The 57,671-nt window shown below is 70.3% G+C and carries 48 protein-coding genes and 6 pseudogenes (1 of these 54 running past the window's edge); 30 read left to right on the forward strand and 24 right to left on the reverse strand.

The annotated features are described in order from the left end of the window. On the forward strand, positions 1-637 hold a 637-nt coding region (locus ACVV2G_RS08865; RefSeq protein WP_487248107.1), incomplete at its 5' end, for an RHS repeat-associated core domain-containing protein. 359 nt (positions 638-996) lie between these two features. Beyond that, positions 997-1,182, forward strand: coding sequence for a hypothetical protein (locus ACVV2G_RS08870; protein ID WP_453842059.1), 186 nt, complete (start codon positions 997-999; stop codon positions 1,180-1,182). A 97-nt stretch (positions 1,183-1,279) separates the two neighbouring features. Here the strand turns inward: ACVV2G_RS08870 and ACVV2G_RS08875 are convergent, their stop codons facing one another. Further along, a complete protein-coding gene (locus ACVV2G_RS08875; RefSeq protein WP_453842060.1) occupies positions 1,280-2,188 on the reverse strand; it encodes a LysR family transcriptional regulator in 909 nt (302 codons plus the stop codon). 128 nt (positions 2,189-2,316) lie between these two features. Between ACVV2G_RS08875 and ACVV2G_RS08880 the strand changes: the two genes are divergently transcribed. Together ACVV2G_RS08880 and ACVV2G_RS08885 are read left to right on the forward strand one after the other, a co-directional pair. Next, the gene (locus ACVV2G_RS08880) at positions 2,317-3,198 is read left to right on the forward strand and encodes an NmrA family NAD(P)-binding protein (protein ID WP_453842061.1); all 882 of its coding nucleotides are present in this window, start codon (positions 2,317-2,319) and stop codon (positions 3,196-3,198) included. A gap of 235 nt (positions 3,199-3,433) precedes the next feature. After that, a pseudogene (locus ACVV2G_RS08885) lies at positions 3,434-4,470 on the forward strand (ISL3 family transposase); the annotation flags it as partial. Between the two features lie 113 nt (positions 4,471-4,583). Here ACVV2G_RS08885 and ACVV2G_RS08890 read toward each other — a convergent pair. Beyond that, on the reverse strand, positions 4,584-5,396 hold the full coding sequence (locus ACVV2G_RS08890; protein WP_453842062.1) for a class I SAM-dependent methyltransferase: 813 nt from the start codon (positions 5,394-5,396) through the stop codon (positions 4,584-4,586). A gap of 80 nt (positions 5,397-5,476) precedes the next feature. Then, positions 5,477-6,571 (reverse strand): cytochrome P450, encoded by a 1,095-nt coding sequence (locus ACVV2G_RS08895; RefSeq protein WP_453842063.1) that lies wholly within the window; start codon positions 6,569-6,571, stop codon positions 5,477-5,479. A gap of 438 nt (positions 6,572-7,009) precedes the next feature. Here ACVV2G_RS08895 and ACVV2G_RS08900 point away from each other — a divergent pair, with 438 nt between their 5' ends. Beyond that, the gene (locus tag ACVV2G_RS08900) at positions 7,010-7,585 is read left to right on the forward strand and encodes a dTDP-4-dehydrorhamnose 3,5-epimerase family protein (protein WP_453842064.1); all 576 of its coding nucleotides are present in this window, start codon (positions 7,010-7,012) and stop codon (positions 7,583-7,585) included. A gap of 19 nt (positions 7,586-7,604) precedes the next feature. Further along, complete coding sequence (locus ACVV2G_RS08905; RefSeq protein WP_453842065.1) at positions 7,605-8,540, forward strand: NAD-dependent epimerase/dehydratase family protein; 936 nt, start codon at positions 7,605-7,607, stop codon at positions 8,538-8,540. Positions 8,541-8,580: 40 nt separating this feature from the next. Here the strand turns inward: ACVV2G_RS08905 and ACVV2G_RS08910 are convergent, their stop codons facing one another. Continuing rightward, on the reverse strand, positions 8,581-9,723 hold the full coding sequence (locus tag ACVV2G_RS08910) for a nucleotide disphospho-sugar-binding domain-containing protein (protein WP_453842066.1): 1,143 nt from the start codon (positions 9,721-9,723) through the stop codon (positions 8,581-8,583). 363 nt (positions 9,724-10,086) lie between these two features. Here ACVV2G_RS08910 and ACVV2G_RS08915 point away from each other — a divergent pair, with 363 nt between their 5' ends. After that, complete coding sequence (locus tag ACVV2G_RS08915; protein WP_453842067.1) at positions 10,087-11,088, forward strand: alpha/beta hydrolase; 1,002 nt, start codon at positions 10,087-10,089, stop codon at positions 11,086-11,088. 77 nt (positions 11,089-11,165) lie between these two features. On the opposite strand, the gene ACVV2G_RS08920 is transcribed toward ACVV2G_RS08915, so the two are convergent. Continuing rightward, entirely contained in the window at positions 11,166-12,179 is a 1,014-nt protein-coding gene (locus tag ACVV2G_RS08920; protein ID WP_453842068.1) for a Gfo/Idh/MocA family protein, read from the reverse strand. 245 nt (positions 12,180-12,424) lie between these two features. On the opposite strand from ACVV2G_RS08920, the gene ACVV2G_RS08925 reads away from it, so the two are divergent. Beyond that, complete coding sequence (locus ACVV2G_RS08925; RefSeq protein ID WP_453842069.1) at positions 12,425-13,471, forward strand: cytochrome P450; 1,047 nt, start codon at positions 12,425-12,427, stop codon at positions 13,469-13,471. 47 nt (positions 13,472-13,518) lie between these two features. Continuing rightward, positions 13,519-14,973, forward strand: coding sequence for a serine hydrolase domain-containing protein (locus ACVV2G_RS08930; RefSeq protein ID WP_453842070.1), 1,455 nt, complete (start codon positions 13,519-13,521; stop codon positions 14,971-14,973). Between the two features lie 87 nt (positions 14,974-15,060). On the opposite strand, the pseudogene ACVV2G_RS08935 reads toward ACVV2G_RS08930, so the two are convergent. The 11 genes and pseudogenes from ACVV2G_RS08935 to ACVV2G_RS08985 form a co-directional block, all read right to left on the reverse strand. Continuing rightward, positions 15,061-15,465: pseudogene (locus tag ACVV2G_RS08935) on the reverse strand (SDR family NAD(P)-dependent oxidoreductase); the annotation flags it as partial. Beyond that, complete coding sequence (locus tag ACVV2G_RS08940) at positions 15,462-17,243, reverse strand: 1-deoxy-D-xylulose-5-phosphate synthase (protein WP_453842071.1); 1,782 nt, start codon at positions 17,241-17,243, stop codon at positions 15,462-15,464. The gene ACVV2G_RS08940 and the pseudogene ACVV2G_RS08935, both read right to left, overlap by 4 nt. Next, on the reverse strand, positions 17,240-18,388 hold the full coding sequence (gene ispG / locus ACVV2G_RS08945; protein WP_453842072.1) for a flavodoxin-dependent (E)-4-hydroxy-3-methylbut-2-enyl-diphosphate synthase: 1,149 nt from the start codon (positions 18,386-18,388) through the stop codon (positions 17,240-17,242). Before ispG ends, ACVV2G_RS08940 begins: the two co-directional genes overlap by 4 nt. A gap of 40 nt (positions 18,389-18,428) precedes the next feature. Continuing rightward, positions 18,429-19,409, reverse strand: a complete 981-nt coding sequence (locus ACVV2G_RS08950; protein ID WP_453842117.1) for a polyprenyl synthetase family protein — start codon at positions 19,407-19,409, stop codon at positions 18,429-18,431. Between the two features lie 164 nt (positions 19,410-19,573). Then, positions 19,574-21,301, reverse strand: a complete 1,728-nt coding sequence (locus tag ACVV2G_RS08955) for a cobalamin-dependent protein (RefSeq protein WP_453842073.1) — start codon at positions 21,299-21,301, stop codon at positions 19,574-19,576. Beyond that, complete coding sequence (locus tag ACVV2G_RS08960) at positions 21,294-23,078, reverse strand: non-ribosomal peptide synthetase (protein WP_453842074.1); 1,785 nt, start codon at positions 23,076-23,078, stop codon at positions 21,294-21,296. Before ACVV2G_RS08960 ends, ACVV2G_RS08955 begins: the two co-directional genes overlap by 8 nt. After that, complete coding sequence (locus tag ACVV2G_RS08965) at positions 23,075-24,208, reverse strand: acyl-CoA dehydrogenase family protein (RefSeq protein ID WP_453842075.1); 1,134 nt, start codon at positions 24,206-24,208, stop codon at positions 23,075-23,077. The genes ACVV2G_RS08960 and ACVV2G_RS08965 overlap by 4 nt, the downstream gene beginning before the upstream one ends. Next, entirely contained in the window at positions 24,198-25,265 is a 1,068-nt protein-coding gene (locus ACVV2G_RS08970; protein ID WP_453842076.1) for a ketoacyl-ACP synthase III family protein, read from the reverse strand. Before ACVV2G_RS08970 ends, ACVV2G_RS08965 begins: the two co-directional genes overlap by 11 nt. A 14-nt stretch (positions 25,266-25,279) precedes the next feature. Further along, positions 25,280-25,564, reverse strand: coding sequence for a phosphopantetheine-binding protein (locus tag ACVV2G_RS08975; RefSeq protein WP_453842118.1), 285 nt, complete (start codon positions 25,562-25,564; stop codon positions 25,280-25,282). 145 nt (positions 25,565-25,709) lie between these two features. Beyond that, positions 25,710-26,915: a cytochrome P450 gene (locus ACVV2G_RS08980; RefSeq protein ID WP_453842077.1), complete on the reverse strand. Its 1,206-nt coding sequence runs from the start codon at positions 26,913-26,915 to the stop codon at positions 25,710-25,712. A 23-nt stretch (positions 26,916-26,938) separates the two neighbouring features. Continuing rightward, positions 26,939-27,799, reverse strand: coding sequence for a class I SAM-dependent methyltransferase (locus ACVV2G_RS08985; RefSeq protein ID WP_453842078.1), 861 nt, complete (start codon positions 27,797-27,799; stop codon positions 26,939-26,941). Positions 27,800-28,182: 383 nt separating this feature from the next. Between ACVV2G_RS08985 and ACVV2G_RS08990 the strand changes: the two genes are divergently transcribed. From ACVV2G_RS08990 to rfbB, 10 genes are read left to right on the forward strand one after another with little or no spacing between them, the layout of a single operon-like run. After that, positions 28,183-29,247 carry a cytochrome P450 gene (locus ACVV2G_RS08990; RefSeq protein ID WP_453842079.1) on the forward strand — a complete coding sequence of 355 codons (1,065 nt, stop codon included), beginning with the start codon at positions 28,183-28,185 and terminating at the stop codon, positions 29,245-29,247. A gap of 37 nt (positions 29,248-29,284) precedes the next feature. Continuing rightward, on the forward strand, positions 29,285-30,169 hold the full coding sequence (locus ACVV2G_RS08995) for a fumarylacetoacetate hydrolase family protein (protein ID WP_453842080.1): 885 nt from the start codon (positions 29,285-29,287) through the stop codon (positions 30,167-30,169). A gap of 1 nt (position 30,170) precedes the next feature. Next, positions 30,171-31,187 carry a UbiA family prenyltransferase gene (locus tag ACVV2G_RS09000; protein WP_453842081.1) on the forward strand — a complete coding sequence of 339 codons (1,017 nt, stop codon included), beginning with the start codon at positions 30,171-30,173 and terminating at the stop codon, positions 31,185-31,187. Positions 31,188-31,201: 14 nt separating this feature from the next. Beyond that, on the forward strand, positions 31,202-32,917 hold the full coding sequence (locus ACVV2G_RS09005) for a prenyltransferase/squalene oxidase repeat-containing protein (RefSeq protein ID WP_453842082.1): 1,716 nt from the start codon (positions 31,202-31,204) through the stop codon (positions 32,915-32,917). Beyond that, positions 32,914-34,278 (forward strand): FAD-dependent oxidoreductase, encoded by a 1,365-nt coding sequence (locus tag ACVV2G_RS09010; protein WP_453842083.1) that lies wholly within the window; start codon positions 32,914-32,916, stop codon positions 34,276-34,278. The genes ACVV2G_RS09005 and ACVV2G_RS09010 overlap by 4 nt, the downstream gene beginning before the upstream one ends. A gap of 1 nt (position 34,279) precedes the next feature. After that, on the forward strand, positions 34,280-35,146 hold the full coding sequence (locus ACVV2G_RS09015; RefSeq protein ID WP_453842084.1) for a TauD/TfdA dioxygenase family protein: 867 nt from the start codon (positions 34,280-34,282) through the stop codon (positions 35,144-35,146). Then, positions 35,146-36,111, forward strand: coding sequence for an alpha/beta fold hydrolase (locus ACVV2G_RS09020; protein ID WP_453842085.1), 966 nt, complete (start codon positions 35,146-35,148; stop codon positions 36,109-36,111). Before ACVV2G_RS09015 ends, ACVV2G_RS09020 begins: the two co-directional genes overlap by 1 nt. Beyond that, positions 36,050-36,961, forward strand: a complete 912-nt coding sequence (locus ACVV2G_RS09025; RefSeq protein WP_453842086.1) for a putative sugar O-methyltransferase — start codon at positions 36,050-36,052, stop codon at positions 36,959-36,961. Before ACVV2G_RS09020 ends, ACVV2G_RS09025 begins: the two co-directional genes overlap by 62 nt. Further along, a complete protein-coding gene (rfbA, locus tag ACVV2G_RS09030) occupies positions 36,958-37,863 on the forward strand; it encodes a glucose-1-phosphate thymidylyltransferase RfbA (protein WP_453842087.1) in 906 nt (301 codons plus the stop codon). Before ACVV2G_RS09025 ends, rfbA begins: the two co-directional genes overlap by 4 nt. Then, positions 37,863-38,834, forward strand: coding sequence for a dTDP-glucose 4,6-dehydratase (gene rfbB, locus ACVV2G_RS09035; RefSeq protein ID WP_453842088.1), 972 nt, complete (start codon positions 37,863-37,865; stop codon positions 38,832-38,834). The genes rfbA and rfbB overlap by 1 nt, the downstream gene beginning before the upstream one ends. A gap of 12 nt (positions 38,835-38,846) precedes the next feature. Here rfbB and ACVV2G_RS09040 read toward each other — a convergent pair whose 3' ends face one another. Both ACVV2G_RS09040 and rfbH read right to left on the reverse strand, forming a co-directional pair. Further along, positions 38,847-40,238, reverse strand: a complete 1,392-nt coding sequence (locus ACVV2G_RS09040) for an NDP-hexose 2,3-dehydratase family protein (RefSeq protein ID WP_453842089.1) — start codon at positions 40,236-40,238, stop codon at positions 38,847-38,849. Then, positions 40,235-41,539 (reverse strand): lipopolysaccharide biosynthesis protein RfbH, encoded by a 1,305-nt coding sequence (gene rfbH / locus ACVV2G_RS09045; RefSeq protein WP_453842090.1) that lies wholly within the window; start codon positions 41,537-41,539, stop codon positions 40,235-40,237. Before rfbH ends, ACVV2G_RS09040 begins: the two co-directional genes overlap by 4 nt. A 344-nt stretch (positions 41,540-41,883) precedes the next feature. On the opposite strand from rfbH, the gene ACVV2G_RS09050 reads away from it, so the two are divergent. The 3 genes from ACVV2G_RS09050 to ACVV2G_RS09060 all read left to right on the forward strand — a co-directional run bounded on the left by ACVV2G_RS09050 (position 41,884) and on the right by ACVV2G_RS09060 (position 44,150). After that, on the forward strand, positions 41,884-42,117 hold the full coding sequence (locus ACVV2G_RS09050; RefSeq protein ID WP_076976715.1) for a helix-turn-helix domain-containing protein: 234 nt from the start codon (positions 41,884-41,886) through the stop codon (positions 42,115-42,117). Between the two features lie 176 nt (positions 42,118-42,293). Further along, a complete protein-coding gene (locus ACVV2G_RS09055; RefSeq protein ID WP_453842091.1) occupies positions 42,294-42,896 on the forward strand; it encodes a TetR/AcrR family transcriptional regulator in 603 nt (200 codons plus the stop codon). 456 nt (positions 42,897-43,352) lie between these two features. Beyond that, positions 43,353-44,150, forward strand: coding sequence for an AfsR/SARP family transcriptional regulator (locus ACVV2G_RS09060; protein ID WP_453842092.1), 798 nt, complete (start codon positions 43,353-43,355; stop codon positions 44,148-44,150). Positions 44,151-44,414: 264 nt separating this feature from the next. Here ACVV2G_RS09060 and ACVV2G_RS09065 read toward each other — a convergent pair. After that, positions 44,415-44,945 (reverse strand): annotated as a pseudogene (locus tag ACVV2G_RS09065) (sensor histidine kinase); the annotation flags it as partial. On the opposite strand from ACVV2G_RS09065, the pseudogene ACVV2G_RS09070 reads away from it, so the two are divergent. Continuing rightward, positions 44,939-45,506 (forward strand): annotated as a pseudogene (locus ACVV2G_RS09070) (MmyB family transcriptional regulator); the annotation flags it as partial. The pseudogenes ACVV2G_RS09065 and ACVV2G_RS09070 overlap by 7 nt on opposite strands. A 326-nt stretch (positions 45,507-45,832) precedes the next feature. Here ACVV2G_RS09070 and ACVV2G_RS09075 read toward each other — a convergent pair. Continuing rightward, entirely contained in the window at positions 45,833-46,570 is a 738-nt protein-coding gene (locus ACVV2G_RS09075; protein ID WP_453842093.1) for a dienelactone hydrolase family protein, read from the reverse strand. A 660-nt stretch (positions 46,571-47,230) separates the two neighbouring features. Here ACVV2G_RS09075 and ACVV2G_RS09080 point away from each other — a divergent pair. Beyond that, a pseudogene (locus tag ACVV2G_RS09080) lies at positions 47,231-47,458 on the forward strand (IS3 family transposase); the annotation flags it as partial. Positions 47,459-47,729: 271 nt separating this feature from the next. Here the strand turns inward: ACVV2G_RS09080 and ACVV2G_RS09085 are convergent. Further along, on the reverse strand, positions 47,730-47,885 hold the full coding sequence (locus ACVV2G_RS09085; protein WP_010059700.1) for a hypothetical protein: 156 nt from the start codon (positions 47,883-47,885) through the stop codon (positions 47,730-47,732). A gap of 280 nt (positions 47,886-48,165) precedes the next feature. Between ACVV2G_RS09085 and ACVV2G_RS09090 the strand changes: the two are divergent. Both ACVV2G_RS09090 and ACVV2G_RS09095 read left to right on the forward strand, forming a co-directional pair. Continuing rightward, positions 48,166-48,264, forward strand: a pseudogene (locus tag ACVV2G_RS09090) (alpha/beta hydrolase fold domain-containing protein); the annotation flags it as partial. Between the two features lie 55 nt (positions 48,265-48,319). Then, on the forward strand, positions 48,320-48,886 hold the full coding sequence (locus tag ACVV2G_RS09095) for an alpha/beta hydrolase (protein ID WP_453842094.1): 567 nt from the start codon (positions 48,320-48,322) through the stop codon (positions 48,884-48,886). Positions 48,887-48,900: 14 nt separating this feature from the next. Here ACVV2G_RS09095 and ACVV2G_RS09100 read toward each other — a convergent pair whose 3' ends face one another. Together ACVV2G_RS09100 and ACVV2G_RS09105 are read right to left on the reverse strand one after the other, a co-directional pair. After that, positions 48,901-50,034 carry a fatty acid desaturase family protein gene (locus ACVV2G_RS09100; RefSeq protein WP_453842095.1) on the reverse strand — a complete coding sequence of 378 codons (1,134 nt, stop codon included), beginning with the start codon at positions 50,032-50,034 and terminating at the stop codon, positions 48,901-48,903. A gap of 7 nt (positions 50,035-50,041) precedes the next feature. Continuing rightward, positions 50,042-51,097, reverse strand: a complete 1,056-nt coding sequence (locus tag ACVV2G_RS09105; RefSeq protein ID WP_453842096.1) for a ferredoxin reductase — start codon at positions 51,095-51,097, stop codon at positions 50,042-50,044. An 86-nt stretch (positions 51,098-51,183) separates the two neighbouring features. Between ACVV2G_RS09105 and ACVV2G_RS09110 the strand changes: the two genes are divergently transcribed. Beyond that, positions 51,184-52,323, forward strand: coding sequence for a PucR family transcriptional regulator (locus ACVV2G_RS09110; protein WP_453842097.1), 1,140 nt, complete (start codon positions 51,184-51,186; stop codon positions 52,321-52,323). Positions 52,324-52,550: 227 nt separating this feature from the next. Here the strand turns inward: ACVV2G_RS09110 and ACVV2G_RS09115 are convergent, their stop codons facing one another. Beyond that, positions 52,551-53,822 carry a PP2C family protein-serine/threonine phosphatase gene (locus ACVV2G_RS09115; RefSeq protein ID WP_453842098.1) on the reverse strand — a complete coding sequence of 424 codons (1,272 nt, stop codon included), beginning with the start codon at positions 53,820-53,822 and terminating at the stop codon, positions 52,551-52,553. A 574-nt stretch (positions 53,823-54,396) separates the two neighbouring features. On the opposite strand from ACVV2G_RS09115, the gene ACVV2G_RS09120 reads away from it, so the two are divergent. The 3 genes from ACVV2G_RS09120 to ACVV2G_RS09130 all read left to right on the forward strand — a co-directional run. Further along, positions 54,397-56,082 (forward strand): ribonuclease J, encoded by a 1,686-nt coding sequence (locus ACVV2G_RS09120; protein ID WP_453842099.1) that lies wholly within the window; start codon positions 54,397-54,399, stop codon positions 56,080-56,082. A gap of 500 nt (positions 56,083-56,582) precedes the next feature. Next, a complete protein-coding gene (locus ACVV2G_RS09125) occupies positions 56,583-57,230 on the forward strand; it encodes a hypothetical protein (protein WP_453842100.1) in 648 nt (215 codons plus the stop codon). A gap of 416 nt (positions 57,231-57,646) precedes the next feature. Continuing rightward, positions 57,647-57,671, forward strand: partial view of an alanine/glycine:cation symporter family protein gene (locus ACVV2G_RS09130; RefSeq protein ID WP_453842101.1) — the 5' end (the start) only. 1,424 nt of this gene lie beyond the right edge of the window; 25 of the gene's 1,449 nt are visible here — the first part of the coding sequence; it begins with the start codon at positions 57,647-57,649; its stop codon lies beyond the right edge, outside the window.

Genomic DNA, 57,671 nt, shown 5'->3' on the forward strand with positions numbered 1-57,671 from the left:
CCGCTTCACCCGACCCGACCCCGCCACCCGCGCCCAGACCACGCCGTACATATCGCCCTACGCCTACGCCGACAACGTCCCCACCCTCCTGACCGACCCCAGCGGACTGACCCCCGACGACCCCAACAACGACCGCGTCGACAGCCTCGGCGAAGCAGCGGGCATCTTCGGCGACGCCTTCGTCGACGTCTTCAAGTCCCCCTTCGTCTTCCTCGGAGACGCGTACGACGCATTCACCGGCCAGAACGGCGGCGCCGGCGCCTTCGTCGACAAGTACCTCCCCGTCCGCCCCGCCTACCGCCTCTACCGCGCCGAATACATGCTCCGCCAGCAGGGCTGCGACGCCCTCGCCGACCTCTACGCCGAGACCGCGGAGGAACTCACCCAGCAAATCGCCCTCGTTGGGATCGGCGGCATGACGGGGTGGCGACGAACTGCGGTCAACCCCAGTAGCGGCATTGCCGCAGAGGCGGGAGCAAGTGCGATTACGCGGCTCCTCTACGGGGCCCGTAAGAGCGAGGGGCTTCCCGGCTCTGCAGGCGTGACGATTGACCGCCGTCCGACGGTGACAGAACTGGAGAATCTGACCATCAAGATCGCGAGAGGTGTGCGTCGAATGGGAGTCTCGATCGGGTGATCGCGGCCGGTGCCGGGCATGGGAACAGGGCCTCTTGGTAGCTCGGGGTTGCGAAGCCAACCGAGACCCAGGAGACCCTGTTGCCGCAGTTGTACGTGCTCGCGCCCGTGGAGAGTTCAACTCAGCTGCACCGATGTGTGATTGTGTCGCTCACCGATTCGGGAATGCGGCCGATCACCCGGAACGTGTTCGGCGGTACCCCTCGGACATGACGGACGCGGAGTGGGCCCAGGTCCGGCCGCTGCTGCCGGTGCCGGCCTGGATGGGTGGCCGGGGCGGCCAGCCGGGGAGGCGTACTGCCACCGGGCGATACTCGATGCGATCCGCTACCTGGTCGACATGGCATCAAATGGCCGGCCATGCCAGGGGACTTCCCGCCCTGGGACCGGGTCTACGCGTTCTTTCGCCGCTGGCGTGACCACGGCCTGGTCCAAGAGCTCCACGACCGGCTGCGCGGACAGGTCCGCGAGAAGCTGGGCCGGGACACGGAGCCGACAGCCGGGGTGATCGACTCGCATAGGTGTATTGACCACAAGCGTTGTTGACAACGGACGGACGACTCGGCTGCCTGTCGCAGGCATACGATCCGGCTCGCTGTGGGCCCGACCCAGCGGCCGGTGTTTGCATCGATGGTGTCGGTGCTCAGGCGGTCGTGCTCTGCATTCGGGTGTCCCCTTGTGCGTTGTGCGCGGCTGCGATCGCGCAAGCGGCGCGTACGAAGGCGGCGACGGCCGGGGAACGGGCTTCCTGGGGCCAGGCAACGGCCAGTGTGCAGTTCGGCAGGTCACTGACCGGCCGGTAGGCAACCCCGGGGCGCGGGTTGCGTCGGGCGACTGAGGCGGGTGCGAAGAACACGATGCTGCCCGTCTCGACGAGACTGAAGATCTCCGACAAGTTGGAGGCTTGCCCTGTGCCCCCGCCCCCGGATGGGGACGGCGCGGTTTGGCCGTCGTCGGCCGGCGCGCCGTTGGGGAGGTTCCGGCCGGCCAGGTCCGCCAGGCACAGCCGGGTACGGGCGGCCAGTGGGTCGGTGGCGGCCATCGCGACCAGGACCGGCTCGGTCAGCAGCGGTTCACTGTCCAGCCCTCGGTCATCCACGGGGCGGAGCATGAGTGCTACATCGGCGAGGCCATCGCGCAGTGCCTGGGGTTGATCGCCGAACCCTCCGAGGACCAGTTCGGGGGGCAAAGCTGCGGGGTCGGTGCCGTAGGCGTCCAGGATCTGCGGCAGCAGGCCGCCGTCGATGTCGGCCTTGAGGGCGACCCGCAGCCGGGGCGAGGCGCTGCCTGCGTGCTGGGCCCGGTGGGCGGCAGCGGTGACCGCCTCCAGGGCAGTTCTGGCGTCGCGCAGCAGGACCTCTCCGGCACGGGTGAGTTTCACCTGCCGGGTGGTCCGCTCAAACAGTGTCACGCCGAGTTGTCGTTCAAGGCCGCGGATCGTGCGGGACAGCGGGGGCTGCGCCATGCCCAGCCGATCGGCGGCCCGCCCGAAGTGCAGTTCCTCCGCGACCGCGACGAAGTAGCGGAGCTGCCGCACCTCCAAATCATTCATACCCACAGGGTATCAATAGCAACCAAGGTGGTCCTTCACCCGAACCGCTGCGCGAGGTTCACTCGAAAGCGACCGCCCGGCACGCCCCCCCTGGGATCCGCCGCCGACCGCCACGCATGGAGGCACTCATGATCGTTATTACTACGCCGACCGGTGACATCGGCCGACAGGTCCTGGACCGGGTTCTGGACAGCGGTGAACCGGTGCGGGTGATCGCCCGCGATTCCTCCCGCCTCGCGGAGCACGTGCGCGCGCAGGCGGAGGTGGTGGAGGGCTCACACGCCGACGCGGACACGATCGCGAAGGCGCTGGAGGGCGCTGACCGCCTGTTCTGGCTCGTGCCTCCGGCCGGCTTCCGGGACGCCGGCCCCGCCGGGAGCTACTACCTGGACTTCACTCGGGCCGCCGCCCAGGAAGCCGCAGGCCGGGGCGTGCGGATGGTGCACGTCACCTCCCTGGGTCACGGATACAACGGAGCGGCTGGCCTGCTGTCGGCCGCACTCGACATGGACGAGCTGATCGAGAGCACCGGCGTGCAGTGCCGGGCGCTGGCGCTGCCGTTCTTCATGGAGAACGTCCTCCACCAGGCCCAGCCGATCGCACAGCAGGGCGTGTTCTCCATGGCGAACACCGCGGACCGACCGTTGCTGACCGTCGCCACCCAGGACGTGGCCGCCACCGCGGCAGACCTTCTGCTGGACACCACCTGGAACGGTCAGGCCCGCGTTCCCCTGGTCAGCCCGGACAGCCTGACCCCCGACGCCATGGCCGAGATCATCACCGAAACCCTGGGCCGCACGGTGCGCTACCAGCAGGTGCCGCTTGCGGACTTCCAGGACCAGATGGTGCAGCGCGGCGCGAGCCCTTCGCTGGCCCAGGACATGGCCGACATGGTCAACGCGCAGAACAACGGCATTTACGACGCCGAACCCCGCGACCCGGCCTCCGCCACCGCGACCGACTTCCGCCAGTGGTGCCAGAACGTCCTGAAGCCGGCCGTCCAGCCCTGACCAGCACGCCGGTCAGTGCCCGGCGCAGCCGGCACCGGGGAAAGCGGCTCCGCACACCACCATCGGGCGATGCCGCCCCTTCAAATAATCAATAGGATCGCGTGCCGCGACCGGGACGTTCGCCAGAGCGTCCCGGTCGCGGTCGCTCTCTGGATCCTCACACCCCCGTAGGCCCAGGTGCCCCACCCCAATGCACGGTGGACGGTCCACGGCAGGCGTCTCCTCGTTGAGCGGGACCCATGAACGGATCGACGTGCTACCCGACCGCACCGCCGGCACGCTCGAAGCGTGGCTGCGCGAGCATCCGGGCATCGAGACCGTGTGCCGTGGCGGCTCCGCGACCTATGCCGAGGCCGTCCGCCGCGCCCTGCCCGACGCGGTGCAGGTCGCCGACCGATGGCACATGTGGCACAACCCGCGCGAAGCCGCCCTGGCGAGGTGAAGGCACACAGCACCTGCTGGGCCGCCGTTCAGGACACGCCCGTCTACGAAGGGCCCCGCGCGCGGACGACCCTGGAGCGCTGGCACCAGATCCACAACCTGCTCGAGAAGGGCGTGGACCTGCTCGAGTGCGCCCGCAGACTGCAGCTGGCCCTGAACACCGTCAAACGCCACGCTCGGGCCGACCGGCCCGAGCGGATGCTCCGCGTCCCCGAATACCGCGCCGGCCTCGTCGACCCCTACCGCGAGCACCTGCGCACACGCCGTGCCGAAGGTCCCGCCGTCCCCGTCCAGCATCTCTTCGAAGAGATCAAGGCCCTCGGGTTCACCGGCTGTCTGAACCTCCTGCACAAGTACATCAACCAGGGCCGTGCGGACGCCGACCGCAGCCACATCTCCCCGCGCCGGTTCGCCCGGACCATCCTCACCAGGCCCGACAACCTGAAGGCCGAACATCACGATCTTCTGGCACGGCTTACCGCCACCTGCCTCCAGATGACCCAACCGGCCGCCGCTGTCCGGGGCTTCGCCACACTCCAGACGCCTTGCGCAGGAAACGCCGACGGGCTCACGCGCTGGATCGTCGAGGTTCGCTCAGCCAATCTGACCCATCTGCACCCCTTCACCCGGGGCCTGGAGCGAGACCGCGGTGCCGTGAACGCCGCACTCACACTTCCGTACAGCAACGGCCCCACCGAAGGTGTCAACACCAGGACCAAGCGAATCGCGCGCCAGACGCACGGCCGAGCAGGCTTCACCCTGCTCCGCCACCGCATCCTCCTCGGACAACGCCACCCTCCGTCACCAACGAATGTGAGACAGGGCCGATGATCAGACACTCCCTGCAACCGCAGGGCCTCCTGCGCCGACGGTGACAGATGCCGCGCGTCCCCCACCAGATCGCTCACACCCGCCCAACGATCCAGAACCCAAGCTGCGTCGGATCAGGACGCGGGACGCGTCGCGGTGACCGCGACAGCGGTGTACTTCATGTCGAAGCTGCCGCCCATGGCGTCGATCGCGGCGCCGACCTCCGTCAGCACCCTCTCCAGCTTCTCGGGCTCGAACTGGCCGTGGTCCCCCTGGGTGGGCAGCTGGTCGAGCCACTCGTCCTTGCTGTAGACGTACTCCCACTCGAACTGCCACTGCTCGGGCTCGCCGAACCCGCCGACCTTGCGGATGCCCTCGATGGTCTTGGTGAGCAGCGGCGAGCTGCTGGTCGGGGGCGGTGTCGGCATGCTGTAGGCCCGCGTGGCCAGCGCGTCCGGAACCACCTCGACGTAGATCTTCCGGAAGGCCTCGCGGACCTCCGCCGGGGGCTCCGCGACGTTCCAGAACGCGGCGAAGCGTCCCGAGGGGCGCAGCACCGACGCCGCCTTGGCCGCACCCGCCTCGGGGTCCACCCAGTGCCATGCCTGGCCCGAGATGATGCCGTCGAAGCGCCGGTCCGCCGAGTCCCATTCCTCGAAGCGCGCGATTTCGATCTCCGTGCCGTGGGTCCGCGCGAACTCCGCCATCCGGGCATCCGGTTCCACTCCGAGAACCGTACATCCGGCCGCTTGGAATTGACGCGCTTCGATACCCGTACCCGCGCCTACATTCAGTAGCTCATTACCCGGGCACGACCGCACCACACGGTCCACCAGGCCATCCGGATAACGGGGTCGAGTTCGGTCGTAGCGTTCTGCGTCCAGGCCGTAGTTTTCGGCCGTGCCACGCTGCTGATGGAGTTCTCCGCCGAGCTTCGAATTCGCCATGGACGGACCATAGTGGGCGCACGCCCACTACGTCAACCCTGGGTTGCACCCCCGCCTTCACCAGCACCTGTCCCGCACTCTCACCAAAGGACCGGAAGGGAGCGCAGACCCCTGATGAGCGTGGATTGGGTGTAGGTGATCTCGTCGGCGGGGACGGCGAGCCGCAGTCCGGGAATGGCCGGGAAGAGGGCGGCGAACGCGACCTCCAGTTCGATCTGGGCGAGCTGCGCCCCCACACAGCGGTGCATCCCGTGTCCGAACGTCAGATGCGCCGTGGCGTTCTCACGGGTGACGTCGAAACGGTCCGGGTCGCGGAACGTCGCCGGGTCGAAGTTGGCGGCCGTGTTGCACGCGATGACCACGCTGTGGGCGGGGATGGTGGTGCCGCCCAGGTCCACGTCGGCCGTGGTGGCGCGGATCAGTCCGGTGTGCGGGTCGACGCCGGGGGTGACGTGGCGCAGCACCTCGGAGACGGCGGCGGGCACGGCCCGCGGGTCGCGGCGCACCACGGCCAGCTGGTCCGGGTTGTCCAGCAGCGCCAGCAGCCCCTTGCCGAGCATGGTCGCGGTCGTCTCGTAGCCGGCCAGCAGAAGACCGCAGCCGAGGGTGACCAGCTCCTCGGTGTCGAGGCGGCCCTGCTCGTCGCGGGCGGTGACGAGGCCGTGGAGCAGACTGCCGTCCGGGTGGGCGCGCTTGTCGTCGACCAGCCCACCCATGTAGTCGAAGAGGGAGCGCAGCGCCGCCATCGCCTCCTGCGGCTGCGTCCCGGGGGCACTGACACGGTCGGCCCAGGCGCGGAAGCGGTCCCTGTCCGCGTAGGGGACGCCGAGGATCTCGCAGATCACGGCGATCGGCAAGGGACAGGAGAGCCCCTCCGCCAGGTCCGCGGGCGGCCCGGCCGCCTTCATCGTCCCGATCAGTTCGTCGGCGATCTGCTGGATGCGGGGACGAAGACCGCGCATCCGGCGGGCGCTGAACTCCCCGGCGACCAGGCGGCGCAGCCGGGTGTGCTCCGGCGGGTCCATGTCGAGGATGCCGGGCTTGGTGAAGATCACGGCCGGGCTCATCACGGCGCCGAGCCGCCGCGCCTCGACGCGGCTGAACCGCGGATCGGCGAGGACGGTGCGCACCTGGGCCATTCCGGTCACCAGCCAGGCTTCGCGGCCGTCCCGCATCGTGATTCTGCGTACAGGCTTTTGCCGCCACATCTCATTGACCTGCTTCGGCACCGTATAACCCGGGGTGGCACCGGTATCGGAATTCCCGTTCAGGGTCCGGTCGGGCGAATTAGTTCCCAGGACTTCAGCCATGATCGCGACGCTAACAAGCGTATGCCCGTCCGATCAACACGCCAACCCAGGTACAGGCGCATGACCGTGGTGGGTGGTTGCGGCCGGATGCCGGTCAAAGATTTCACTGTGCACGTTTCCGCTGGTCACTGATGAGCCCGGAAAACCAGCCCGCGAGACCCTTCGAAAATACGACCCCAATAAATAGGGGGATGACGTCGGGCCGCTCCTCCAACAGAATATTGGAGAACGCATGACCAGTGTTTTACTTTCTCAATGCAATGACACACATGCAGGCGTCTCCGGACCGGAGGTGGTCGACCGTTGGAGATCAAGGAAATGGCCATTGCGGGCGCATTCCGCATCATCCCGGACAAGTACCACGACCGTCGAGGGTGTTTCTTCGAGGCCTTCCGGATCGAGGAGCTCCAGCACGCGACCGGCTTTCCCTTCCAGGTCCGCCAGGGCAACGTCTCGGTCAGCAGGCGCTCGACGATCCGCGGCGTCCACGGCACCGGAGGCGATTCCGGCGAGGCCAAGCTGATCAGCTGCGCGCGCGGCGCGGTGCTCGACATCGTGGTCGATCTGCGGGTGGGCTCGCCGGGCTTCGGCACGTTCGAGGCCGCTCCCCTCACCGAGGACTCCGGCGAACTGGTCTTCCTCGTCCCCGGTCTCGGCCACGCCTACCAGGCACTCGCCGACGACACCCGGATCACCTACCTGTGCGCGGAGCAGTTCGTCCCGGGCTCCCAGATCGACGTCAACCCGCTGGACCCCGAACTCGCCCTGCCCTGGGACCTTTCCGAGGAACCGGTCATCTCCGACAAGGACAGGGCCGCGCCGGGTCTGCGACTGGCAGCGGCGTCCGGGATACTCCCCCGCTGCACCGGCCCCGCCTGACGGGCAGAGAGGAGCGACCGTGCTGCCCTCGACCAGGAACCGACCGCTCGTAGCCGTACTCGGCGCATCCGGTTTTCTCGGCGCCGCGGTCACCGCCGAACTCATCGACGCCCCGGTGCGCCTTCGGCTCGTCTCCCGCGAGCGGAAACTTCCGCTGCCGGCCTCCTCGGCCGAGACGCACCTCGCGGACCTCACCGATCCACATGCGGTACGGGACGCCGTCGACGGTGCGGACGCCGTCATCCATCTGGCGGCCCACCTCCCCGACGGGCGCTCGTGGCGTGCGCCGGGCAGCGACTCCGAGCGGCTGAGTACGGGCCTGCTCGACACGCTCATCCGCTCCGTGCGCGGCAAGTCGCCCATCGTCGTGTTCGCCAGCACCATCCAGGCGGCGGCCCCCGAGGGCGCACCGCTCAATGACTACGTACGGGAGAAGATCGCGGCCGAGAAGGTGCTCCAGGAGGCGACCTGCAACGGCGCGGTACGCGGGATAGTGCTCCGTCCCGCCACCGTCTACGGGAGTACCCCGCTGACCGGGGCGACGGGCCGCGGGGTGGTCGCCGCGATGGCCCGCAAAGCCTTCGCCGACGAGCCCATCACCATGTGGCACGACGGCACCGTCGAGCGGGACCTGGTGCACGTCACGGACGCGGCGCGCGCCTTCGTCGCCGCGATGCGCGCGCCCGAGGCGCTCAGCGGCGCGAGCTGGCCGGTGGGCAGCGGGCGGCCCGCGCGGCTCGGGGAGGTGTTCGGCACGCTCGCCGAACTGGTCGCCGCGCGGACCGGACGCCCGCCCGTGCCCGTCGTCACCGTGGCGCCGCCGGACTGGGCGGACGCCACCGACTTCGGGAACGTGCACACCGATCCGTCGTCCTTCTCCGCGGCCACGGGCTGGCAGCCACGCGTCCGGCTGGACGACGGCCTCGCCGGCGTGGCGGACGCACTCTCTTCCTGACCGGCTCGGAGGGGCTCACGCCCCTCCGAGGAGTCTTCGGCTACGGGGAGGGGGCGACGGCGAGGGCGGCGAGACGGTCGGTCACCTCGGCGGGGCTCGGCTGGGCGAGGACCTCGCCACGCAGTGCCGTGGCGGCAGGTCCGATCCGATCACTGGTCAGGAGGGAGGCGACCGCGCTCGCGAGCGCGTCCACGGTCGCGTCCTCCCTGTCGACCGCGATACCGGCGCCCGTCGCGGCGAGCCGGGCGCAGCAGGTCTGCACGTCACGCGTGGCCGCGATGCCGAGCTGCGGGACCCCGTAGTACGCGGCCGTCATGATCGTGCCCGCTCCGCCGTGGTGCACGACCGCGTCGCAGGACGACATGATCGCGTTGAGGGGGACGTTCTCCACCACGGTCGCCCCCGACGGCAGGTCGGGGACCAGGCCGCGGTCGGCTCCCGTGACCGCGAGAACGATCTCGACGTCGTGCTCGTGGAGCGTCTTGACGACGTCGGCGACCGGGAACGCCTCGATACCGTCCCGGATCACCAGCATCGAGCCCCACGTGAGGAGCACCCGCCGCTTCTTCGCGGGCGCGAGAACCGAGGGCGGCAGCACACTGGTGCCGTTGTAGGGGACGAACCGCAGCGGGATCCGCGACGGGATCTCGCAGATCTGCATGCTCTCCAGCCATGGATCGACCGCCGTGGCGGCGTTCTCGGTGCGCGGCTCGCATCCGTGGCGCGCGTACAGCTCGCGCAGGGGTTCGGGCCAGTCGTCCGGCGCCATCCCGCATCCCGGGTAGCCGTACCCGGAGCCGCGCAGCAGGTCCGGGCCCCAGAGGTGATGGACCAGCGGTGCGTCCGCCGCCGCTGCCGCCAGGGGCGCGGCGAGCACGAGCGGGTCGGCGACGACCAGGTCGGGACGCCAGTCGCGGGCCAGGGACACGACGTCGTCCGCGGCCTCCATGGCGAAGCGGACCTGGGCGTCGACCAGCGTCTGATACAGCGCGGGCGGGGCGCCCGGCGCGGTCTCGACCGGTCCCCTCCGCCGGTGCCGTGCCAGTTCCTCGGTCATGTCGAAGGACTTGGCGATGGTGACCATCGACACCCCGGAACTCACGACGACCGATTCGCCCCAGGGCTGCGCGGCGACACAGACATCGTGACCGGCGGTACGACAGGCCCACATCAGCGGCACCATCGGGAAATAGTGCGACGGCGCGGAAGCCGGAATGAACAGTATGCGCATCCGATACCCGACCATTCTCGTCAGCAGATGTGGCGGTGGGCCCCCAGCGTTGCCGCTCCGCAGCCGTCGCGACAAGCCTTGCTGATCGGGGTACCGCTGCACGGACATATCTGGTACGGGAAGCTGCGGGCTATTGACAAGATGAACACAGGCCCCATAGTGGGCTGGTGCCCACTATGGCCCCCACTCCGGTCTCCGAACCGGACCCTGGTGCCGCCACAACTTCCCTGTGGAATTCGTTCACTTCGGTTGCGGAGGAGTGATCCTGTGTCAGTCAGACATGCTTCCTGGAAATACTTACTTATAGCGGCGCTCATGACGGTCACCGGCCTGGTCGCCACGTCGACGCCCGCCACGGCGGCGGACGAGGCGTCGCAGGCCGTGAGTTGCACGTCGTACTCGCTGCCGGTCCGTCTCTCCGATTCCGGCGAGGCGACCGAAACCATGTGGGGTGAGCTGTGCCGGCCCACCGATCGCCGCCCCACCACCGTGCAGTTTCTCGTGCACGGCGGGTTCTACAATCACGTCTATTGGGATTTCCCGGTCGGCAAGGGCTATTACTCCTATGTGCGCCATGCCGTCGCGGCCGGGTACGCCACCTTCAACGTGGACCCGATCGGCTCGGGCAAGAGCTCCCACCCGCAGAGCAGCGTGGTCACCGGCGACGCCGGGACCGTCGCGCTGCACGACGCCATCACCGCCCTGCGCAAGGGAACGGTCGGCGGGCAGGCGTTCAAGAAGGTGCTCTGGGTGGGACACGCGCTCGGCTCATTCTACGCGTGGCGCGAGATACCGCGGTACGGCGACGTGGACGGAGCGATCCTCACCAGCGCGCTGAACAGCCACAATCCGGATCACGCCGCGACCGTGAGCGCCAACTTGTACCCGGCGGTACAGGACCCGAAGTTCGCGAACAGCGGCTATGACGACGGGTACTTGACCACCAAGCCGGGCACGCGCGGCTCCATGTTCCACTACCCGGCCACGACCGACCCGGCGGTGGTGGCGAAGGACGAGGAGACCAAGGACGTCCAGCCGATGGCGGTGACCCAGCCGGCGGCCCCGCCGTACGGGATCAAGGTGCCGGTGCTCGTCGTCGCGGGCGCGCAGGACTGGCTGGAGTGCCAGGGGGTGACCGCGTACGACTGCGACGACCCGAGCAGCGTGCTCGCCCACGAGTCGCAGTTCTACCTGCCGGAGGCGAAGCTCAAGGTGGCGATGGTCCCGCAGACGGGGCACGATCTGGCGCTGGCGACGACCGCGCCGGCCACGAGCGCCCTCATGTTGCAGTGGGCCAAGGGGATCGCGGCTCCGTAGGGCAGCCCGTCCCGCTGTCCGGCCGACGCGTTCGACGCGTCGGCCGGACACGTCCGATGCGGCCCAGGAGGGGCGGCTCAGGACGTGTACGCGTACTCGGACCCGTCACGGATGGCGTCGACGAGCTCGGCCTGGCGGAGCGAGTCGGCGTTCTGGGCGGCCAGGTCTCGTGCGACGTCGCCTTCGCCGGACAGTACGGCGGCGGCGAAGGCGGCGACGATGTTCGCGAACTGGTCCCCCGCGGGAAGGGTGATCTCCTCGGCCCCGTCCTGCCGCTCGACCCGCAAGGTGGGGCGATGGTCCAGCGGCGGTGTGAAGGCCCGGTCGAGCCGGAGGCGCCCGGACGAGCCCCGCACCTCATAGGCGCTGCAATAGGAGTGCTCCATGCCGAAGTGGAGCTGCGCCGTGACACCGGCCGGATCGGACAGCAGCACACTGCCGCCCACCACGGCGCCCCGCGCCCGCTCGACGCGGAGCGCCCCGCCCACGAGACGGAGGCGCGCCCCGAGAAACCGCAGTGCGGCACGGAGGGGGTAGACCCCGATGTCCACCAGGGCGCCGCCCCCGACATCGGGCAGGTAGCGGGGGTCCTCCGGTGGCCTCGGCGGAATGGTGAACGTGCTTTCGAAAGAGCGGAGTTCACCGATGGCTCCGCCGGAGACGAGTGCGTCGACGCGGCGATGCTGCGGATGGTGCAGGAACATCATGTTCTCCAGCAGCAGGCACCCGCGTTCGCTCGCGAGGTCAAAAAGGCGGGCGGTCTCCGGCGACCGGGTGGCCAGCGGCTTTTCGGCGAGGACGTGTTTGCCCGCCAGGAGCGCACGCTCCACCCACTCGGCGTGCAATGCGGCAGGCAGCGGAATATAGACGGCGTCCACATCGTCCCGCTTCAGCAGTTCCGCGTAGCCTTTTACGGCCGCTCCGCCGAAACTTCCGGTGAAGCGCTCGGCCTTCGTCGGGTTGCGGCTCGCCACCGCCCGTATCTCGATGGAGGACTCAGCCCGCATCGCCGGCAGTGTCCGCCGCCACGCGATGTCGGCGCAACCGAGCACGCCGAATCTCACCGGCCCTGGTCGCTGTTCCAGAAACATGGTGGATGGTAACGCCGGGGCCGCGGACAGGGGTACCCCCGCAAAATCAGGGATGTTCGGCCCCGACGGCCTTCGGAAGAGTGACGTCCGGTGCTTACAGGAAGAGGTAATCAGGTATGGCCGCCGGGATTCGACTTCCGCTCGACCCACCGCATCCGGCTCGACCGCAACGCGGTCTACGGGCCCTGCAGAAACAGGCTCCGGTGCACCGGGTCAGCACTGCCGTGGGGGACCCCGCCTGGCTCGTGACCGGATATCAGGAGATCAAACAGCTGCTCGCCGATCCGCGTCTGGGCCGCAGCCATCACGACCCCGAGAACGCCGCGCGCAGTGGCGCCTCGGAGCTGCTCGACGGTCCGCGCGGCGACTACGAGACCGAGCAGAAGTGGATCGCGACGATGCGCTCGCGGCTCCAGCCGTTCTTCTCGGCGGGGCATGTGAAGGCGATGCGCCCCCGGGTCGAGGCGCTGACCGGCGAACTCCTGGATCGTCTCGAGAAGCAGGGCCCGCCGTCGGATCTGGCCGAGGCCCTCGCGCTGCTCCTGCCGCGGGAGGTGATCGGCGAGCTCCTGGGTGTCCCGGTGGAGGAGAGGGAGCTCCTGGACGAGTGGACGACGGCGGTGGGCGACGCCCGCGACCGGGAGCGCTCGGCGGCGGGTCTTGCCGCCCTGCACCGCTACGGCCACGAACTGATCGCCCGTAAGCGCGCGCACCCGACGCAGGACGTCGTCTCCTGGCTGTGCGAGGACGGCACCCTCTCCGACGACCAGGTCGCCCAGCTCACGATGGGTGTGCTGTTCGCCGGCTACGAGACCACGGCGACGGCGCTCTGCGTCGGCACGGCGCTTCTGCTGGACTCCCCGGAGCAGTGGCGGGCGCTGCGCGAGAACCCCGGACTCGCGCCCACGGCGGCAGAGGAGAGCGTACGGGTCGTCAGCCGGCTGCTGCCCCCGGTCATCCGGTACACGCGTGAGGACCTGGAGATCGCCGGGACCAAGGTGCGGCGCGGCGAGCTGGTGATGCTCGACATCTACGCCGCGACCCATGACGAGAACGTCTTTCCCGACCCCGACCGGTTCGACATCACCCGCGGGGACAACCCGCACCTCTGCTTCGGCTTCGGACTGCGGTACTGCATCGGGGCTCCCCTCGCCCGGCTCGAACTGCAGGCCGCCCTCACCCAGTTGACCGCGCGCTTTCCGCGGATGCGCCTGACGGTTCCGGTCGAGGACCTGACGGTTCGCCCGGGTTCGTTCGCCGCCATTCCCACGTCCCTCCCTGTCACTTGGTAGGTCCCCCCTCCCGGCGGGCCGATGGACGAAGAACGAGAGGAACCCGTATGACTCTGACGCCGGATGCGCTGCGAGCGGCCGTCGACCGGGTCGCTCCCCCGGTGCTGGAGGTCACCAGCACCCCCGGCGCCCTCATCAGCGTCGGCTTCGCGGGTGAAACCCCGCTGACCATGCCGTACGGCCTCGCGGACGTGGAGAGCGGCGCTCCGGTGACCGCGTCGCACACCATGCGCGTCGGCAGCCTCGGCAAACTCCTGGTGGCCACCGCGATCGCACGTCTGGCCGACTCCGGCGCGCTCGACCTGGACGCACCCATCGACGCGCATCTGCCCTTTGCGGTCGTCAATCCGCTCGGTGGCACGATCACGCTGGCCAAGGCGCTGTCCATGATGAGCGGCGCCGCTACGGACGGATACGACTGGGTCGAGCGGCCCGAGCCGGCGATGCGTTACATCGAGCGCGTGGTCGAGCGCGGTGTCGTCCACGAGTACGGCACGGACGCGCCCCGCTTCGTGAGTTCGGCGGACGCGAGCGGCTGGCAGTCGTCCTCGTTCATGTACCAGGTGGCCGCGCTGACGGCCGAGGCGGTGACCGGGACGCCGTTGGGCGAGTACGTGAAGGCCGAGATCCTCGACCCGCTCACCATGCACTCCACCGCCTGGCTCGACAGCCCCGACTGGGACGAGGTACGGAGCCGCTGCACGACGGGGCACATGGTGTTCGGCGACCGCGCCGTCCCGCTGCCGTGGCACGAGTGCGGTACCTACCACGCGGTCGGAGCGGTCATGTCCTGCGCCGACTACACGCGGCTGATGCTGGCGCTGACCGGCCGCGAGGGTCTGTTCGGCGGCGATGTCGCGAAGGAGATCCTGCGGCCGCGCACGACGGCGCGGGACGGGAGCCAGGTGGGGTTCGGTGTCCATCTCTCCGGAGATCCGGAGGCGGCCGACCACTGCGTCCGCTCGGTGGGCCACTACGCGTTCGGATGGTGGTCCGTCTCGCTCGCCTACCCGAACGCGGCGAAGCCGTTCTGCGTCACCGTGAGCACGAACCTCGCGGACCAGCGTGATGTCTTCAACCCGCCCGACCAGTACTCCTTCGGCATCCTCGCCCAGGAGATCGCGGGCTGGATCCTCGGCGGAAAGACCGACACGCGCAGCCTGCCCAGCCGCGCCGAGTGGAACGCGTACGCGATGGGGCTCGTGGCCGCAGACAGGTTCGCCGGGCTGCTGGGGGCGGAACTCGACAAGGGGCAGATCTCCCGGATGGCCAAGGCGTCGCGGGGGGTCGGGGCGTCCTCCACCGCGGCATTCGACGAGGCGCGCTTCGTCGAGGGCTACCTGGACATGCAGGCCGCGGTGCGCGAGCAGCGCATCGACGCGTACCTGGACACGGACTGCCCGGTCGGTGGCCTGTTCCGCAAGCTCGCGCGCAGGGAATGGGGAAGCAAGGGGTTCGAGGAGCCGTCGCCGGTGCGCTTCTGGTCCGGCAGGCGGGCGTGACCTGTCCCCGGTCGGCCAACGGCCCGGGGTGACGTTGACGATCGCGCCGTGCCCGCGCCGGGCCATCGCGGGCGCGAGCTCCGCGACGAGGAAGTACGGCGCCCTGACGTTGAGGCCGAACACCGCGTCGAAGTCCGCCTCCGTCGTCCGCTCGGTCGGGCCGAACGGAAAGGCGCCCGCGTTGTTGACCAGTACGTCGATCCGTCCGAACCGGGCCACCGCGGCCTGCGCGAGGCGCCTCGCGGGGGACTCTCCGTACAGTTCGGCGGCGATGAAGTCCGCCACGCCGCCGGTCTCGGCGATGGCCTCGACGACCTGCCGCCCACGCTGTTCGTCCCGCCCGGTGACGGCGACGTCCGCACCGCGCCCGGCGAACGCCATCGCGGTCGCCAGGCCGATCCCGCTGGTCCCTCCGGTCACCAGGGCCTTCACGCCGGCCATGTCCCGCACGCCCGGCGGCTGTCCGGGCTGTGTGTGCGTGGTGTCGGTCATGCGCCCTCCTCCGCGCCGGTGGTCGCGGTCGTCCAGGCGAGAACCCGCTCCGCGATCCCCGGTGCCGACAGACCGTGAGCGTGCAGCAACGCGTCCCGGCCACCGGGCCCGAGGAAGTCCGTCGGCAGGGCGAGGCAGGCCACGCGCGTCCTGGCACCGGTCTCGGCGACGGACCGGCCGAGGCGCTCGCCGAACCCCCCGCGGCCGATGTTGTCCTCGACGGTCACGGTCAGCGGATACGTGCTCGCCAGCGTCACCAGCGCGTCGGGAACGGGCGCCACCCAGCGCGGGTCGACCACGGTCGCTTCCACGCCCTGACCGGCCAGCAGCGCGGCCGCCTCCGTGCAGGCGCTCGCCAGAGGGCCGACGGCTGCCAGCAGCACGTCCGGGTTCCGCGGCGCGCGCAGGACGTCCAGGTCGTCGACCCGCTCGACAGCCTCGACGCCGGCCCGTGCCGGCCCTTTCGGGAACCGCAGCACCGTCGGGCCGTCGTCCCGGTCCAGCGCATCGCGCAGCAGAAGGCCCAGCTGTGCCGTGTCGCGGGGAGCGGCCACCCGCAGCCCGGGCACGAGGGACAGCCAGGACAGGTCCCAGATGCCGTGGTGGCTCGGTCCGTCGGGCCCGGTCACACCGGCCCGGTCCAGCACGAACACGACCGGCAGACGGTGCAGGGCCACATCCATCAGTACCTGGTCGAACGCCCGGGCCAGGAAAGTCGAGTAGATCGCCACCACCGGCCGCAGCCCGGCGGTGGCGAGCCCGGCGGCGGAGGCGACCGCGTGCTGTTCGCTGATGCCGACGTCGAGCACCCGGTCGGGGAACTTGGCGGCGAACTTGTGCAGGCCGACCGGGACGGTCATGGCGGCGGTGATCCCGACCACCTCCGGGCGTTCGGCCGCCAGGGTGAGCATCTCGTCGGCGAAGACATCGGTCCATGAGGGCGCGCCCGGCCTCGGGACGGCGCCGGTGGCCGCGTCGAAGCGCCCCACCGCGTGCCAGCAGTCCACCTCGTCGCGGGCGGCCGGCGGGTAGCCGCGCCCCTTGTCGGTCAGGCAGTGGACGACCACGGGGCGCCGCATCCGCACCGCGGTCCGCAGGGCTTCCTCCACCGCGGCGCAGTCGTGGCCGTCGACGGCTCCCAGGTAGGCGATCCCCAGACTCTCGAAGAAGGCCGAGTGGTCCGTGGGCTGTCTGCCGAGCGCGTCCAGATGCCGTGCGAGCGCCCCGGCCGTGGGCCGGTAGGACCGCCCGTTGTCGTTCAGGACCATCACCAGGGGCCGCTCGGGGGCGGCCCCGATGTTGTTGAGCGCCTCCCAGGCCAGTCCGCCGGTGAGCGCGCCGTCGCCGACGACGGCGACCACCTTGCGGTCATGGTCCCCGCGCAGCGCGAACGCCCTGGCCATACCGTCCGCGTACGAGAGTGCGGTGGAGGCGTGGGAGTTTTCGATGACGTCGTGGTCGGACTCCGCTCGCGAGGGGTAGCCCGACAGCCCGCCGGCCGAGCGCAGGCCGCCGAACCGCTCTGCCCGGCCGGTCAGCAGTTTGTGCACGTACGCCTGATGGCCGACGTCGAAGAGGAGCACGTCACGCGGGGACTCGAAGACGCGGTGGAGCGCGACGGTCAGTTCGACCATGCCGAGGTTCGGACCGAGGTGGCCGCCCGTCCTGGCCACGGCTTGGACGAGGAACTCGCGTATCTCCGCGCACAGTTCACCGTCGCGGCCCCGATCGAGCCTTTTGAGGTCGGCGGGTGAGGTGATGTCCTGGAGCAAGGTCATGACCGTGTCTCGCCCTCCCCGCCCTCGTACCCCGGTTCCTGCCCCTGTTCCTCCGCGATCCGCAGCGCCTCCTCGATCAGCGTCTCGACGATGCGGCTCTCCGGTACCGTCCGCACGACCTCGCCGCGGACGAAGATCTGGCCCTTGCCGTTCCCGGAGGCGACTCCGAGATCGGCCTCGCGCGCTTCCCCGGGGCCGTTGACCACGCATCCCATGACGGCGACCCGCAGCGGCACGGGCAGCCCCTCGAGCCCGGCGGAGACCTCCTCCGCCAGCCGGTACACGTCCACCTGGGCCCGACCGCAGGAGGGGCAGGAGACGATCTCCAACTGCCGCGGGCGCAGCCCCAGCGACCGCAGGATCTCGACCCCGACCTTCACCTCCTCGACCGGCGGCGCCGAGAGCGAGACCCGGATGGTGTCCCCGATGCCCTGACGGAGCAGGCAGCCGAAGGCGGTCGCCGACTTCACCGTGCCCTGCTGGATCGGACCAGCCTCGGTGACGCCCAGGTGGAGCGGCTGCTCGCACTGCTGGGCCAGCAGTTCGTACGCCTCGACCGTCACCATCGGGTCGTGGTGCTTCACGGAGATTTTGAAATCGTGAAAACCGTGTTCGGTGAAGAGTTCGGCCTCCCGCATCGCCGATTCGACCAGCGCCTCCGCGGTCGCCGAGCCGTGCCGTGCCAGGACGCGGGGGTCGAGCGACCCGGCGTTGACGCCGATGCGCAGCGGCACGCCGTGGTCGCTCGCGGCGCGGGTGATGTCCTTGATCCGGTCGTCGAAACGCTTGATGTTGCCCGGGTTGACCCGCACCGCCGCGCAGCCCGCCTCGATCGCCGCGAAGACGTAGCGGGGCTGGAAATGGATGTCGGCGACGACGGGTAGCGGCGACTTGGCGGTGATGGCGGGCAGGGCCTCGCAGTCGTCGCGCGAGGGGACCGCGACCCGGACGATGTCGCAGCCCGCGGCCGTCAGTTCGGCGATCTGCTGGAGCGTCTCGTCCACGCGCGCGGTCACGGTCGTCGTCATCGACTGGACGGAGACGGGGTGGTCGCTGCCGACGCCGACGGAGCCGACCGTCATCTGTCGTGTCTTACGGCGCCGGGGCGTGGGCCGTCCGAGCGGGACGCGCGCGACGGTACTCATGCGGGGCCTCCAATTCCGGCTCGTGCGGGGTGCCGGCCCATCAATGGTTCCGGTTGGAGAGGTAGTTGGTAAGCGAGAGCAGGGCGGCCACGCGGTCCACCGGCAGTCCCCGTACGGAGCTGAGCTCCTCGCGGGCCAGCATCTCGAAGCGCTCGATCTCCCGCACCGCCCTCGCCCGGCCGCCGGCCCGGGTGACCAGCCCGGTGGCGCGGCGCGCCTCGTCCTCCCCGACCGGCCCCTCGTCGGCGTAGAAGCGGGCCAGTTCGGCGGCTTCCGGGGTGTCGGAGGCGAGGGCGGCCGTCACGGGGAAGCTGCCCTTTCTGCTGCGCAGGTCCGAGCCGACGGGCTTGCCGGTGCGCCGGGGGTCGCCCCAGATGCCCAGGATGTCGTCGGCGATCTGGAAGGCGAGACCGAGCCGGAGACCGAACCGGCTGAACCGTCGTGTCGCCTCCTCGGAGGCGCCGGCCAGCAGGGCGCCGAGCTCGCAGGCGCAGGCCAGGAGAGCCCCGGTCTTGTCCGCGGCGACCGCGAGCGCCTCGTCCGGGCTGGCCTCGGCCCGGCCCTCCAGCGAGAGGTCGGCCATCTGTCCGGCGGCGAGCCGGGTCACGGCCTCGGCCAGCAGCCGCGTCGCGCGCGGGTCGGCGGCCGAGGGCCCGTCCAGCATCAACGGGGCCTGCGCAAGCAGCAGATCGCCCGTGAGGATGGCGGCCGGGATCCCGTACTCGTGCCAGACGGCCGGGCGTCCGCGGCGTTCTTTGTCACCGTCCATGACGTCGTCGTGGATGAGGGAGAAGTTGTGGATCATCTCCACGGCGGCGCCCCCGGCCGCGACGCGGGAGATCGTCTCGGCGTCGCTGGTGAAACACTCGCCGGTCAGCACGGTGAGGGTCGCGCGGACCATCTTGCCGCTGGTGGTGGCCGTCGGCAGATCACCCGACGGCCACCCGAAGTGGTGGGCGACCATGGGCCGGAGCCGGTCGTCGAACCGGGTGACCGCCTGTTGGAGGATCGGGGTCACCATCCGGTTCACGCGCTCGATCTCCGGCGGGGTCGCCCTCGGCGCGGCGTCTGGGGGCCTGGGGCCGTACAGGTCTTGGGTTGCTGCCGTCTCGGCATGCACAGCTCACCTCGGAAGTCTCATGCTCAGGAACGGAGGTACTTTCCGTCGGGCCGGGCAGGTGGGCCTCACACGGGGTGGCTCACCGCCCGGGCGTTCGGGCCCGACACCTCGCTGATCAGTTCGGCGGGCACCGTCACATCGTCGAACCAGCGCCCGCCGAAGGGGCGCGGCATGGGCAGGATCTGATCGCTGGAGTAGGCGAGGATCTTGCGGTTGTACGCGCGCATCTCGTCCCGGAGGGAGGCGGGCAGCTCGCCGTCCAGTGTGAGGGCGCGTTCCATCTCCCCGAGCAGTCGCCGGGTCTGGTCGATGGTCTCCAGTACGGCCTCGCAGAATTCACTGCGCAGCACGCCGTATTCGCCCTTGATGCTGACGAGCCGTGCGATCGCCTCGTAGGAGACGTCCTGAAGATCGCGTCGGCTGAGCCACTGCGTCTCGTAGTTGAGGCGGCGGTACCAGATCGGTTCGATCATGGCCTGCCGGTGTTCTTCAAGCGTGCGGTGGAAGATCCGGTAGCCGTGCTTCTCGGGTTCCTCGAAGAAGCGGCATCCGGGGTCGAGGAAGGGCACCATCGGGCAGATGAGCGGCAGTGCGGGCCATCCGTCGAACTTGCGGATCAGGCGCTCTGAGTAGGCGACGGTGTCCATCACCGACTGGCGGTCCTGATACGGCATGCCGATGAAGAACCACACCATGACGCCCTTGATCCCGGCGTCCAGCGCCCGGGGGATCCACCGCTCCATCTCTTCCATGGTGAACGTGCCGCGCCCCGCCGCCTTGCTGATCCTGGGATCGTGGGACTCGGGCGAGAGCAGGACGTAGGCGTCGGTGGATTCGCCCATTTTCTTCAGGGTGTCGTCCGGCGTCAGGTTGAACTGCTCGAAATAGACACTCCGATAACCGAAGTCGTGCACGGCGTCGAGGTAGCTGTGCATGCGGGTCTTGTTCTCGGAGTAGCACTGCAGGGCGTAGATGGAGGTGTGTTTGGCCGCCTCCCCCATCGTCCTGAGCTCCTCGATGATCAGGTCGTTGTCCTTCTGCACGAGGGTTTTGCGGACGCCCATGATGTTGCGGTAGGCGAAGCGGGAGCCTCCGCACCAGCCGCAGTCGTGGGCGCATCCGGTGTTCGGCAGCGTCATGATGAGTTTGCTGGAGAGCGGCGTCACCGGTGTTTTCTTGTAGTACGACCAACTGTTGGCGACGTTGTTGTAGTTGGTCTGTGGCTTGTGGTCGAACCCCGTGGATTCGACCTCGTCCCCGGAGGTGTGGAGAAGGTTCGGGATCGAGCGGAAGTCCCGGTCTCCCCTCAGCACCTGTTCGGTGAGGAGGCGGACGGGTTCGAGGGTGTCGTAGCCCCGCACCACGACGTCCACCGCGTCGTACCGGGCGAGTTCCTCGGCGTAGTAGGTCGCCGAGATGCCGCCGAAGACGGTCAGCGCGTCCGGATGGACCCGCTTGACGAGCTTCGCCAGCTCGATCGCGCCGTAGCACTGCGTCATCCAGTGCAGGTCGAAACCGAAGATGGGTGCTTCGAGCCGGCCTATCAGCGCTTCGACGTCGAGTTCGGGGTGCATCAGCATCAGCGAGGCGACATTGACGATGTCGCACTGCACGTCGTGCTCGGCCAGATGCTGTTTGATCGAGAACCAGCCGATCGGATACATCTCGTACACAGAGGTCACGTTGACGCTGTCGCTGTCACTCAGATAGGCGAAGAGGAGATCGTCACGCTCGCGGAAGTCGAAGACGCTCGGTGCGTGCAGGAGGAACATGTCGGACTTCAGCTCATGCATGGGCGGACGACCGCCTCTCGTGCACCATCGCGCTGAGGTTGTCGACGTTCTTGAAGCTTTCCGGAGTGACCTCGCTCCAGGGCAGCTTGACCTCGAACTCGTCGAGTATGTGGGCGATCAGGATCGTGGTGTTCAGCGAGTTGAGAATGCCCAGTTCGAGGAGTGGTGTGTCACCCGCGAGTTCTCCTTGAGGGTCTCCGGACAGGAAGCTCTCCCGGATGAACGCGAGCAGCTTCGCTGCGATCTCTTCTCGTTCCTGCCTGGCTGTCACTGACACCCCTCGTATGTTGTGTGCGGAGACCAGGGCCGTGAGGTCGAGCTTCCCCCGGTCGTTGCGGGGCAGCGCGTCGACGAAACGCACGTCGTCGGGGATCATCTGCGGGGGCAGCCGCCGCGCCAGATGGCGTCTGAGCCCGATGTTCCCCAGGGTGCTCGCCGGGGTCCTGGCCACGAACGCGGCCAGATGCCGTTCGAGCCCGTCCCCCACGGCGGCGACCGCGGCCTCGGCCACCTCCGGATGCGTGTGCAGTGCCACCGACACCTCGCTCAACTCGATGCGGTGGCCCCGGACCTTGACCTGTGCGTCGGCGCGCCCGAGATAGTCGAAGGAGCCGTCGGCCCGGACTCTGACCCGGTCCCCCGTGGCGTAGGGGCCGTGCTGGGCCGGCCGCCCCCAGTACCCGAGGAAGACGGTCGGGCCGTCGACCATGAGCTCGCCCTCCTCACCGGGTCCGGCCGCCCGGCCGTCGGGACCGGCCGCCCAGACGCGGTCGCCGCTGCAGGCCGCGCCGATCGGGACCGGGACGTCGCGCTTCAGATCCCCGGGCCGGACCTCGTGATAGGTGCACACGTTGGTCTCGGTCGGGCCGTAGAGGTTGAGCAGCCGGGCGTCGGTCCACTCGGCGAACTCCCGGACCTGGTGGACGGGGAAGGGTTCGCCCGCGAAGAGCACCGCACGCAGCGCCGCGGGGGCCGGCCGGTCCAACAGGCCGCCGTCGCGCCGCATGAGGCTCAGCACGGAAGGAACGGAGTACCAGACGGTGATGTGCTCCCGGTACAGGAACTCGACCAGGCGTGCGGGGGCGTACGCCAATGCGGTGGGGACGGGGCAGACCGCCGCGCCCACCGCGAACGCGGCGTAGATGTCGAGGACCGACAGGTCGAAGGAGAACGAGGCGTGGTTGGCGAACCTGTCCCCTGGCCCTGCCGACAACTCCTCGACGGCCCACTCCACGAACGCAAGGGCGTTGCGGTGGCTGATGGTGACGCCTTTCGGCGTTCCTGTCGAACCCGAGGTGAAGAGGATGTAGGCGGGTTCGTCCTCGCCGACGACGACATACGGCGCTGCGCGCGCGTCCCCGTCCGCCCCGGCGGCGCTGTCCGGCGTCTCGATGTCGACGCAGGCCAGAGCGGTCCGTAGGGTGTCGGGAACGCGTGGGAGCAGTTCGGCCGGGGCACACAGCGCGCGTGCCGCGCACTCGTGGGCGAGGGTTTCGACCCGCTCCGCGGGGCTGAGGGGGTCGAACGGGACGTAGACGGCGCCGAGCCGCAGGACGGCCTGCATGGCGGCCAGCACGTCCGCCGATTTCGGACCCCATACGAGGACGCGGTCGCCGCGGCCGACGTCCTGGCCGGCCAGGACGCGGGCCACGGCGTCGGCGCGGGCGTCGAGCTCCGCGTAGGTCACCGTGCCGCAGGGGCCCGCCACGGCCGGGGCCCGGGGGGTGCGCGCCGCGGCGTCGGCGAGCAGCGCGTGGAGGTTGGCGGGCTTGCTCACAGGCCCATCCCCTTGACGATGATCTCCCGCTGGATGTCCGTCGTCCCCGAGAAGATGTGCAGGGGGACGAGGTCGCTCAGCCGGCCGCCGACGCCCTCCGCAGTCAGATATCCCTTCGCCCCGAACACCTGCGCGGCGTCGATGCCGTTGGCGACCGCGCTCTCCGCGACGGCGACCTTGGCGAGGGCCGCCGCCTGACCGGCGTCCTGGCTGCCCCGGTCGACCTGCCAGCACGCCCGGTACAGCAACAGGCGGCTGCTCTCCAGGCGCTGTTTCATGGTGGCCAGACGGTGGGAGACCGCCTGGAAGTCCGCGATGCGCCGGCCGAACTGCCGCCGTTGCCCGGCGTGCGTGACGCAGCGCCGCAGCTGGGCCTCCATCGTGCCCAGGTAGATCGCGGGCAGACACGCCCGCTCCCAGATCATGGACGTCTGGAAGATGGCGCTGCCCTGGCCTTCCACACCCATCAGGTACGCGCCGGGGACGCGGCACCCGGAGAACTCCACCCGGGCGGCGACGCAGCCGTGCAGTCCCGCCTTGGCGAGGGGCGGGCCGATCCGCAGTCCCGGCAGATCCGTCGGGACGGCGAACGCGGACAGTCCGAGGAACCCGGCGGCGGGCGCGGTGACCGCGTAGGTGACGAGGATGTCGGCCAGGGGGCCGTTGCTGACGAAGGACTTCACCCCGTCGAGCACGTACGCGTCGCCGTCGCGCACCGCGGTCGTCGCGAGCCGGCTCACGTCCGAACCGGCCCCGTCCTCGGTCATCGCGTTGGCGGCGATCGTCCTGCCGGAGCCGAGGCCGCGCAGCAGTTCGGCCCGGACCGGCTCGCCGGCGTGCTCCGCGAGGGCGGTGCCGCAGGCCAGCAGGTGCGCCGCGATCGCGAAGGCGAGCCCGGTGTCGGCGCCGCCCGCGCAGAACGCCTCCAGGCCGAGAGCCGTGTCGAGCGCGCCGAGCCCGCCGCCCCCGTGGTCCTCGGGCAGGCACAGGCCGGTGATCCCGGACTCTCCCGCGGCCTGCCACACGTCTCTTCCGGCGGCCTCCCCCGGCTCGGGGCGGGGCAGGCGGCCGGCGGCGTCGCGCATGCGCCGGATCCGCTGCCGCTGTTCCTCGGTGAGGTCAAACTCCATTGGCCTGGGCCTCACGTTTCCGGGTCGGGTCGGTGCCGAGGACGCGGACGACCGCCGCCTTGTACGTCACTCCTGGGGAGAAGCCGCACAGCAGCACGTGGTCCCCGGCTTGGAGTCGCTCCGTCGCCAGCAGGTGGTGCAGCGCCGCCATGTGGTCGCTCGCGCCGAGGTGCCCGACGGTCCTGCCGAAGTCCCACGTCGACCGTTCGAGGGGGAAACCGAGGATCTTGAGGTAGGAGGCGGCCGCCCGGCGCGGCATGCCGTGGATGAGGACGTGCTTGATGTCGTCCGCCGTCACGCCGGCCTCCTCCAGCGCCTGCTCGGTGCAGACGACGTTGTGCCTCTGGTGGCCAAGGAGCAGCCGCACCCACGAGCCGTCCTCCTCGGCCGCGCGCTGGAAGGCGGCGCCTCTGGCCCCGTAGTCCAGGGCGGTGGCGGTGGTGGCGCTGGGCGGGAAGAGCGGCTCACCGCCCCGGTGGGCCTCCTCCATCGCCGAGAACGTGGCCGAGCACAGGGAACGCAGCTCCGCGAGTCCCGGCGTGGTGCTCACCACGACGGCGCTGGCACCGTCCCCCAGGTAGGCCACCCCGTCGCCGGGGTTCCACCTGTCGATCAACGGCGTGCCGAAGTTGTCGCTCGCGGTGACCAGCGCCGCCGGGACATGGGGGAAAGCCTTGAGGTACCCGGCCGCGAGTTCCAGCGCGCCGAAGGTTCCGTTGCAGCCGTTCCTGACCTCGATCGCGAGCAGGTCGTCGCCGAGCAGGTGCCGTTGCAGATACGCCTGGGGGCCCCAGCCGTCGGGGCCCTGGTGCCAGACGCCCGTGTAGAGGAGCAGCCCGATGTCCTCGGCGCTCGTCCCGCTGCTCTTGAGCGCCTCCTGCGCGGCGGCCAGGGCCATCTCCGGCGCCGCGGTCCGTCCCGCGACCGCGACCCCCGCCAGTCCGTACTCCGCCGCCGTGCCGGCCGGGACGAGCCCCTGTTCCACCGCCGATCCGATGCTCTGCGCCGTGGGCAGGAACACGCCGATTCCGGCGAGGTAGATGTCCCGGATACGCACAAGTCCCCCCCTACTCAAGCGGTGTTGCCGGAGCGCCTTCGCACGACCAGATCCGCGATCGAGCGCAGCGAACTGGCGGCGCCCGGTGACGCCTCGGTCTCCCAGTCGATGTCGAATTCCGCGCCTACTTTGTCGAGCAGCAGAACCAGCGTCAGCGAATCGACGCCGAGGCTGAGGAACGACGCGTCGCGCTCCACCGGTACGTCGGCGGGCAGGTCGTCCCAGACATCCCTGAGGAGCGAGTCGAGTCGGGCGAGAACACGTTCGGGATCGACTGGCTCTGAATTTTCCGTGACCATGTCCACAGAACCTCGGTCCTCCTGACGAAGGGGGCGCCATTCCCCGATATGGCGGGGAAAGCGACCTTTTCGTGCTGTTCTACGGAGGATGCGCCTTATCCTCGCACCCCTGTTCGCCGGGCAGTACCCTCACTTCTGGGGGCCGTCAGGCCCAACGCACGCGCAGCGGGAGCTTCCTGGCTCCGACGATGCCGCGCGCGTCGTGGTACTCGACGCCGTCCGCGACCGCTATCCCGCTCCAGCGGCCGAGCATCTTCTCCAGGGCGATCCGCCCCTCCAGGCGGGCGAGCGGTGCTCCCAGGCAGAAGTGGATCCCGTGGCCGAGACTCAGGTGCGGATTGGGTGCGCGATGGATGTCGAAGGTGTCCGGCGCCGTGAACCGTCGCTCGTCCCGGTTGGCCGAGGCCAGCCAGGCGAGCACGATCCTGCCCGCCGGCACGGTGTGTTCGCCGACCCGGACCTCTCGCGTCGTCCTGCGCATGCTCGGAGCCAAGGGGGTACGGAAGCGCAGTACCTCCTCGATGGCGCCGGGCAGGGCGCTCGGGTCCGCGCGCAGTGCCGCGGCGACGTCCGGGAACTCGTCCAGACACAGGATGACGTTGGTCAGCAGCGCGGTGGTCGTGATGTGTCCGGCGAGCAGCAGCAGCCCCACGAATCCGATGATCTCGTCGTCGTCCAGGCGCTGGCCGTCCACCTCCGCCGCCACGAGCTTGCTGACCAGGTCCTGGCCCGGCGCGGCCCGCCGCCGGCGGATGTGCTCCAGGCAGTAGGCGTTCATCTCCCGCATGACGACCGCCATGGCCTTCGTGCGGTCCTCGTTCGGTATGAAAGACGTCTGGCTCTCCGGGGCGACCAGGGAGTCGGCCCAGCGCCCGAACATCGGGCGGTCCTCGGCGGGGATGCCCAGCAGTTCGGCGATCACGGTGACGGGGAGGGGGGACGCCAGGTCCGCGACCAGTTCCAGCTGGTCGGCGCCGGCCTTCGCGTCGATCAGTCCGTCGGCGATCACCTCGATGCGCGGGGCGAGTTGCGCGACCACTCCCGGGGTGAAGGCCTTGCTCACCAGGGTGCGCAGCTTGCGGTGCTGGGGCGGGTCCTTGCGCAGGAGGTTGCCCTTGATGAAGCGGTCGACGTCTTCCTGCGCCGGCATGAACGAGCTGAAGTCGGAGGAGAAGGTGCCGGGGTCGGCGAGGACGCGCTCCACGTCGGCGTGGCGGAAGACGTGCCACACACCGGCTTCCTCGTCATGGCTGACGGGTTCGCTCTCCCGCATCCGCCGGAACCAGGCGAGCATCGTCGCGGCATCGGCGGACTGGTCGGCCAGCCGGGTCCCTTGTTCGGTCGCCGTCATCTCGGTCGTCCCTTCGTACGCGTTCACGCGGGGGTCAGCGCCGCGTTCACCGCGACCGTGGTGTAGCCCATGGTGAAGCCGCCGCCCATGGCGTCGATGACGGCGCTGACGCCGTCCTGCACCTGTGCCACTTGGTCCGCGGAGTGCTGACCGAGGTCGCCGTGGGTGGGCATCTGGTCCAGCCACTCGTCCCGGGTGTAGGGCTTCTCCCAGTGGAAGCGCCACTCCTGCGCCGCGTCGAAGACACCGGCCTGCCGCATCCCGTCGGCCGCCTTGCCGCTCAGCATCGTGTATCCGTCGAGGGTGCCGGCCGTCCACTGGCGTGCGACGAGCGAGTCGGGCACCACCCGCCGGTAGATCTCACCGAAGGACCGCAGCACCTCGGGCGGCGGGACCTCCGCGTTCCAGAAGACCGTCAGCTGCCCGCCGGGACGCAGCGCCTGGGCCGCTCTCACCGCACCGGCCGCCGGGTCCAGCCAGTGCCAGGTCTGCCCGGCGACGACCGCGTCGAAGGACCGGCCGGCCGGTTTCCAGTCCTCGAACGTCGACTCCTCGACCTCGAGCCCGCGCCCCCGGGCGAACCCGGCCATCCGCGGGTCCGGTTCCACTCCGAGCACCGTGCAGCCGGCCGCCTGGAACTGCCGGGCCGCGATACCCGTACCGCAGCCGACGTCGAGGACGTCGAGCCCGGTGCGGGCTCCGACGATGCGGTGGAACAGGGCTTCCGGATAGCTGGGCCGGGTCCGGTCGTATCGCGCGGGGTCCGCGCCGAAACCCTCCGCCACCCGCCGCTGTTGCGGAAGCTGGTCCTCGGAGAATCCATCCTTGGAGAAGGCGTTCCCGGAGAACTCGTCCTCGGAGAAAGAGACTCGCGTGTCGGGCACAGGCTGTACCGCCTTTCCGTAATCGAGTGGTCACGATGTCGGACGGCCCGGGCGTGGACAACCGGGAGAAGTTGGGGATGGCCACGCCGCGATCACGCGTGCTACGTCGCCGGTGCACTCCCCCACTAATCGGGGATGGCCGGCACCGCGGGCAGCTGCCAGGGTGATGCCACGTCACGAGGGCCGCCCGAGCCGCCCTCGCGAAGCCATGAGGGCTTCTTTTCACGCGGATCACCCAGATCGGATTTCCGACGATGGACCGTGTTCTTGATTTTCTCAGTTCCGCGGACTCCGCGGGCGAACTGCATCCGCGCCTGGTCGAACTGAGCCGCCGGGAAACGCTTCCGCGGGTGCTGCTGGCAGATGGGCAAGAGGCCTGGCTGGTGACCCGTAACGAAGACGTCCGGACCGTGCTGAGCGACCGGAGCTTCACCCGGGACGTCATCGGCGAGCGCGCCCGGCAGGCCGGCGAAACACCGGGCGGCGCACGGTCGGTGAACATGGACGGCCGCCCCCACAACGAACTGCGCGCCCTGGTGGCCAAGGCTTTCACAGCCCGGCGGATCGAGGCCATGACGCCCCGCATCCAGGCGTGGACCGACGAACTGATCGACGCCATGGAGAAGACGGGGCCACCGGCGGACCTCGTGGCGCATCTGGCCGTTCCGCTGCCCGCCCTCGCCATCTGCGAGCTGCTCGGTTTCCCCGTCGAGGACCGCCACGTGCTGAGCGGCTGGTGCGAGCGCATCACCACGCTCGGCGACGGCGGCCCCGACCAGCGGGCGTGGCAGGAACTGAGCGCCTACATCGCTCGCCGGATGCCGGTCGAACGCGCGGCGCTGCGCGGCGGGCTCGCACCGGAGGCGTCCATCCTGACCAGGCTGGTCCACGCCCACGAAAGCGAGGACGCGCTGTCCATGGAGGAGCTGCTGTCGCTGACCGTCGTCGTCCTCGCGGGCGGCCTGGAGACGACCCAGACCGCGATCGGCGCCGGGATGGTGCGGCTGTTCCGCAACCCGGACCAGCTGGACAAGGTGCGCGCCGACCCGGACCTCGTCGTCCCCGCCGTCGAGGAGATCCTGCGCTACCAGCCCGTCATCGACGTCAACCGCGTCCAGGTGGCCACCCGGGCGGTGCGGCTGGGCGGGCAGGAGATCCGCGCGGGGGACCTGGTCCAGGTGTCGGTCAACGCGGCCAACCGCGACGAGACGGTCTTCCCGGACAGCGAACGCTGCGACGTCACGCGCGGGCCGAACCCGCATCTCGCGTTCGGCTACGGCGCGCACCACTGCCTGGGGGCGGCCCTGGCACGGCTCGAACTCAAGACGGCTTTCTCGACGCTTCTGCGGCGTTTGCCGGACCTGCGGCCGGCCGTGCCGCTGGAGAGCCTCGGCTGGCGGGGCGGGCACGTGACGCTGGGCCTCAAGGAGCTGCCGGTCGCCTGGTAAGACCCACCGTCTGCGCTGGTGAACAGGGAGCACACAGGTGTTGATCTGCAGATACGCCGACCACGGCCGGCGCGGGTACGGGCGCGTCGTACACGAGGACAACGGTGACCTCCTCGCGCCCGTACGGTACGACGGCCGGGCCCGGCGCTGGGTCGAGGACATCGGTCCGGCGCGTCCGCTCAGCGCGGTCACGCTGCTGCCGCCCGCCGAGCCGAGCAAGATCGTCTGTGTCGCGCTCAACTACGCGCCGCAGGGGCCGCCGGCCGGCCCCGGGCGCCCCGCGGACCCCGCGTCCTGCGCCGTCGTACTGAAGCCGCCGTCGACGCTGGCCGGGCACGGAGCCGTGGTCGGCCATCCGGGAGAGCCCTGGGAGCTGCGGCACGAGGCCGAGTTGGCGGTGGTGATCGGGACGGCCTGCAAGGGTGTCCCTGCGGAGCGCGCGGCGGAGGTCGTGGCCGGATACACCTGCGCCGACGACCTCACCGCGTACGTGCGCAGGGCCCCGGAGGAACCGAGCGGGCGCCCGCCGGTCTGGGCGAAGCACTTCGACACCTTCACGCCGCTGGGGCCGTGGCTGGCCACCGATCTCGACCCGGCGGACGTACCGATCACCTGCCGGGTCAACGGCGAGGTCCGCCAGGACGGCGGCACCCGCGGCCTGCTCACCCCGGTGCACGAGATCGTCGCGGTGGTCAGCCGGCACATGTCGCTGCTTCCCGGCGACGTGATCCTCACCGGGACCCCGACCGGCTCGGGCCCCCTGTCGGTGGGCGACCGGGTCGAGGTGTCCCTGGCGGGGATCGGCACTCTGTGCCACACCGTCGGCGCGGCGTCCGACCGGCCGTGGGCGCCCGATTCGACGGTGCACGGCGGCGGGCCGGCCGGCGGCGTCACGGACCGTCCGGCCACGAGGAGCGCCTGAGGTGGGCGGGCACGGGCTCGGCGCCACGCTCATGGCCCATGTGCACACCTGGCGACCGTACACGCTCTGGTACGTGGGCCTGGTCGGCCTTGCCGGACACACCATCGCCGGCGACCGGCACGACGACGCGCGGCTGGCGGCGGCCTGGGCCGTACCCACCTTGATCTGGGTCGCGGCGCACTATCTCGGCGACTACCTCGACCGCGAGCTCGACGCGGTCAGCAAGCCGCAGCGGCCCATTCCCTCGGGCCTGGTCCGCCCCCGCACGGCGGTATGCTGCGGCACCGTCCTGGCCGCGGCCGCCGTCGTCACGGCGGCCGTCGTCAACCACCGCACCCTCGTCGTGACCGCGGCCGGCATCGGCGGGGCGCTGGCCTACAACGGCTTCTTCAAGGCCAGGGGGCTGCTGGGCAATCTGGTGCGCGGATCGCTGACCGGCGGGGCGCTCGTCTTCGGGGCGATGACGGCCTCGGACCTCCCGCCGGCGCGGATCCTCCTGTTCGTCCCGGTGTTCTGGGCGCACGACGCCGCGTCCAATCTCGTCGGCGCGCTGCGCGACGTCGCCGGTGACCGCGCGGGCGGATACGCCACATTCCCAGTCCGCCGCGGGCCCCGAACGGCCGTCCGGACGGCGGCGGGGCTTTACGCGCTGGCCGTCTCCGTGGCCGCGGCGGGCCTGCTCACCATGGCGGGCGACCGGGAGGGCGGCCTCGTGACACTCCTGGTCGCGGCGGGACTCGGCGGCGGTGCCTTCGGCATGCTGTACGCGTCCGGACCCGAGCCCGCGGCCCACCTAGCCCTGCGGTCGCACGAGGTCCTGGTCGTCGAACGGATGGTGCTGGCGACCGTGTTCCTGGTGCCGAGCCTCGGCGGTCTCGTCGCGATCGGGATCCTCGCTCCGATGCTCGCCGTCACGCTCAGCACCCAGCAGGCCATGCGTGCCCGGCACGAGTTCCCGCACGGCGCCCCCGCCCGCCCCGACGGGGACACGGCGGCGGCACCGGCCCGCTTTTCCTGAGGAGGACGGTTCGTTTGTGCTCAGACGTGGACAGCCGGGTCGAGAGCTCGGTCGCGCGCGCCGTGCAGGCGCTGTTCGCGATCCAGCGTCCCGACGGCTCTTGGCCGAACCGCCGCCCCACCGCGGTCCTGGGGACCGCCGGCGCCGTGGTCGCCCTGCACCTCGCCGACCCGGAGCGCTCGCGCGAACTGATCGAACGGGGGGTCCAGTGGCTGGTGGCCGCCCAGAACGCGGACGGCGGCTGGGGCGGAGTGCCCCACGCCGCCTCGCAGCTGGTGCCCACCGTGGTGACGGCGTCGGCCCTCACGCTGACGGCTTCGCGGACGGCCGGGGAGCCTGCGCGGCGTGCGCTGGACCGGATCAGGTCGCTCGGCGGTGTGGAGTCGCTCGCCGACCCCGGGATGGTCCACATGGCCACGACGTTCCTCGCCCTGGCCGGGCTGCGGAGCCTGCGCGGATCGCGGCGCATCCCTCTGGAGTTGCTGCTGCTGCCCCGGCGGCTCTGGCGGCCCCGGCTCTCCTTCCGGGCCGCGCCCTTCGTGGCCATGGCGTTCATCCAGGCCCACGAAGCCGCCCCGAAGGGCGTCGGAGGGCTGCTGCACCGGCTGGCCCGGCCGACCGCGCTGCGCCTGCTCCGGGAGATGGAGCGCGGGGAGAACGACCGCGGAGGATACGGCGGGGACAACTGGCTCGCCGCCGTGGTCTGTATCGGCCTGTGCCGTACCGGGGCCCCCGCGCACATGATCGCCGCCACCGTCGGCTACCTGCGGTCGAACGTACGGCCTGACGGCTCCTGGCACATCATGCAGGGGCTCGACCTGATCGGCGGGTCCTACGTCGCCCGCGGCTTGGCGGACGCGGGTTACCGGGACGATCCGCGGCTGGCCCGGGCCCGGCAGTGGCTGCGCGGGTGCCAGCAGGACCGGGCGTTCCCTCTCTACGACGCGCCGCCGGGCGGCTGGGGCTGGGAAGGCCCCCACGGATGGCCGAACTTCCTGGACAGCGCCAACGTGCTGGCCGCGCTCACCCCCACCGGCGGCGAGGAGCCCGCGGAACACCTGCGGACCGGTCTCGACTGGCTCGTCTCGCGGCAGGACGGCCGGGGCTCGTGGGGGACCTTCGTCCCGGACACCCACCTCGCCAACGACGGCCCCTGCCCCTACACGACGGCCCAGTGCGTCGAGTCCCTGCTCGACGGCGGTCTGTCCCGCGGCGACCCCAGGATCGTCAAGGCCCTGGACTGGCTGCTCGCCGCCCAACGGCCCGACGGCACCTACGAGGGCCTGTGGTACCGGGGCCTCACCGCGGCGACGGCCACGGCGCTCGTGGCCTTCGCCCGCGGCGGAGTGGGCGACCGCCCCGCGGCGCGGCGCGCCCGCGAGGCCCTCCTGGCAGGGCAGTTGCCCGACGGCTCCTGGGGTCCGGGCGATACCGGCGAGCCCGGCGACGATCCGTCGCGGGGCACCGTCGAGGAGACCGCCTGGGCCCTGCGCGGCCTGCTCGCCGCCGGTCTGCCCGCGCAGGACGACCGGCTGCGGCGGGCGGCGGAATGGATCGTCTCGGCGCAGGGCGACGACGGCCTCTGGGACGCGAACCCGGTCTGTCTGCACATCCGGCGCCTGGCCTACTACGCCGACGGCCTGATCGGGAACGGGCTGGTACTGCGGGCGTTGGGCGCCTACCGCAGCGCCCTCGCCGCCGGCCCGGTGGCGCAGCGGGAGCCGTCGTGACGACCGGACACGGCCCCGGCCGCCCGCCGGACACCGCCTTCGACACCGACGTACTGATCTGCGGTTCCGGGGTCGCCGGGACGGCGGCGGCCTGTGCCCTCGGCCAACTGGGTCTGCGGGTGACCCTGGTGGACAAGCGGCCGACCCAGCCCTCCCTCTGGAAGGGCGAGGTGCTCCAGCCCGGGTCCCTGGACTCCCTGCACACGTGGGGCTCGCTCGGCCACCTCGAAGCCAGCGGGGCGGTCCGGCTGAGCCGCCTCGTCGCCCGCACGGCCGACGGGGAGGAGCTGATGGCCATGGACTTCGCGACGCTCGGCGGCGAGCGGCCCTGGATGCTCGCCCACGGCTACTCGACGATTCTGGAGTGCATGGCCGCCTCGCTCGGCCCGACGGTACGCCTGCGCCGCGGTGTCCTGGTCAAGGAGCTCACCACGGACGGCGGGGGCCGTGTCTCGGGGGTGCGCGCCATGGTGGACGGCGCGGCCGTCGACATCCGGGCCCGCCTGGTCGTGGCGGCCGACGGCATGTCCTCGCGCCTGCGGGGGCTCGCGGGGATCGACGCCGAACCCGTCGCGTACGACCACCGGTTGCTCTCCTTCGAGCTGCCCGGCACGCTGCCGGTGGACGACGAGGTGTCGGCCCACGTCACGGACCGCGGCCTGGTCATGCTCTATCCGCTGCCGGACGCGCGGATCCGGGTCTACGTCCAGGTGGGGGCGGACGAGCTCCGCAGGGCCGGACCGGCCGAGCTGCGGCGCTGGTGCGCGGGGCTCGTTGATCAGGTACCCGCGCTGCGTCCGATCGCGGGGCTGCTCGAAGAGCACCTGGAACACCGCCAGTTGCTGCCGGTCTGGCAGTACCGGGCCCCGGCGCTCGTCCGGCCCGGCATCGTCCTGCTCGGGGAGGCGGCGCACGTCGTCCATCCCCTGGCGGCTCAGGGGATGAACACCTCGATCGACGAGGCGGAGGGGCTGGCGGCCCGGCTCGCGGACGTCGACCTCGCCGACGGCGCCGCCGTCGACCGGGCGCTGCGCGGCTACGAGGACGACCGGATGAGCAGGATCGAGGCCGTGCACGTCATGAGTCACAACGCGGCGCGCATGATGACCAGCACCTCGCGCGGCGGCCGGGTCATGGGCCGGCGCCTCATGCGCGGCACCGCCAGAAGCCGCCGCTTGAGCTATCTGACCACGTACAACATGTCGGGCCTCGGTATGCGCCCGCTCACCAGGTTCGACCGGCTCGTGCAGTTGGGGCTCGTACCCGATCTGCGAGCGCGGTCGTTCACACCCCCGCGATCTGCCGGGAACCGGGCCGGCAGTGAAACCCCGGCAGGCCGAGACAACGGACAGAGGGACTGACGTGTCAGACACCACCACCACGGCCTTCGAGGTCAGGCCGCTCACCAGTGCGCTGGGCGCCGAGATCCACGGCGTACGCCTCGAAAACATCTCCGACGCGGACTTCGCCGAGCTGCGACGGCTGCTGCTGAAGCACCTGGTGATCTTCATTCCGGACCAGCAGGGCTGGTCGGCCGAGTCACGCATCGCCTTCGGCCGCAGGTTCGGCGAGTTGGAGGAGCACGCCTACCTGCCTCACCTGGACGGGCATCCGCAGATCCAGATCATCGACTCGGAGCAGAACGGCAAGATCCCGATCTGGCACACCGACATGACCTACGCCCCGAACCCGCCCATCGGCACCGTCCTGCAGATCGTCGACGGTCCCCCGCAGGGCGGCGACACGATGTGGTCGAACCAGTATCTGGCGTACGAGGGGCTGTCCGCGCCGCTGCGCGATCTGCTCGACGGGCTCACCGCCGTCCATTCCATCCGCATCCCGGGCCTGGAAAGCCAGGCCGAGCATCCCGTCGTGCGGGTCCACCCGGAGACGGGCCGCCGGGCCCTGTTCGTCAACCGGGCCCACACCTCGCACATCGCGCAGCTGAACCGCAACGAGAGCGACTCGCTCCTGCAGTACCTGTACCGCTTCTCCACCTCCCCCGAGTTCATCTGCCGCTACCAGTGGCGGCCGGGTTCGGTGGCGATCTGGGACAACAGGGTCACGCAGCACTACGCGGTCGACGACTACTCCGAACACCGCCGGGGCCTGCGCGTGGTGGTGCTCGGCGACACCCCCTCGGGCGACGAGCCCCGCTGGGACCACTACCGCCCGGTGCCGGGGCAGCGCTACGTACCGGACTGGGTCAACGCCAAGGAAGCGTACTGATGGGCGCGGCGACGGACGGCGCCCGGCAGGGCGCGGACGAGGAGAGCCCGGCCCACGTCACCACCACGACCCGCACCCTGGACGTGCCGGGGGCGCGGCTGTGCTACGACGTACGCGGCCACGGCCCCCTGCTCCTGATGATCGGTTCGCCCATGGGCAGCAGGGGGTTCACAGCCCTCGCGACCCTGCTCGCCGCGGACTTCACCGTCGTGACCTACGATCCCCGCGGCATCCTGCGCAGCACCCTCAGCGACCCGGACCAGCCGGCCCCGCCCGAGCTGGCCGCGGACGACGTGCACCGGCTGATAGCGGAGCTGGACGCCGGACCGGCGCATGTGTTCGGCAACAGCGGCGGAGCCACCACCGGTCTGGCCCTGCTCGCCCGGCATCCGGACGCGGTGCGCAGCCTGGTGGCACACGAGCCCCCGGTGACCGAGCTGCTGCCCGACGCGCGGCAGGTGCGGGCCACCATCGACGATCTCTGCGAGGACTACGCCGCAGGGCGCCGGGACGTGGCCCTGCGCAAGTACTCGGCCCTGTCCGGTGTCGGCTTCGCCTCGCCGCCTCCGGCCGGGCAGGCGTCGACCCGTGCGCCGTACACGCCGCCGAAGGACGTCCGGGCGATCCTGGACCGCTTCTTCGGCCGCATTCTCCAGCCCACCACGCGCTACCGGCCCCACCTCGACGCGCTGCGGGCCGCGTCCGTGCCCGTGGCCGTGGCGGGTGGCACGACGTCCCGGGGGCAGCTCTACCACCGGACCGCGGCGGCCCTCGCCGAGCTGCTCGACACCCCGCTGGCCACCTTCCCCGCGGGACACACCGGTTTCCAGGAACGCCCGGAGCCCTTCGCCGATCTGCTGCGCGAGGCGTTCGCACCGCATCGTCGGACCAGGATGGAGCGAAATGGAACACACCTTCCAGGCCAGCCGCCAGTGGGAGCGCATACAGAAGCGCTGGATCACTGAGGACGCCGGCGCCGACCTGACGCAGCTGAAGTCCGACCCGAGGAACTTCAAGCTCTCCCTCTGGGACCCGTCGACGAACGGGGTCCGCTACCTCAAGACGCTGGCATACAACCTCGGTATGGCGCTGACCCCGCAGGAACTGGCGCGGATCAGCAGGACCCCCAACCGGGAGATCGGCGGCCCGATCACCGTGCGGTGCCAGGGCGAGACGCTCTGCCTGGACTACCTGCAGGCAACGTTCGAGGTCGGTTTCATCGAGAGCGCGATCGGCCTGGACGGCGCCAGGGTCCTGGAGATCGGCGCCGGTTACGGACGCACGTGCCACATGATCATGTCCAACCACGATCTCTCCGGCTACTGCATCGTCGACCTGAAGAACACGCTGGAGCTGAGCAGGGCCTATCTGCGCGAGGTCCTGGACGAGTCCCGCTTCAAGCTGATCGATTTCATCGAGGTCGAGAGCCTGACGGACACCTCCCTGCGCTCGGAGCGTTTCGACCTGTGCATCAACATCCACTCGATGACCGAGATGGCTCCGGAGACGGTCCGGTCCTATCTCGACCTGATCGACGCCACCTGCTCGGCCTTCTACGTGAAGAACCCGGTCGGCAAGTACATCGACCAGAGCCTGGACGGCTATCTGCAGGGCCAGGAGGCCGTACGGATGGCGCTGGAGAACGGGCCCCTGCGACAGCTGCTGGACATCCACGACAGCGAGGCGGTGCAGGCCGCGGTCCCCGTCTTCGTCGACGGGTACCGGCCGGGCTCCGCCTGGACCTGCGTCGATGACGGCCGCGCCCTTCCCTGGAGCTATCTCTGGCAGGCCCTCTACGAGAAATCGCGCCGGTGAAGGGCATCATCCTGGCGGGCGGCAACGGGACCCGGCTTCAGCCCCTCACCCTCGTGGGTTCCAAGCAGCTCGCTCCGGTCTACGACAAACCCATGGTGTACTACCCGTTGTCCGTGCTCATGCTCACCGGCATCGACGACGTCCTCATCATCGCCCGGTCCGCGGAACTCGCGCTGTTCCGCAGGCTGTTCGGCGACGGCAGCAGACTGGGCATGCGCATCGACTACGCGGCCCAGGAGGAACCGCGGGGTGTCGCCGACGCCTTCCTCGTCGGCGCCCCGCACATCGCGGGCGAGGAGTGCGCCCTGATCCTCGGTGACAACCTCTTCCACGGCGCCAAGCTGCCCTCCATGCTGCGCAGGACGGTGCGCAAGCTGCGCGGCTGTGTCCTCTTCGGGCATCAGGTCGCCGAGCCCCAGCACTTCGGCGTCGCCGAGATCGACGCGAAGGGCCGGCTCGTCTCCATCGAGGAGAAACCGGAGCAGCCGCGCTCCAACCTCGCGATCCCGGGCCTGTACTTCTTCGACGAAACGGTGACGGACATCGCCCGCGGGCTGCGCCCTTCCAGGCGCGGTGAGCTGGAGATCACGGACGTCCTGCGCGCGTACCTGGCCGAGGGCCGCGCCGACCTGGTGTGGCTCGGCCGGGGCGTCACCTGGCTGGACGCCGGAACCCACGAATCGCTGCTCGACGCGGGCCGGTTCGTCCGGGACATACAGCATCGCCAGGGCATCAGCCTGGGCTGCGTCGAAGAGATCGCCATGTACATGGGCTTCATCGGCGCGGACGCCTGCTACCGCCTCGGCGCCGAGATGGACGGCTCGCCCTACGGCCAGTACGTCATGCGCAGCGCCCTCGCCCACCGGCTCAACCCGACACCCGCCGAGCTCATGGAGGAGTGATGCGTCTGCTGGTCACCGGCGCGGCCGGCTTCATCGGTTCCGCGTACGTCCGGATGCTGCTCGCGCCCGGCCCCGCCGAGGTCTCCCATGTCACCGTGCTCGACAAACTGACCTACGCGGGCAGGCTCGACAACCTGGACGTCACGCACCCGCGGCTGAGCTTCGTCCAGGGAGACATCTGCGACGCCGCGCTCGTGGACCGTCTCATGTCCCGGACCGATCAGGTGGTGCACTTCGCGGCCGAGTCCCACGTCGACCGGTCCATCGTCGGCGCGGACGCGTTCGTACGCACCAACGTGACCGGCACCCAGACGCTCCTCGACGCGGCCCTGCGCCGGGGGGTCAGCCGCTTCGTGCACGTGTCCACCGACGAGGTCTACGGGTCCATCGCCACCGGCCGCTTCACCGAGGAGGACACCCTCGGCCCCAGCTCCCCCTACGCGGCGTCCAAGGCGGGCTCCGATCTGATCGCTCTCTCCTACCACCGCACCCACGGCCTGGACGTCCGGGTGACCCGGTGCAGCAACAACTACGGGCCGCGGCAGTTCCCCGAGAAGATCATCCCCCTCTTCGTCTGCCGGCTCCTGACGGGCGACGAAGTACCGCTGTACGGCGACGGCGGGCACGTACGGGAGTGGCTGCACGTCGAGGACCACTGCCGCGGGGTGGATCTCGTACGCACCGGCGGGCGTCCGGGCGAGGTCTACAACCTCAGCGGCGGCACCGAGCTGACCAACCGCGAACTGACGGAGCTGCTGCTCAAGGCCTGTGGCGGCACCTGGGACCAGGTCCGCCACGTGGCGGACCGCAAGGGGCACGACCGACGGTACTCGATCCTCGACGTCAAGGCCCGCAGCGAACTGGGCTACCGCCCCCGGCGCGACTTCGAGTCCGGGCTCGCCGAGACGGTCGCCTGGTACCGGGACCACCGCTCCTGGTGGGAACCGCTCGCCGGTGGCCCCGGACGGTGAGCGGGTACCGGCTCAGGCGTCTTCGTCCAGCGCGTTCAGGCACAACAGCAGGGTGCGTGCCTGGACGTTGACGTAGTGGCTGTACCGGGTGAGCGCGGCGAGCTGGTCCCGTGAGACCCAGCAGAACCCGGGTGGCGCGTCGAGCGGCGCGTCGCCCTCGTCGGCCGCCACGACGAGGTAGCGGCTCACCGAATTCAGGAAACGACCGCCTTCCTCGGAGTGCAGGGCGCTGTAGCGGACCCGCGACCGGGGCGCCCTCGTGACCAGGTCGAGGAAGAGCGGTCGCTCCGCGACGGGCAGATGGGCATGGCTTCTGGGCAGGCACTGGACCGTGGGGCCCAGCTCCACCTCGGTGGAGCCGCCTTCGGCGCGGGCCCGGGCCAGCACGTGCGGCACGCCCGCGAACGTGCGGGTGACGAAGGCGACCACGCCCTCACCTCGAGGCTCGATCAACGGCTGGGTCCAGTGGCCGACCTCGCGGTTGCTCGCCCGTACCGACACGGCCACGGTGCGGAAGTAGCGGTCGTCGTCGTGGTCGATCGAGGAGGCGCCGCGCGTCCAGCCCGCTACGCCGGCGAGCGGGATGCGTTCGCTGCGGATCGGGGTCGCGGCCCGGCGCAGGGCCAACCAGGACAGCAGCTCCGTGTCCGAGTGCAACGCGTGCGGCGCGCCGCGCACCGGCAGGGCGGCGAGAACCGAACGGGCGTCCATGTTCACGGTGTTGTCGTGCCGCAGGAGCTGATGGAGCTGGCGCAGGGTGAGCCAGCGGAAGTCCTCGTGCTCGGGTACCGGGCCGCTCGTCTCGACGATCATGTTGCGGTTGCGCTTGCGGTGGAACCAGGCGCCGTGCTCGGACTGCAGCACGTCCGTGAGGACGCGGCCCCGGGAGGGGCTGGTGAAGTACTCCAGGTAGCGGACGGCCGCGCCCTTGTGCACCTTGGTGTAGTTGCTGTACGTGGCCTGCACGGTGGGCGAGAGCTGGAGCAGTCCGGGGTTGCCCGGCTCCATCTTGGCCTGCATCAGGAAGTGCAGCACTCCGTCGAACTCCCGGGCGAGGATGCCCAGGATGCCGACCTCCGACTGGACGATGACGGGCTGGTGCCACTCCGTCCGCTCGGGATGTTCACCGATCGCGGCGTGCAGCCCTTCCACGGTGAAGAACCGGCCGCTGCGGTGGGCGAGGTTCCCGGTCTCCGGGGCGAACGACCAGTCCTCCAGCGCTTCGAAAGGAATGCGGTCGACCGCGAACGAGGCCTGCGCACGGCGCCGCCCGAGCCATTGGCGGATCTCGTCCGCGCTGTCGCCGGCCGGCGCGGCCGCGGACCGGGCGATCCGGTCGGGCAGCGCGACGGCCCGCCGGGCCCTGAGCCGCGGCGCGGTCCGGATGGAGCCGGGCACGGTCACCTGTGGGCCCCTGTGAACTCGATGACGGAGGCGATGACGTAGTCGATCATCTCCTCGGTGAGGCCGGGGTAGACGCCGATCCAGAAAGTGTGCTCGGTGACGATGTCGCTGTTGGTCAGCTCACCGCAGACGCGGAACTCGCGGCCGAGGTAGGCGGGGTGTCGGGTCAGGTTGCCCGCGAAGAGCCGGCGCGTGCCGATCCTGCGGTTCTCCAGGAAGTCCACGAGCTCCGCGCGCTTGAAGGGCGCTTCGGGGTCGACGGTGATGACGAAGCCGAACCAGCTCGGGTCGCTGCCGGGTGCGGGTTCCGGCAGCAGCAGCCAGGGCACCTCGGCGAGGCCGGAGCGCAGCCGTGCCCAGTTGCGCCGCCGCGCGGCGCAGAAGTCGTCGAGCTTGTCCAACTGGGTCAGGCCGAGTGCGGCTTGGAGATCGGTCGCCTTCAGGTTGTAGCCCACGTGGGAGAAGATGTACTTGTGGTCGTAGCCGGCCGGTAGCGTCCCCATCTGGTAGCCGAACCGTTTGTGGCAGGTGTCGCTCTCCCCCGGTTCGCACCAGCAGTCCCGGCCCCAGTCCCGCAGCGACTCCACGATCCGGGCCAGGGCCAGGTTCGAGGTGAGCACGCAGCCGCCCTCGCCCATCGTCAGGTGATGGGCCGGATAGAAGCTGACGGTGGCGAGGTCGCCGAAGGTGCCCACGAGCTGTCCCTTGTAGGTGCTGCCGACCGCGTCGCAGGTGTCCTCGATGAGCAGCAGGTCGTGTTCCGCGGCGAGTTGGGCCACCTCCGCCACCTCGAAGGGGTTGCCGAGGGCGTGCGCGATCATGATGGCCCGGGTGCGGGGCCCGATGGCTTTCTCGACGCGCTCCGCGGTGGTGTTGTACGTGCGCAGGTCGATGTCGACGAAGACCGGGACGAGGCCGTTCTGCAGGATGGGGTTGACGGTCGTGGGGAAGCCCGCCGCCACCGTGATCACCTCGTCGCCCGGCACGAGCCTGCGCTGTTCGAGCTGGGGTGAGGTGAGGGCGGTGAGGGCCAGCAGGTTCGCCGAGGAACCGGAGTTGGTGAGATGCGCCTTCCGCCGGCCCATGCGCCGGGCGAAAGCCGATTCGAACGTGCGGGCCGATCGGCCCGCCGCGATCCGCAGGTTCAGGGCCGCTTCGACCACGGCCGCCCTGTCCGCGTCGTCGAGCACGGCCCCGGACGGCCAGATCTCCGTGACGCCGGGGATGAATTCCCTGTCGTCACTGGTCTCTCGGTGGTACTGACGTACCTCGTCGAGGATGTGCGCGAGCCGGTCACTCATGGGTTCTCCTCGCCGTCGCCGTGGGCGTTGCGGGGGCAGGCGGTAGTTGGCCGGCACGCGATGCACGGGCGGGCGGCCCGGCACAGTGTGGCCCGAGCGGCTAAAGCCGGCCTAGGCCCGGTCTTGCGTGGGGCTGCCCGCCGCGCTGAAGACCCGGGCCCGAGGTGCGATCCGGCGACCGGCCGGCGCAAGACTCGCGCAAGAACAGCTTTAGGGGCGCCCTTCAGGATGGCCACAAAACGCGCAGCCCCCGAGATGTGACGCACCGTCACCGTCCGCAACCGCAGAGCACTTCCGAAGCACGTCGAGCCCCTCCCAGAGCCTGAGCACGAGAGAGGACCAGAATGACCATCCTCGAACCGGACATCTCAGATGTCGCCCACGCGCTCACGCCGAGACAGACCGAGGTGGTGCGGCTCGCGGCCCTGGGTCTGACGGCGAAGGAGACCGCCCGGCGGCTCGGCATCTCGAAGACCACCGTGGACGAACACCTCACTGAGGCGCGGCGCCGTGTCGGGGCCAGCACCAAATCGCATCTGGTCGGTCTGGCGGTCGCCGCCGGTATCGTCGCCGGATGAATCCCGACGCGTCGTGGCGGGCGCGGCCCTTTCAGAGGGTCGCCGGCTTCTGTATGCCCTGGCCGGAGACATTGGTGTTGCCTCACGGTAAGATGGGCAGATGCCCATCTTGATGGGTGTGCGCTCAGAGGGCGACGACCGGGCGCAGGCGGGCCGGCGTACGAGAGGACGGGCGAGTGCCGACTGGAGTGCACCTTCGCGACGCGAGACAGCAGTTGTTCGACGCCGCCGAGCGTGTGCTCCTGCGCAGCGGTCCGAACGGCCTGACGGGCCGGGCCGTCACCGACGAGGCGGGCTGCGCCAAGGGCGTCCTGCACCGGCACTTCAGTGACTTCGACGCCTTCCTCACCGACCTCGTGCTCGACCGGGCCGGGCGGCTGGAGAAGGAGGCCGGCGCGCTGCGCCAGTCGGCCGGGACCGGCACCGTGGCGGAGAACCTCACCAGTGCGCTGTTCACCCTGTTCGGGCCGGTGCCGGTGGCGATCATCCCGCTCATCACGTTCCGGGACGAGCTCCGCGCCCGGCTGCGGCAGGTGATGCCCGGTGGCGGCATCGCGATCCTCACCCATGCCTCGAGCGCGATCTCCGCCTACCTCGCCGACGAGCGCGACCTGGGGCGTATCGCGGCCGACGCCGACATCGACTCGCTCACGCTCTCCCTGGTCGGTGGCGGCCATCTCCTGTTCGCGGACCGCGACTCCGACCCGTCGGCCACGGGCGCCGTCGACAAGCTGGTGACCGCGGTGATCACCGACGCCGTCCAGCGACGACCGGTTTAGGGCGTTCCGCACGGCGCGCGGCAGAAAACAACAAGCCACCACCGCGGCGCCGACGACTCCGACTCCGACCACCCTCAGAGAACAGAGCGTTTTTCCGGCCATTACCGAAGCCATGATGATCTCGCAGGTCAGCGGCGTCTCGCCATATGCAACCAACAGGACGTAATAATTCTCCCCGGAACGGCGCCCTCCTTGGCGTCCGAAAGTCGCGTGACAAAGAATAGGTAATGTCTCGTTCCGCCCCGGTGTCACCTTATCTACATTGCCGTTTAGTCTTTGATCTGTGCATGATCCGGACCGGCTCCGCAGTGTGGTGACACCGTTGTCAGCGTTCCTGGCGAAGGGATAGATCGTGTCTACGTCCCCCCCACCCCTTGTCCCGGACCTTCCCCACTCCGGCGCATCGGCCGGCGGTCGCCGCCCCCTCATATCCACGACAGCAGGGGAGGGCACCCGGTGAGGTACGAGATGCTGGGCCCACTCCGCGTCCGGGACGAGAACACGTACTTCACGCTTCATGCCCGGAAAGTGGAGATCGTCCTCACGGTGCTGCTCATCCGGGCGGACCAGCTGGTCTCCCCGGAACAGCTGATGCGGGAGATCTGGGGCGAGAACCTGCCACGGCGCGCCGCCGCGGGCCTGCACGTGTACATATCCCAGCTCCGCAAGTTCCTGAAGCTGCGCGGCGCGAGTGGCAACCCCGTCGAGACCCGGGCGCCGGGCTACGTGCTGCACAAGGGCGACGACCGGATAGACACCCAGATCTTCCTCGAACTCGTCGACGTGGGGCGGTCGTTGCTCCGCCAGCAGCGCACGGACGAGGCCGCATCCTGTTTCAGCCAGGCGCTCGCGCTGTGGCGCGGCCCGATCCTGGGCCACAGCGGCGACGGAACCGGCGCCAAGGGCCCGATCATCGGCGGTTTCTCGACCTGGCTGACCGAGATCCGCCGGGAGTGCCATGAGATGCTCGTCGAGTGCCAGCTCCAACTCGGCCGGCACCGCGAGGCGGTGGGCATGCTGTACGCCCTCATCGCCGAGAACCCCATGTGCGAGGCGTTCCACCGCCAGCTCATGCTGGCGCTCTACCGCTCGGAGCGGCAGGCGGACGCGCTGAAGGTGTACCAGTCGGTGCGCAAGACGCTCAACGACGAGCTGGGGCTCGAGCCCGGGCGCCCGCTGCAGGATCTGCAGCGGGCCATCCTCTCGGGCGACATGCACCTGATGTCGTTACCACTGGCGATGTCCGGCCGTTGACCACCGGCAGGTGGCGGCCGGGCCGGCGTGGGCGGCCGGCCGCGGTACGTCTCCAGCAGCCGCAACCGCACCTCGCTGACCGGCGGACGGACCGGCTGCGGGCCGGCCGGGCCCTGGAACCCGTACTTCTGCCGACTGCCCGGCGCGGAGTGCGCGCGTCACTCCTGCAAGGCCGTGGAACGACCCGACCTGCGCCGGGCTTCCGGCGGTCTCCCGGCCGACGGGCCACGTGGGCACACGCGGATGGTGGTCCGGCTCGGGCACGGCCAGCGGCGCGTGCCACACCAGCCGCGCCCCCTTCCCACCCGGGCTTTCCAGTTCCATGCCACCGCCGAGCCTCTGCGCTCGCTCGGCCATGGTGGTCAGACCGCTGCGGCGGCCTCCGTCCGGGACGCCGACGCCGTTGTCCGTGACCGTCAGGCGGACCTGCTTGCCATCCGTCTCCAGCACGACGTCGGTGCGGTCGGCGTCGGCGTGCCGGGCGACGTTGGTCAGGGACTCGGTGAGGACGGCCATGACGTGGTCGGCGGTCCGGGTGGGCACGTGGGTGTCGAGCAGGCCCTCCATGCGGACACTGGGAGCGAAGCCGAGGAGCGGGGCGGCCTCGCCGATCGCGCGCACCGCGCGGGAACGCAGGCCGGGCGCCGCGTCGTCGTCGCGGGAGCGCAGACCGAAGATCGTCGACCTGATGATCTTGATGGTTTCGTCGAGATCGTCCACCGCCCGCAGGATCCGTTCGGAGGCCATGGGGTCCTGGACTCGGCGTCCGGCGCTCTGCAGGGTCATGCCGGTGGCATCTTCTTCAGCTTGCCGGTCACGCACCTACGGCCGAGGCCGAGGAACGCGAGCCGCTCCCGGCCGAGGCGGGCGCCGTCCCCCTGTTGCTCCAGCCGAACCCGGCGTACATCGGCGGCACCTATGACGTCTTCAGCCACAACCAGGCAGCCCACGAGTTGTTCCCGAGGCTCATCACCGAGGCGGACCGGCCCGCCGACTTCGCGCGCTGGGTGTTCCTCGAACCGGTGACCCGGGACATCCTGGTCGACTGGGAACCCGAAGCACGCGGCCTGCTCGGCCGGCTTCGGACGCCGACGGCACGCCACTCCGGCGACCCGCGGTACACCCGGCTGATCGAGGACCTGAACGAGGGCAGCCCAGAGGTACGGGACTGGTGGCCGCCGTACGAGGTGCAGGCCCGGCACAGCGGTCGCAAACGGCTACGTCACTCGCGCCGGGGAGTCGCCGATTATGCGTGCACCGCTTTTTCACCTGGCCGAACAGCCGGAACAGACGCTGGTCGTCTGTGCCGACAGCAGCGAACCGCCCGACGGGAGCGCAGCCGTGACCGGCGGATGACGGCGGAGGCCGACGGCAGTCCAGCGCTTACGGTACGGTCGGCGGAGGACCAGCATCGCATCAACTCGTCCTGCTCCTCTCACGCGCCGTCGACGCCAGATGAGATGGCCTGTCTGTGATTCTCGGCATGGATCGTTGCCGCTCACGGTTGTTTCCCGGGTCAGCGCTTCGGACGATCCACGTAAAACGCGTCCTACGACGGCAGTTGCGCATACGTCTCCGCGATCGAGTACCTGCCCGCATGCTGTTCCGCTGCGCGCTCTTGAGGGGAGTGCACTGTATGTACCCGAGGCCGATGAGGGCTGGTGCCGGCACGTTCGCCTGGGTCATGTCCCCAGGTCCTCCGTCACGGGCAGGCACTCGGCGAGCAGGTCGACGACGTCGCGCCAGGCTCGCTGCGCGTGCTGTGGGTGGTGGCCGACGCCGGGGACGGTGGGGTGGTCGACCGGCGGGTGGTGGAAGGCGTGCAGGGCTCCGCCGTAGACCGTGAGGCGCCAGTCGATGCCCGCGGCCTGCATTTCAGCGGTGAACGCGTTCCGTTGCGCGGGCGCCATGATCGGGTCTTCCGACCCGACCCCGGCCCACACCGGGCAGCGAATGCGCGCCGCCTCGCCCGGTCGGCCCGTGGTAGTCGCGTTGACCGTCCCGATCGCGCGCAGGCTGACGCCGTCGCGCCCGAGTTCCAGCCCGACGGCGCCCCCGGTGCCGTAGCCGACGGCGGCCATCCGGTCGGGGTCGGCCCTCGGTTCGGCGCTCAACACGTCGAGCGCCGCATGGCCGATACCCCGCAGCCGGTCCGGATCAGCGAGCAGCGGCAGGCAACGGGCCAGCATCTCCTCGGGGTCCCCCAAATAGCGCCCGCCGTGAAGGTCGAAGGCCAGCGCTACGTAGCCCAGCTCGGCGAGAGCATCGGCCCTGCGGCGCTCGACGTCGCTGAGCCCCATGCCTTCTGGTCCGAGCAGCACCGCGGGCCGGCGGTCGACACCGGCCGGGAGCGCGAGGTGCCCGGTCATCGTCAAACCGTCGGCCGGATACTCGACCGGGCGCGTCGTAATCGTCGTCATGAGACTGGACTGTAGTGATCGTCGGGCCCGGTCCGGCCGCTGTTCTGCCGCTGGCAGAACAGCGCGGGTATCCCTCTGAAATACGGCGGGGGCACACAGGAACCGTCAGAAACCCCGTGCCCACGACAGCGCTGTCGGATTTACCCCGTTGCCCCTTCGGGGAGTATCTCTGTCACATCCGCATGACAGGCGGGTGTCCCTGAATTCGTCCGTGCAGAGCCTCTGCCGTCCACCAACGCGCGTTCCTGCGGCTGAGCGGCCAGGAATTCGCGATTACGCCTGCTTTGCCCGGCGGAAGCACGGAGCCCGAGGGGGTCCTTCGAGGACGCGGTCATGCGCGAATGCCCCGAGGAAGCCGGTCTGGTCGCTCGTGCATGGGCATGGCTACTGGCACGCTCGTGGTGGAGACGCGTGGCCGCTGCGCGACCGGGTCCGCCTAACCGAGGCCGACCGCGGTGGACGCGATGACCGGTTGACCACCGCCAAGCAGGATGGGACGGAGTAACTCCGCACAGGCGTAGCGGAGTTGAGGTGGGCGAACGAGATCCTCGAAGCCGCCGGCGTGCTTTTCGCCCAGCAGATCGGCCGTCCCCGGACGAGGCCGAGCAGGTGACGGACCACCCGCGTGACAGAGGTCTCGGGATCGATCCCGGCTGCCGGGTGCTGGACCTGTCGCCGTCGACGTACTCCGCCTGCGAGGAGCGGCCGGAGCCGGCCCGCCGGCTCCGCGACAAGCGGCTGACGCCGCTGATCGAGCAGGTCCGCGGGGAATCAGGCGGCACCTGTGGCGCCCGCCGGATCACCCGCGCCCTTCGGCGCACGGGCCACGAGGTGGCCCGTTGCACCGTCGGGCGGCTGATGGCCGGACTCGGCATCGAGGGCGTCATCCGTGGCCGGCGCCCGCCGCTCCACCCTCCCGGAGCCGTCGGCGCCCCGCCCGCCGGACCTGATCGACCTCGGCTTCACCGCCTCCCGGCCCGACCAGACCTGGGGGGCCGAACTACGAGCAAGCCTTCTGGCATCGTCAAGGCCACGTCCCGCATTCCGCCTGAACCATCAGGATCGGACTACTCCGCGGAACCCGGGACGGCTCACTCCCCGGCGAGGAGGGAGCCATGGGCAGTCACTCGTCGCAGCGAGTTGGTGAGGCGCCCGGACTTTAGAAGAAGTGTTTGCGTCCACCGACCGCGCGACCGGTCGCACCCAGGATCCACAGGATGGCGCCCACCAGAATGAGGATGCCACCGATCGTCGTCAGCAGGCCCATGCCGACAAGCAGGCCGATGATCAGCAGAATAAGCCCAAGAATGATCATTTCAAATCCCCATCGTCAATTCCGTCTCAGGCGCGTATGCGCTTCACAAGGGCCTGAGTCGTCCCTTGGTCGGTAGATCCCGACCAGCTCCGAATGCCAGGACCTCGGTGCGATAATCCTTGTGCCCGGCGACACCGTGTTCATGCACTGCCTCGTCGAGAAGCATCTCGCCCGTCCGGCCGGCGAGGGAACCGCCGAGGTGCCCCTGCTGCTGTGCCGGCCCACCGGAGCCGTGGGACGGCTGCCGGTCCTCTACTACCTGCACGGGGGCGGCATGGTCATGGGCCACGCCCGGCAGAACCTGGGCTACGTCCTGAAGTGGGCGCAGGAGCTGCGGGCGGCCGTCGTGTCGGTCGAGTACCGCCTGGCCCCGGAGCATCCCTACCCCGCGGCGCTCGACGACTGTCTGGCCGGGATGGCATGGATCACCGGCCATGCCCCAGCGGGCGGAAATCGATCCGGAACGTGTTCTCGTCGTCGGGTTCGGCGGCGCTGGTGCTCTGGCTGCCGGCCTGGCCCTTCGTCCGCGCGAGGGGAAGAAGCCGCGTCCGGTGGGGCGGACGCTGGTCTGTCCCCTGCTCGACGATCGCAACGACACGGTGTCCGCCGTGCAGCTCGCAGACCTCGGCGGCCGGCACCGCGGCACCAACGAAGCAGCCTGGACACACGCGCTCGGTTCGCTCCGGGACACTGCCGACGTGCCTGTGTACGCCGCGCCCGCTCGCGCCGAGGACCCGTCCGGGCTGCCGCCCACCTCCCTCGAGGCCGGCTCAGCCGAGACGTTCCGGGACGAGATCGTGGCCTGCGCGTCGAGTATCCGGGCCGCGGGCGGGGATGCGGAGCCGCAGCTGTTTCCCGGCGGTTTCCACGGTTTCGACTTCCTCGCCCCCGGGGCCGCCCTCTCCCGCGACGCCCGGGACGTCCGGCTGAAGTGGCTGCGCCGGACACTGACAGTTCTCACCGAACCCGGCGGGGCCGCCGGGTTCGGCCGAGAGGTCTGACCCGATACCGGGGATCAGGCCGCGACGAGCTCCTGCTCGCGGTCCGGCGTCCTGCCCTTGGGCGTCCTGCCCTTCGGCGTCTTGTTCGGCAGCGAGAGCCGGAAGACCTTGTGCCACGCGGAGAACACCTGCTTGGGCAGCGGCCCGGCGACGTAGTCCAGCTCGTACTTCTCGAACAGCGCGCGCACCTTCACCGCGACCTCGGCGTACCGGTTGCTCGGCAGGTCCGGGAACAGGTGGTGCTCGATCTGGTGCGACAGGTTGCCGGTCATGAAGTGCATGGCCCTGCTGCCGCTGATGTTCGCCGAGCCCATCATCTGGCGCAGGTACCACTGGCCGCGCGTCTCGCCCTTGATGGACCGGCGCTCGAAGACCTGCACGCCCTCGGGGAAGTGCCCGCACATGATCACCGAGTGGGACCAGAGGTTGCGGACCAGGTTCGCGGTGAACGTGGCGGCGAGCGTGGGGAGGAACGACGGGCCCGACAGCAGCGGGTGGACCACGTAGTCCTTGAGCACCTGCTTGCGGATCTTGCGGCCCACGGCCTTGGCCCGCGCGCGGAACTCCGGGTTCTTGCGGCGGCGCTTGTCCAGGTTTTTGCCGAGTTCCAGGTCGTACGCCGCGATGCCGTACTCGAAGAAGCAGGCGTTGACGAAGTTCCACAGCGGCTGGCCGAGGTGGAGCGGGTGCCACGGCTGGTCCTCGTCGACGCGCATGATGCCGTAGCCGAGGTCGTTGTCCTTGCCGATCACGTTGGTGTACGTGTGGTGCAGCTCGTTGTGCGAGTGCTTCCACTGCTCGGACGGCGAGACGTGGTCCCACTCCCAGGTGGTGGAGTGGATCTTCGGGTCTCGCATCCAGTCCCACTGGCCGTGCAGGACGTTGTGGCCGATCTCCATGTTGTCCATGATCTTCGCCACGGAGAGACCGGCGGTGCCGAGCAGCCACGCGGGCGGGAAGATCGAGAACAGCAGTACGCCCCTGCTGACCAGCTCGAGCTTGCGCTGCGCCGAGATGACCTTACGGATGTAGGCGGCGTCCTTCTCGCCACGGCTGGCGATCACCTCGTCGCGGATCGCGTCCAGCTCGCGGCCGAGCTCCTCGATCTGCTCCGCGGTCAGGTGGGCGGTGGGGTCGATGGCGGTCAAGGTGCTCCTACCGTTCGATGTCACAGGGGCCCGCCGCGGCGGACACACAGGTCTGGATGAGGACGCCCGGCTCGGCCTCGGTGATCTCGCCGGTGCGCAGGTCGCGGACGGCGCCGGCCTTGAGCGGCGTGACGCAGCCGAAGCAGATGCCCATGCGGCACCCGGAGGGCATGAGCACGCCGGCCTCCTCGCCGACGTCCAGCAACGGCGTGGCGCCGTCCGCGTCGGCGGTCGTGCCGGTGGTGCTGAACGTGACCTCGCCGCCGTCGCCGGCGACGACGATGCTGGGGCGGAAGCGTTCGGTGTGCAGGCGCTCCTGTACGCCGTGCTCGCTCCAGTGCTCTTCGGCGGCGTCGAGCAGGCCCGCGGGCCCGCAGGCCCAGGTCTCGCGCTCGGCCCAGTCGGGCACGAGGGCGTCGAGACGGGCGATGTCGAGTGTGCCGTCCGTGTCGGTGTGCACCTCGGTGAGCCGCAGCTTCTTGTTCGCGACCAGGTCGTGCAGTTCGTCGCGGAAGATCACGTCCTGCGGCTGTGGCGCGCAGTGGACCATGACGACGTCGTCGAACTCGTTGTCGCGCAGCATGCCCATCACGGGCGTGATGCCGCTGCCGGCCGTGAGGTAGAGCACCTTGGCGGGCTTGGCCCGCGGCAGCACGAAGTCACCGGTCGGCTGGTCGAGCTGGATCAGCGTGCCCGGCTTCGCCCTGCGGACCAGGTGGTTGCTGACCTTGCCGTCCGGGATCGCCTTCACGGTGATCGCAACGCGGCCGTCCTGGCGGTTCGTCGGCGAGGTGATGGAGTAGGCACGCCACAGGCGCACCCCGTCGACATCGACCCCGATCCGCACGTACTGACCGGCTGTGTGGCCGCGCCAACCCCGCCCCGGTCTGATCACGATGGTCGCGGCGTCACCCGTCTCGGGGTGCACGGCCTCGATGCGCCCGCGCAGGTCAGCGCCCGCACGCAGCGGGCTGACCAGGTCGAGGTAGTCCGACGGCAGCAGCGGCGTCGTGACCATCTCCAGTACTTTCCACGCCCTGCTGCGGAGGGCTGCACTCGTCATGACTCCAGCTTGATGCGCCTCAGGGCGTAAAGTCCTGACCGCAGGACGTAAATCTGATCGGCTGAATTGTTCGCAGGGAACAGAACGTGAGCCATGCAATCCGGAGGGCCAGCGAACTGGCCCTGGACGAGACGACGGTCACCGCGCTTCGGGCCGCGCTGAAGACCACCGCCGACGAGGTCGTCCAGGCGATCATCGACGAGGTCCCTCCCTACGCCAACGCCCTTTCGGGCCACATGGGCGCCACCATCCGCCGAGCCGTCCGTACCGCCCTGGGGCACTACCTGGACCTCGCGAGCGGGAACGCCACGGGCGGCGACGCCGGTGACGCAGCCTACGAACTCGGCCGCGGCGAGGTGCGCGACGGCCGTTCGATGGACGCCCTGCTCAGTGCCTACCGCGTCGGCGCCCGCGTGGCCTGGCGATGCCTGGCAGCGGGTGCCGTACCCGCGGGTCTGCCCGCCGCCGAGGTCGCCAAGTTCGCCGAGCTGACCTTCGCCTACATCGACGAGCTCTCCGCCGCGAGCGCCGCGGGCCACGCCGACGAACTGGCCGCCCGGGGCAGGGCCCACGAGCGCCACCTGGAACACCTGGCCCGCGACCTCCTCGCGGGCGCGAGCCCGGACGTGCTGCTGGCCTCCGTTCAACGGGCCGGGTGGCAGCCTCCGGTTTCGCTGACCGCGGTCCTGCTGCCCGCCGCCCAGGCCCGGCCGGCCTACCGCGCGCTCGACCCGGGCACCCTCGTCCTCGACGATCTGCCGGACGCCACCGGTGTACTGCTCGTCCCCGATGCCGACCGATCACATCTCCTGCGGCAGCTGACCGACCGCACCGCCGTGGTCGGCCCGGCCCGGCCATGGACGCGTGCACAGGCCTCGTATGCACGAGCCATGCGCGCACGCTCCCTCTCCTCCGACATTCGCGACACCGAGGACCACCTGCCCGAGCTGGTGCTGAGCGCCGACGGGGACGCGCTCGCAGACCTGCGCGCCCGAGCCCTGGCACCGTTGCGGACCTTGCCCGTCGCGACCGCACGGCGGCTGGAGGAGACGTTGCGGGCGTGGCTGCTGCACCAGGGCAGGCGGGACGAGGTGGCGGCGGCGTTGTTCGTCCATCCCCAGACGGTCCGGTACCGGATGGCGCAGGTGCGGGAGCTGTTTCCGGATCTCGCATCGCCGCAACGGGTCCTCGAACTGACGCTGGCGGTCGGTCTTCGAGCCGGCTGACGCGCACTCCGGCGACGAGGCGGTGCCGGACACCTGGTGGGGCCTCGTCGTCCCTCGCGTCCGTTCCTCGCAGGCTGAGGACGACCGTGCACACGCCCGCCGAGTACGGGGGCTGTGGCCGTTCGTCGTCGGTTCCGTCACCTGGTCCGCGGCGACTGCCGGTGCCGGTGGCTGAGCGCTTTCGCCTCCTCCGCGAGAACCGTTGGCCGAGCGGTCCGGCTCCTCACTCAGGAGCTGCCCGTCTCCCTCGATGCGGGAGCGGAGGCGTCGGCCAGGTCGGCGCCTGTGTCGGCGTCCCGCTCGGCTCCGCGGTTGCCGTGCCAGTCCAGGCACATGACGGTCGCGTCGTCTGCCAGGTGTCCCTCGTTGGCGTCGACGACCGCCGCGATGAGGGTGCGGGCCGCTTCGCGGGGGTGCAGTGCGCGCGTGCGGACGATCAGATCGTCCAGGTCCACGCTGCCGGCGTTGCGTTCCAGCATGCCGTCCGTGAGCATCACCAGCCGGTCACCCGACCGCAGGTCCAGCCGCTGGACCCGGTAGGTGTGCGCCACCTGGAAACCGAACGGCATATCGATCTCCGGGGTGATGCGCCGTACCTGTCCGTCCCGCATCACCAGCGGCCAGGGATGCCCGGCGTTGATGAACTCGCTCTCGCCGTCGACGAGGCTGATCCGCAGTATCTGCCCGGTGACGTAGCCCTGACTGTGATCGCGCATGGCCTGGTCGGCCTGGTGGGCCTGTTCGACGAGGCCGGCGCCGGCCCGGCGCGCCCGGCGCAGGGCGCCCACGGCGAGGGTGGCCAGGAGCGCGGCGGCGACGTCGTGCCCCACGGCGTCGGTGACGGAGAGCTGTACCGTGTCCCGGTCGATCGTGTAGTCGAAGGTGTCGCCGCCGACGTGATCGGCGGGCTCCAGCGCCCCGGCGACCGCGAACTGCGCCGCCTCGCACGCCAGTGACGACGGCAGCAGGCGGTGCTGGATCTCCGCCGCCAGGCTCAGCGGGCTGGTACGGCGGCCCCACTGATACACATCGGTGAAGGACCGGTTCGCGATGACGATGTAGGCCAGGGCGTGCGCGCTCTCGCCGATCTCCCGCATCGTCACCGCGTCCGGCGCCGCGGGCAGGAACAGTTCGAGGAGACCGATGGCATCCCCGCGGTTGGTCACCGGGGCGACCACGCGCACCCGCCCGCCCTCGGCCATCTCCTCCACCCCGGGCCGCTGGGTGCGGATCACGTCGTCGTACAGGGTGTCCCGCAGGGGGATGCGCCGGGCGGGCTCGTCGGTCTCGATGCTTCCCGCCGACCCCAGCCGTACGACCGAACCACCGGTGAAGTCGGTGATCAGGAACGACACCGAGGCAGCCCCGAGGTGCTCCTTCAGCATGAGCGCGACCACGTCGAGAGACTCCACGGGTGCCGCCGCCTCCGCCGCCGCCAGCACCCCTGCCAGAGTCGTCGCACCGCCCAGGCTCTTCCCGACTCCGGCAGGAGGGGTCATCGGGCTCTGCCCCTGCCTGGCTTACCGCCGCTCACACCGGCTCCCTGCCGCTGGCTGGTCCTCCGGGCCCCGTCCGGAACGCGGAAGGGGTCGGCACTGGGGCCGGATACCCGCAGCCCCATTGCACCACAGCGGCCCGGGCGGGCGGGTGGAAGTTGCTCGAACGAGGACGGGCACAGTACGGCATCGGCACCGTCACGTCCCCCGAGGGTCGCCGGCGGGGCCGGCCCGGGCTGTGCGGCGATCACCTCGGCAGCGAGCGGCGCGAGAACCCTCGACAGGCCGGCCATCGGCACCGACGCGGCCGACCGCCGTACCCACCGCGCGATCGACGCCACCCGCGAAGCCCCCGCCAGGTGGCCGCGCCCCACACGCCGGCACCGCGTCCCTCCCGGCCGTTCCCCCGTCTGGCGTCAGTACGCCTGGAGGCGGACGGCTCACCCGCGGCGCCCTCTGTCCGCTCCACCGCGCGCTGTCGTTCCACCCGCTGGACGGCGCAGCCCCGCACCGTGTTCCACCGGCTGGTCGGGCAGCCAGTGGATCACCTCGGCAGCCTCTCCGGTAACGTCAGAACATGAGTCATCCGCATCCTGAACTGAAAGCCGCCCCTCCCCTGTCCGAAGGAGGGCTGAGGGTCGTCGCCCTGGGCGGTCTGGGTGAGATCGGCCGCAACATGACCGTCTTCGAGCACGCCGGCAAGCTGCTCATCGTCGACTGCGGCGTGCTGTTCCCCGAAGAGACCCAGCCCGGCGTGGACGTGATCCTGCCGGACTTCACCTCGATCCGCGACCGCCTGGCGGACATCGTCGCCGTGGTGCTCACCCACGGCCACGAGGACCACATCGGTGGCGTGCCGTACCTGCTGCGGGAGCGCTCCGACATCCCCGTCGTGGGCTCGAAGCTGACCCTGGCGTTCCTGGAGGCCAAGCTCAAAGAGCACGGCATCAGACCGCGCGCGGTCCGGGTCCGCGAGGGAGACCGACGGAGTTTCGGCCCCTTCGACTGCGAGTTCGTCGCGGTCAACCACTCCATCCCGGACAGTCTCGCCGTCGCCATCCGCACGGAGGCCGGAATGGTGCTGCACACCGGGGACTTCAAGATGGACCAGTTCCCGCTGGACGACCGCATCACCGACCTGCGCGCCTTCGCCCGCCTCGGCGAGGAAGGCGTCGACCTCTTCCTGACCGACTCCACCAACGCCGAGGTCCCCGGCTTCACCACCTCCGAGCGCGAGCTGAACCCGGCGATCGAGCAGGTCATGCGTACCGCACCGCGCCGGGTGATCGTCTCCAGCTTCGCCAGCCATGTGCATCGCATCCAGCAGGTCCTGGACGCCGCGCACCAGCACGGCCGCAAGGTCGCCTTCGTGGGCCGCTCCATGGTCCGCAACATGGGCATCGCCCGCGACCTCGGCTACCTGAAGGTCCCCAAGGGACTGGTCGTCAGTACCAGGGAACTCGAGAAGCTTCCCGACCACAAGATCACCCTCGTGTGCACCGGATCCCAGGGCGAGCCGATGGCGGCTCTGTCCCGGATGGCCAACCGCGACCACATGATCCGCATCGGCAAGGGCGACACCGTCCTGCTCGCCAGTTCCCTGATCCCCGGCAACGAGAACGCCATCTACCGGGTGATCAACGGGCTGACCCGGTGGGGCGCCCATGTCGTCCACAAGGGCAACGCCAAGGTGCACGTCTCGGGGCACGCCAGCGCCGGTGAACTCGTGTACTGCTACAACATCGTCAAGCCGCGCAACGTCATGCCGGTGCACGGCGAATGGCGCCACCTGCGGGCCAACGCCGACCTCGCCATCCGTACGGGGGTCGATCCCGAGCGGGTGGTCATCGCCGAAGACGGCGTGGTCGTCGACCTCGTGGACGGGCGTGCGTCGATCACCGGCAAGGTGCCCGCGGGCAACGTCTACGTGGACGGCATGGAGGTCGGCGGGGCCACCGAGGCGTCCCTGAAGGACCGGGTCACCCTCGCGGAGGAAGGCGTGGTCACCGTGGTGGCGATCGTCGACGCCGACACCGGCGCCCTCGCCGAGACACCCGACTTCCTGGCCCGCGGGTTCGTCCACGACGACACCACCTTCGAACCGGTCGTCCCCGTCATCGAGAAGACCTTGGCGACCGCAGCCCGGGAAGGCGTCGGCGACGCACATCAGCTGGAACAGCTCATCGCCCGCGCCGTGGCGAACTGGGCCTTCCGGACGTACCGCCGCCGGCCCCTCATCATCCCCGTCATCATCGACGCCTGACCGCCTGGTCGTCTCCTTCGGCGGCCTGTGCAAGGGCCGCCGGCCTTCGGGCCCGGCACGACTGTCGCCCCCTGTCGAAAGGATGACGATGCGATGACCTGGGGGATGTCACCGGGCCCGAAGGGGGCCGTCGGAGACGCTGATCAGAGGCCCGAACCGCCGCCCGGCCGGGCGGCGGGCGGCAGATGTGCACACCGTGGCTGCGTGCGAACGACATCCACGACCCCGCGCATGGCGATGACCGCCAGGGCCTGATCGACCGGCTCGGCATGGAACCGACCGGTTGGACATCTGCTTTCGGACAACCGTGGCCGCACGTTTCCCCACAGCAGCACTGCCTGTCACCGGAGCCCAGTAGAGTCCCTCCTGTTTCACTGCCAGGTGCTCTCGGCCGCCGAGGCCGGGCACGCGAGCCTGTCCAGAACGGGTGTGAAGTGAACAGTCACTTACGACTCAGAACGCGTACGGCGACGGCGGTCCTGCGGACCAGGTTCGCCGCGATGGCAGGAACGGTCGCGATGCTCGCGGCCGTCCTCACCGGCACGTCCGTCACCACGGCGAGTGCCGCCGAAACCGCGCCCCTGCAGGCCGCGGCAGGCGGATGGTCCTGCGACGGGGAACCGGTTCCCCCCGGGTACGTCATCACCTCGCTCGACCGCACCGGCTGCAACGGCAGGGGTCTCTGGTACCAGGAACCCGCCCACGACAAGATCTGGACCTGCTCGGGCTCCCCGATCGTGGCCGGGTACGTCATCACCGGCCACAACGCATACGGTTGCAGCGGCATCGGCTCCTGGTACCACCAGCTTGTCCGCGACGGGATCTGGACCTGCTCGGGGTCCCCGATCGTGCCCGGGTACGTCATCACCGGCCATGACAAGTACGGGTGCGGCGGCATCGGCTCCTGGTACCACAAGCTCGCCAGCGACGGCATCTGGACCTGCGGGGGTTCTCCGATCGTGGCCGGGTACGTCGTGACCGCCTGGGACAAGTACGGGTGCGGGGGCATCGGCTCCTGGTACCACAAGCTCGCCCGTGCCGGCCTGTACGTGTGCCCCACCTCGCCCGTCCCGCCCGGGTTCCGCGCCACCACGGGCAGCGCGAACCAGTGCAGTGGCCTCGGCGGAAGGCTCCTCGTCAACGCCTGACCCCGGTCAGTCACACCTCACGCCTGCCGTAGGCGCGCTGAAGGCACCACGATCCGTGTGGTGCCTTCAGCGCGTTCCCCCGCGGGCGGGCGGTGCCTCGGCGGTACGCGGCCTCCCCCGCGGCCGGGCGCCGGATGTGCGGGGCGCGCCGCCTCGGGAACGACTGCGGAGCAGGCGTCGGCGACCGGCTCTGCCGGCGGTTTCGGCCGACGGCTTCTCACTTGGCCGGATTCATGTGAGATAGAGCACTTATCAGAACCATAGGCAGGGACGGCGACGTCAGCCTAGAGTCCTGGGGTTTGCGGAGCGTTTGCCTCCGCTCCACCCGGCCCGGCCATCTGCTCCGTACACGACCTGGACGCGGGCGCAGAAACCGGGCCGATTCCCCGACTCACGAGGAACCGGGAAGCACTCGCATGAGCACGTTGGAAGCCTGGGTCG

This window comes from Streptomyces sp. JK94, assembly GCF_053613315.1.

Coding starts and splice junctions, on each gene's coding strand:
- ACVV2G_RS08870 (WP_453842059.1), top strand. CDS start 997: ATGCCAGGGGACTTCCCGCCCTGGGACCGGGTCTACGCGTTCTTTCGC.
- ACVV2G_RS08875 (WP_453842060.1), bottom strand. CDS start 2,188: ATGAATGATTTGGAGGTGCGGCAGCTCCGCTACTTCGTCGCGGTCGCG.
- ACVV2G_RS08880 (WP_453842061.1), top strand. CDS start 2,317: ATGATCGTTATTACTACGCCGACCGGTGACATCGGCCGACAGGTCCTG.
- ACVV2G_RS08890 (WP_453842062.1), bottom strand. CDS start 5,396: ATGGCGAATTCGAAGCTCGGCGGAGAACTCCATCAGCAGCGTGGCACG.
- ACVV2G_RS08895 (WP_453842063.1), bottom strand. CDS start 6,571: ATGCGGGACGGCCGCGAAGCCTGGCTGGTGACCGGAATGGCCCAGGTG.
- ACVV2G_RS08910 (WP_453842066.1), bottom strand. CDS start 9,723: ATGGTGCCGCTGATGTGGGCCTGTCGTACCGCCGGTCACGATGTCTGT.
- ACVV2G_RS08915 (WP_453842067.1), top strand. CDS start 10,087: ATGACGGTCACCGGCCTGGTCGCCACGTCGACGCCCGCCACGGCGGCG.
- ACVV2G_RS08920 (WP_453842068.1), bottom strand. CDS start 12,179: ATGTTTCTGGAACAGCGACCAGGGCCGGTGAGATTCGGCGTGCTCGGT.
- ACVV2G_RS08930 (WP_453842070.1), top strand. CDS start 13,519: ATGACTCTGACGCCGGATGCGCTGCGAGCGGCCGTCGACCGGGTCGCT.
- ACVV2G_RS08940 (WP_453842071.1), bottom strand. CDS start 17,243: ATGACCTTGCTCCAGGACATCACCTCACCCGCCGACCTCAAAAGGCTC.
- ispG (WP_453842072.1), bottom strand. CDS start 18,388: ATGAGTACCGTCGCGCGCGTCCCGCTCGGACGGCCCACGCCCCGGCGC.
- ACVV2G_RS08950 (WP_453842117.1), bottom strand. CDS start 19,409: ATGGTGACCCCGATCCTCCAACAGGCGGTCACCCGGTTCGACGACCGG.
- ACVV2G_RS08955 (WP_453842073.1), bottom strand. CDS start 21,301: ATGCATGAGCTGAAGTCCGACATGTTCCTCCTGCACGCACCGAGCGTC.
- ACVV2G_RS08965 (WP_453842075.1), bottom strand. CDS start 24,208: ATGGAGTTTGACCTCACCGAGGAACAGCGGCAGCGGATCCGGCGCATG.
- ACVV2G_RS08975 (WP_453842118.1), bottom strand. CDS start 25,564: ATGGTCACGGAAAATTCAGAGCCAGTCGATCCCGAACGTGTTCTCGCC.
- ACVV2G_RS08980 (WP_453842077.1), bottom strand. CDS start 26,915: ATGACGGCGACCGAACAAGGGACCCGGCTGGCCGACCAGTCCGCCGAT.
- ACVV2G_RS09020 (WP_453842085.1), top strand. CDS start 35,146: ATGGGCGCGGCGACGGACGGCGCCCGGCAGGGCGCGGACGAGGAGAGC.
- ACVV2G_RS09025 (WP_453842086.1), top strand. CDS start 36,050: ATGGAACACACCTTCCAGGCCAGCCGCCAGTGGGAGCGCATACAGAAG.
- rfbB (WP_453842088.1), top strand. CDS start 37,863: ATGCGTCTGCTGGTCACCGGCGCGGCCGGCTTCATCGGTTCCGCGTAC.
- rfbH (WP_453842090.1), bottom strand. CDS start 41,539: ATGAGTGACCGGCTCGCGCACATCCTCGACGAGGTACGTCAGTACCAC.
- ACVV2G_RS09050 (WP_076976715.1), top strand. CDS start 41,884: ATGACCATCCTCGAACCGGACATCTCAGATGTCGCCCACGCGCTCACG.
- ACVV2G_RS09075 (WP_453842093.1), bottom strand. CDS start 46,570: ATGACGACGATTACGACGCGCCCGGTCGAGTATCCGGCCGACGGTTTG.
- ACVV2G_RS09085 (WP_010059700.1), bottom strand. CDS start 47,885: ATGATCATTCTTGGGCTTATTCTGCTGATCATCGGCCTGCTTGTCGGC.
- ACVV2G_RS09095 (WP_453842094.1), top strand. CDS start 48,320: ATGCCCCAGCGGGCGGAAATCGATCCGGAACGTGTTCTCGTCGTCGGG.
- ACVV2G_RS09105 (WP_453842096.1), bottom strand. CDS start 51,097: ATGACGAGTGCAGCCCTCCGCAGCAGGGCGTGGAAAGTACTGGAGATG.
- ACVV2G_RS09115 (WP_453842098.1), bottom strand. CDS start 53,822: ATGACCCCTCCTGCCGGAGTCGGGAAGAGCCTGGGCGGTGCGACGACT.
- ACVV2G_RS09120 (WP_453842099.1), top strand. CDS start 54,397: ATGAGTCATCCGCATCCTGAACTGAAAGCCGCCCCTCCCCTGTCCGAA.
- ACVV2G_RS09125 (WP_453842100.1), top strand. CDS start 56,583: ATGGCAGGAACGGTCGCGATGCTCGCGGCCGTCCTCACCGGCACGTCC.